The sequence below is a fragment of the Cytobacillus oceanisediminis genome (genome assembly GCF_004366035.1).
In the GTDB taxonomy this organism is placed as follows: Bacteria; Bacillota; Bacilli; order Bacillales; family Cytobacillaceae; genus Cytobacillus; species Cytobacillus oceanisediminis_C.
In genome coordinates, this window is the sequence record NZ_SOEE01000007.1 from 1 (window position 1) to 56888 (window position 56888).

Annotated in this window: 55 protein-coding genes, 17 tRNA genes, 2 rRNA genes and 1 riboswitch (1 of these 75 running past the window's edge); of the genes, 58 read left to right on the forward strand and 16 right to left on the reverse strand. The window is 41.0% G+C overall.

The window, feature by feature from the left end:
- The 18 genes from DFO72_RS17490 to DFO72_RS17575 all read left to right on the forward strand — a co-directional run.
- A 23S ribosomal RNA gene (locus DFO72_RS17490) occupies positions 1-94 on the forward strand; the annotation flags it as partial.
- Positions 95-280: 186 nt separating this feature from the next.
- Positions 281-397, forward strand: a 5S ribosomal RNA gene (gene rrf / locus DFO72_RS17495).
- Between the two features lie 20 nt (positions 398-417).
- Positions 418-492 (forward strand) — tRNA-Asn (locus DFO72_RS17500).
- A gap of 3 nt (positions 493-495) precedes the next feature.
- Positions 496-586: transfer RNA gene (locus tag DFO72_RS17505), tRNA-Ser, on the forward strand.
- A gap of 16 nt (positions 587-602) precedes the next feature.
- A tRNA-Glu gene (locus DFO72_RS17510) sits at positions 603-677 on the forward strand.
- 4 nt (positions 678-681) lie between these two features.
- Positions 682-757 (forward strand) — tRNA-Val (locus DFO72_RS17515).
- 9 nt (positions 758-766) lie between these two features.
- Positions 767-840: transfer RNA gene (locus DFO72_RS17520), tRNA-Met, on the forward strand.
- Positions 841-843: 3 nt separating this feature from the next.
- Positions 844-920, forward strand: a tRNA-Asp gene (locus tag DFO72_RS17525).
- Between the two features lie 23 nt (positions 921-943).
- Positions 944-1016 (forward strand) — tRNA-Phe (locus DFO72_RS17530).
- A gap of 18 nt (positions 1017-1034) precedes the next feature.
- Positions 1035-1110: transfer RNA gene (locus DFO72_RS17535), tRNA-Thr, on the forward strand.
- Positions 1111-1126: 16 nt separating this feature from the next.
- A tRNA-Tyr gene (locus DFO72_RS17540) sits at positions 1127-1210 on the forward strand.
- Positions 1211-1217: 7 nt separating this feature from the next.
- Positions 1218-1291, forward strand: a tRNA-Trp gene (locus DFO72_RS17545).
- Between the two features lie 11 nt (positions 1292-1302).
- Positions 1303-1378 (forward strand) — tRNA-His (locus tag DFO72_RS17550).
- Positions 1379-1436: 58 nt separating this feature from the next.
- Positions 1437-1511 (forward strand) — tRNA-Gln (locus tag DFO72_RS17555).
- Between the two features lie 4 nt (positions 1512-1515).
- Positions 1516-1590: transfer RNA gene (locus tag DFO72_RS17560), tRNA-Gly, on the forward strand.
- Positions 1591-1608: 18 nt separating this feature from the next.
- Positions 1609-1682: transfer RNA gene (locus DFO72_RS17565), tRNA-Cys, on the forward strand.
- Positions 1683-1710: 28 nt separating this feature from the next.
- Positions 1711-1799 (forward strand) — tRNA-Leu (locus DFO72_RS17570).
- Between the two features lie 23 nt (positions 1800-1822).
- Positions 1823-1904 (forward strand) — tRNA-Leu (locus tag DFO72_RS17575).
- A 173-nt stretch (positions 1905-2077) separates the two neighbouring features.
- Here DFO72_RS17575 and DFO72_RS30735 read toward each other — a convergent pair.
- Positions 2078-2275 (reverse strand): nuclease-related domain-containing protein, encoded by a 198-nt coding sequence (locus tag DFO72_RS30735; RefSeq protein ID WP_395858190.1) that lies wholly within the window; start codon positions 2273-2275, stop codon positions 2078-2080.
- Positions 2276-2469: 194 nt separating this feature from the next.
- Here DFO72_RS30735 and DFO72_RS17585 point away from each other — a divergent pair, with 194 nt between their 5' ends.
- The 10 genes from DFO72_RS17585 (at position 2470) to DFO72_RS17630 (ending at position 12499) form a co-directional block, all read left to right on the forward strand.
- Entirely contained in the window at positions 2470-3411 is a 942-nt protein-coding gene (locus DFO72_RS17585; RefSeq protein ID WP_113883555.1) for a carbohydrate ABC transporter permease, read from the forward strand.
- On the forward strand, positions 3411-4238 hold the full coding sequence (locus tag DFO72_RS17590) for a carbohydrate ABC transporter permease (protein ID WP_113883554.1): 828 nt from the start codon (positions 3411-3413) through the stop codon (positions 4236-4238). Before DFO72_RS17585 ends, DFO72_RS17590 begins: the two co-directional genes overlap by 1 nt.
- Before the next feature lie 69 nt (positions 4239-4307).
- Entirely contained in the window at positions 4308-5594 is a 1287-nt protein-coding gene (locus DFO72_RS17595; protein ID WP_113883553.1) for an ABC transporter substrate-binding protein, read from the forward strand.
- A gap of 147 nt (positions 5595-5741) precedes the next feature.
- On the forward strand, positions 5742-7532 hold the full coding sequence (locus DFO72_RS17600; RefSeq protein WP_113883552.1) for a sensor histidine kinase: 1791 nt from the start codon (positions 5742-5744) through the stop codon (positions 7530-7532).
- 1 nt (position 7533) lies between these two features.
- Complete coding sequence (locus tag DFO72_RS17605) at positions 7534-8262, forward strand: response regulator transcription factor (protein WP_113883551.1); 729 nt, start codon at positions 7534-7536, stop codon at positions 8260-8262.
- A gap of 16 nt (positions 8263-8278) precedes the next feature.
- A complete protein-coding gene (locus tag DFO72_RS17610) occupies positions 8279-9019 on the forward strand; it encodes a ThuA domain-containing protein (RefSeq protein ID WP_113883550.1) in 741 nt (246 codons plus the stop codon).
- Between the two features lies 1 nt (position 9020).
- A complete protein-coding gene (locus DFO72_RS17615; RefSeq protein ID WP_113883549.1) occupies positions 9021-10049 on the forward strand; it encodes a Gfo/Idh/MocA family protein in 1029 nt (342 codons plus the stop codon).
- 9 nt (positions 10050-10058) lie between these two features.
- Positions 10059-11090, forward strand: coding sequence for a Gfo/Idh/MocA family protein (locus DFO72_RS17620; RefSeq protein ID WP_113883548.1), 1032 nt, complete (start codon positions 10059-10061; stop codon positions 11088-11090).
- Positions 11091-11109: 19 nt separating this feature from the next.
- Positions 11110-12078 (forward strand): sugar phosphate isomerase/epimerase family protein, encoded by a 969-nt coding sequence (locus DFO72_RS17625; RefSeq protein ID WP_113883547.1) that lies wholly within the window; start codon positions 11110-11112, stop codon positions 12076-12078.
- 347 nt (positions 12079-12425) lie between these two features.
- Positions 12426-12499 (forward strand) — tRNA-Gly (locus DFO72_RS17630).
- Positions 12500-12623: 124 nt separating this feature from the next.
- Here the strand turns inward: DFO72_RS17630 and DFO72_RS17635 are convergent.
- Entirely contained in the window at positions 12624-13292 is a 669-nt protein-coding gene (locus tag DFO72_RS17635) for a B3/B4 domain-containing protein (protein WP_113883546.1), read from the reverse strand.
- A gap of 107 nt (positions 13293-13399) precedes the next feature.
- On the opposite strand from DFO72_RS17635, the gene queG reads away from it, so the two are divergent.
- The 5 genes from queG (at position 13400) to DFO72_RS17660 (ending at position 19304) form a co-directional block, all read left to right on the forward strand.
- Positions 13400-14536: a tRNA epoxyqueuosine(34) reductase QueG gene (gene queG, locus DFO72_RS17640; RefSeq protein ID WP_113883545.1), complete on the forward strand. Its 1137-nt coding sequence runs from the start codon at positions 13400-13402 to the stop codon at positions 14534-14536.
- Between the two features lie 196 nt (positions 14537-14732).
- On the forward strand, positions 14733-15611 hold the full coding sequence (locus tag DFO72_RS17645) for an amidase domain-containing protein (RefSeq protein ID WP_113883544.1): 879 nt from the start codon (positions 14733-14735) through the stop codon (positions 15609-15611).
- 62 nt (positions 15612-15673) lie between these two features.
- On the forward strand, positions 15674-16147 hold the full coding sequence (gene trmL / locus DFO72_RS17650) for a tRNA (uridine(34)/cytosine(34)/5-carboxymethylaminomethyluridine(34)-2'-O)-methyltransferase TrmL (RefSeq protein ID WP_113883543.1): 474 nt from the start codon (positions 15674-15676) through the stop codon (positions 16145-16147).
- A gap of 97 nt (positions 16148-16244) precedes the next feature.
- Positions 16245-16994 (forward strand): oxygen-insensitive NADPH nitroreductase, encoded by a 750-nt coding sequence (gene nfsA, locus DFO72_RS17655; RefSeq protein ID WP_113883542.1) that lies wholly within the window; start codon positions 16245-16247, stop codon positions 16992-16994.
- 414 nt (positions 16995-17408) lie between these two features.
- Positions 17409-19304 carry a PrkA family serine protein kinase gene (locus DFO72_RS17660; RefSeq protein ID WP_009331560.1) on the forward strand — a complete coding sequence of 632 codons (1896 nt, stop codon included), beginning with the start codon at positions 17409-17411 and terminating at the stop codon, positions 19302-19304.
- Between the two features lie 597 nt (positions 19305-19901).
- Here the strand turns inward: DFO72_RS17660 and DFO72_RS29570 are convergent.
- Positions 19902-20042 (reverse strand): hypothetical protein, encoded by a 141-nt coding sequence (locus DFO72_RS29570; protein ID WP_166672516.1) that lies wholly within the window; start codon positions 20040-20042, stop codon positions 19902-19904.
- A gap of 116 nt (positions 20043-20158) precedes the next feature.
- Between DFO72_RS29570 and DFO72_RS17665 the strand changes: the two genes are divergently transcribed.
- Both DFO72_RS17665 and yhbH read left to right on the forward strand, forming a co-directional pair.
- Positions 20159-20344, forward strand: a complete 186-nt coding sequence (locus DFO72_RS17665) for a hypothetical protein (RefSeq protein ID WP_113883540.1) — start codon at positions 20159-20161, stop codon at positions 20342-20344.
- A gap of 304 nt (positions 20345-20648) precedes the next feature.
- Entirely contained in the window at positions 20649-21821 is a 1173-nt protein-coding gene (gene yhbH, locus DFO72_RS17670) for a sporulation protein YhbH (protein ID WP_113883539.1), read from the forward strand.
- Positions 21822-21879: 58 nt separating this feature from the next.
- Here yhbH and DFO72_RS17675 read toward each other — a convergent pair whose 3' ends face one another.
- Entirely contained in the window at positions 21880-22494 is a 615-nt protein-coding gene (locus DFO72_RS17675) for a general stress protein (protein WP_113883538.1), read from the reverse strand.
- 214 nt (positions 22495-22708) lie between these two features.
- On the opposite strand from DFO72_RS17675, the gene DFO72_RS17680 reads away from it, so the two are divergent.
- Both DFO72_RS17680 and DFO72_RS17685 read left to right on the forward strand, forming a co-directional pair.
- Positions 22709-23347: an NUDIX hydrolase gene (locus DFO72_RS17680; protein WP_113883537.1), complete on the forward strand. Its 639-nt coding sequence runs from the start codon at positions 22709-22711 to the stop codon at positions 23345-23347.
- A 77-nt stretch (positions 23348-23424) separates the two neighbouring features.
- A riboswitch (SAM riboswitch) is annotated at positions 23425-23526 on the forward strand.
- 112 nt (positions 23527-23638) lie between these two features.
- On the forward strand, positions 23639-24856 hold the full coding sequence (locus tag DFO72_RS17685) for a homoserine dehydrogenase (RefSeq protein WP_113883536.1): 1218 nt from the start codon (positions 23639-23641) through the stop codon (positions 24854-24856).
- 331 nt (positions 24857-25187) lie between these two features.
- Here the strand turns inward: DFO72_RS17685 and DFO72_RS17690 are convergent, their stop codons facing one another.
- The gene (locus DFO72_RS17690; protein ID WP_113883535.1) at positions 25188-25421 is read right to left on the reverse strand and encodes a hypothetical protein; all 234 of its coding nucleotides are present in this window, start codon (positions 25419-25421) and stop codon (positions 25188-25190) included.
- A 292-nt stretch (positions 25422-25713) separates the two neighbouring features.
- On the opposite strand from DFO72_RS17690, the gene DFO72_RS17695 reads away from it, so the two are divergent.
- A complete protein-coding gene (locus DFO72_RS17695) occupies positions 25714-26859 on the forward strand; it encodes a cation:proton antiporter (RefSeq protein ID WP_113883534.1) in 1146 nt (381 codons plus the stop codon).
- Positions 26860-26929: 70 nt separating this feature from the next.
- On the opposite strand, the gene DFO72_RS17700 is transcribed toward DFO72_RS17695, so the two are convergent.
- Complete coding sequence (locus tag DFO72_RS17700) at positions 26930-27535, reverse strand: DNA-3-methyladenine glycosylase (protein WP_113883533.1); 606 nt, start codon at positions 27533-27535, stop codon at positions 26930-26932.
- Positions 27536-27666: 131 nt separating this feature from the next.
- Between DFO72_RS17700 and proC the strand changes: the two genes are divergently transcribed.
- The gene (gene proC / locus DFO72_RS17705) at positions 27667-28482 is read left to right on the forward strand and encodes a pyrroline-5-carboxylate reductase (RefSeq protein WP_113883532.1); all 816 of its coding nucleotides are present in this window, start codon (positions 27667-27669) and stop codon (positions 28480-28482) included.
- Positions 28483-28700: 218 nt separating this feature from the next.
- Positions 28701-30089, forward strand: coding sequence for an L-cystine transporter (locus DFO72_RS17710; protein ID WP_113883531.1), 1389 nt, complete (start codon positions 28701-28703; stop codon positions 30087-30089).
- A gap of 34 nt (positions 30090-30123) precedes the next feature.
- Here the strand turns inward: DFO72_RS17710 and DFO72_RS17715 are convergent, their stop codons facing one another.
- Positions 30124-30705, reverse strand: coding sequence for a YitT family protein (locus tag DFO72_RS17715; protein ID WP_113883530.1), 582 nt, complete (start codon positions 30703-30705; stop codon positions 30124-30126).
- 142 nt (positions 30706-30847) lie between these two features.
- Complete coding sequence (locus DFO72_RS17720; protein WP_113883529.1) at positions 30848-32149, reverse strand: NCS2 family permease; 1302 nt, start codon at positions 32147-32149, stop codon at positions 30848-30850.
- A 277-nt stretch (positions 32150-32426) separates the two neighbouring features.
- Here DFO72_RS17720 and DFO72_RS17725 point away from each other — a divergent pair, with 277 nt between their 5' ends.
- Together DFO72_RS17725 and DFO72_RS17730 are read left to right on the forward strand one after the other, a co-directional pair.
- Positions 32427-34097 carry a M20/M25/M40 family metallo-hydrolase gene (locus tag DFO72_RS17725; protein ID WP_113883528.1) on the forward strand — a complete coding sequence of 557 codons (1671 nt, stop codon included), beginning with the start codon at positions 32427-32429 and terminating at the stop codon, positions 34095-34097.
- Positions 34098-34180: 83 nt separating this feature from the next.
- Positions 34181-34840, forward strand: a complete 660-nt coding sequence (locus DFO72_RS17730; protein ID WP_113883527.1) for an HAD family hydrolase — start codon at positions 34181-34183, stop codon at positions 34838-34840.
- 35 nt (positions 34841-34875) lie between these two features.
- On the opposite strand, the gene DFO72_RS17735 is transcribed toward DFO72_RS17730, so the two are convergent.
- The 4 genes from DFO72_RS17735 to DFO72_RS17750 all read right to left on the reverse strand — a co-directional run bounded on the left by DFO72_RS17735 (position 34876) and on the right by DFO72_RS17750 (position 37734).
- Positions 34876-35874, reverse strand: a complete 999-nt coding sequence (locus DFO72_RS17735) for an inorganic phosphate transporter (protein ID WP_113883526.1) — start codon at positions 35872-35874, stop codon at positions 34876-34878.
- 12 nt (positions 35875-35886) lie between these two features.
- Positions 35887-36504, reverse strand: coding sequence for a DUF47 domain-containing protein (locus tag DFO72_RS17740; RefSeq protein ID WP_009331529.1), 618 nt, complete (start codon positions 36502-36504; stop codon positions 35887-35889).
- Between the two features lie 187 nt (positions 36505-36691).
- On the reverse strand, positions 36692-37330 hold the full coding sequence (locus DFO72_RS17745) for a FusB/FusC family EF-G-binding protein (protein WP_113883525.1): 639 nt from the start codon (positions 37328-37330) through the stop codon (positions 36692-36694).
- A gap of 140 nt (positions 37331-37470) precedes the next feature.
- Positions 37471-37734, reverse strand: coding sequence for a CD3324 family protein (locus DFO72_RS17750; RefSeq protein WP_113883524.1), 264 nt, complete (start codon positions 37732-37734; stop codon positions 37471-37473).
- A gap of 392 nt (positions 37735-38126) precedes the next feature.
- Here DFO72_RS17750 and helD point away from each other — a divergent pair, with 392 nt between their 5' ends.
- From helD to DFO72_RS17765, 3 genes are all read left to right on the forward strand, one after another.
- Positions 38127-40394, forward strand: a complete 2268-nt coding sequence (helD, locus tag DFO72_RS17755) for an RNA polymerase recycling motor HelD (RefSeq protein WP_113883523.1) — start codon at positions 38127-38129, stop codon at positions 40392-40394.
- 300 nt (positions 40395-40694) lie between these two features.
- Positions 40695-41525 carry an aldo/keto reductase gene (locus DFO72_RS17760; RefSeq protein WP_113883522.1) on the forward strand — a complete coding sequence of 277 codons (831 nt, stop codon included), beginning with the start codon at positions 40695-40697 and terminating at the stop codon, positions 41523-41525.
- Between the two features lie 220 nt (positions 41526-41745).
- On the forward strand, positions 41746-42006 hold the full coding sequence (locus DFO72_RS17765) for a GlsB/YeaQ/YmgE family stress response membrane protein (protein ID WP_113883521.1): 261 nt from the start codon (positions 41746-41748) through the stop codon (positions 42004-42006).
- A 114-nt stretch (positions 42007-42120) separates the two neighbouring features.
- Here DFO72_RS17765 and DFO72_RS17770 read toward each other — a convergent pair whose 3' ends face one another.
- Positions 42121-43041 (reverse strand): RluA family pseudouridine synthase, encoded by a 921-nt coding sequence (locus DFO72_RS17770; protein ID WP_113883520.1) that lies wholly within the window; start codon positions 43039-43041, stop codon positions 42121-42123.
- A 343-nt stretch (positions 43042-43384) separates the two neighbouring features.
- Between DFO72_RS17770 and DFO72_RS17775 the strand changes: the two genes are divergently transcribed.
- A complete protein-coding gene (locus DFO72_RS17775) occupies positions 43385-43783 on the forward strand; it encodes a YhcU family protein (RefSeq protein WP_009331516.1) in 399 nt (132 codons plus the stop codon).
- 33 nt (positions 43784-43816) lie between these two features.
- Here DFO72_RS17775 and DFO72_RS17780 read toward each other — a convergent pair whose 3' ends face one another.
- Both DFO72_RS17780 and DFO72_RS17785 read right to left on the reverse strand, forming a co-directional pair.
- Positions 43817-44287: a thioredoxin family protein gene (locus DFO72_RS17780; RefSeq protein ID WP_113883519.1), complete on the reverse strand. Its 471-nt coding sequence runs from the start codon at positions 44285-44287 to the stop codon at positions 43817-43819.
- On the reverse strand, positions 44287-44727 hold the full coding sequence (locus tag DFO72_RS17785; RefSeq protein WP_113883518.1) for a disulfide oxidoreductase: 441 nt from the start codon (positions 44725-44727) through the stop codon (positions 44287-44289). The genes DFO72_RS17780 and DFO72_RS17785 overlap by 1 nt, the downstream gene beginning before the upstream one ends.
- Before the next feature lie 362 nt (positions 44728-45089).
- On the opposite strand from DFO72_RS17785, the gene DFO72_RS17790 reads away from it, so the two are divergent.
- From DFO72_RS17790 to DFO72_RS17815, 6 genes are all read left to right on the forward strand, one after another.
- On the forward strand, positions 45090-46592 hold the full coding sequence (locus DFO72_RS17790; RefSeq protein ID WP_113883565.1) for a carbon-nitrogen hydrolase family protein: 1503 nt from the start codon (positions 45090-45092) through the stop codon (positions 46590-46592).
- Between the two features lie 167 nt (positions 46593-46759).
- Entirely contained in the window at positions 46760-48505 is a 1746-nt protein-coding gene (locus DFO72_RS17795; protein WP_113883517.1) for a phospho-sugar mutase, read from the forward strand.
- 42 nt (positions 48506-48547) lie between these two features.
- Positions 48548-49270, forward strand: coding sequence for an SDR family oxidoreductase (locus tag DFO72_RS17800; protein ID WP_113883516.1), 723 nt, complete (start codon positions 48548-48550; stop codon positions 49268-49270).
- Between the two features lie 122 nt (positions 49271-49392).
- Positions 49393-50547 (forward strand): GAF domain-containing sensor histidine kinase, encoded by a 1155-nt coding sequence (locus DFO72_RS17805; RefSeq protein ID WP_181782348.1) that lies wholly within the window; start codon positions 49393-49395, stop codon positions 50545-50547.
- Positions 50548-51195: a response regulator gene (locus DFO72_RS17810; protein ID WP_113883514.1), complete on the forward strand. Its 648-nt coding sequence runs from the start codon at positions 50548-50550 to the stop codon at positions 51193-51195.
- A gap of 140 nt (positions 51196-51335) precedes the next feature.
- Entirely contained in the window at positions 51336-51872 is a 537-nt protein-coding gene (locus tag DFO72_RS17815; protein WP_113883513.1) for an NADPH-dependent FMN reductase, read from the forward strand.
- A gap of 69 nt (positions 51873-51941) precedes the next feature.
- Here the strand turns inward: DFO72_RS17815 and DFO72_RS17820 are convergent, their stop codons facing one another.
- Positions 51942-52196 (reverse strand): YhdB family protein, encoded by a 255-nt coding sequence (locus DFO72_RS17820; protein WP_009331507.1) that lies wholly within the window; start codon positions 52194-52196, stop codon positions 51942-51944.
- 204 nt (positions 52197-52400) lie between these two features.
- Here DFO72_RS17820 and DFO72_RS17825 point away from each other — a divergent pair, with 204 nt between their 5' ends.
- From DFO72_RS17825 to DFO72_RS17850, 6 genes are all read left to right on the forward strand, one after another.
- Positions 52401-52718, forward strand: coding sequence for a DUF3889 domain-containing protein (locus DFO72_RS17825; RefSeq protein WP_113883512.1), 318 nt, complete (start codon positions 52401-52403; stop codon positions 52716-52718).
- Between the two features lie 127 nt (positions 52719-52845).
- Entirely contained in the window at positions 52846-53541 is a 696-nt protein-coding gene (locus DFO72_RS17830; protein ID WP_113883511.1) for a response regulator transcription factor, read from the forward strand.
- The gene (locus DFO72_RS17835) at positions 53538-54890 is read left to right on the forward strand and encodes a HAMP domain-containing sensor histidine kinase (protein WP_113883510.1); all 1353 of its coding nucleotides are present in this window, start codon (positions 53538-53540) and stop codon (positions 54888-54890) included. The genes DFO72_RS17830 and DFO72_RS17835 overlap by 4 nt, the downstream gene beginning before the upstream one ends.
- 70 nt (positions 54891-54960) lie before the next feature.
- Complete coding sequence (locus DFO72_RS17840; RefSeq protein WP_113883509.1) at positions 54961-55653, forward strand: PepSY domain-containing protein; 693 nt, start codon at positions 54961-54963, stop codon at positions 55651-55653.
- 95 nt (positions 55654-55748) lie between these two features.
- Positions 55749-56300 (forward strand): PepSY domain-containing protein, encoded by a 552-nt coding sequence (locus DFO72_RS17845; protein WP_113883508.1) that lies wholly within the window; start codon positions 55749-55751, stop codon positions 56298-56300.
- 128 nt (positions 56301-56428) lie between these two features.
- Positions 56429-56888: the start of a SpoVR family protein gene (locus DFO72_RS17850; protein ID WP_113883507.1), read on the forward strand. Its footprint extends 953 nt past the window's final position; only the first 460 of its 1413 coding nucleotides appear in the window; it begins with the start codon at positions 56429-56431; the stop codon falls past the right edge of the window.

Here is a 56888-nt window from a genome sequence, read left to right on the forward strand (position 1 = left end):
AGATCCCTGAAAGATGATCAGGTTGATAGGTCAGAGGTGGAAGCGTGGCGACATGTGGAGCTGACTGATACTAATCGATCGAGGACTTAACCAAACGAAAAGCGGAGGCGACTGTTCAACTTCGAGAGAAGTTAGGAGCCGAAGCTAGACAAGTCATTGGTGAATACTCGGCAAATGCTTCTTCATGCATTATCTAGTTTTGAGGGAACGAAAAAAAGTAAATTTCCTCTTGAAAAATGATAAAAAGACGGTATAATAATACTTGTCTTTGAAAAAATAGTCTGGTGGCGATGGCGAGAAGGTCACACCCGTTCCCATACCGAACACGGAAGTTAAGCTTCTCAGCGCCAATGGTAGTTAGGGGCTGTCCCCTTGTGAGAGTAGGACGCTGCCGGGCTGTTTTACAAATATCATTATTCCGCAGTAGCTCAGTGGTAGAGCATTCGGCTGTTAACCGAACGGTCGTAGGTTCGAATCCTACCTGCGGAGCCAAATGGAGAGCTGTCCGAGTGGCCGAAGGAGCACGATTGGAAATCGTGTATACGCTAACCGCGTATCAAGGGTTCAAATCCCTTGCTCTCCGCCATTATAATTTCTATATTGGCCCCTTGGTCAAGCGGTTAAGACACCGCCCTTTCACGGCGGTAACACGGGTTCGAATCCCGTAGGGGTCACCATTTTGGAGGATTAGCTCAGCTGGGAGAGCATCTGCCTTACAAGCAGAGGGTCGGCGGTTCGATCCCGTCATCCTCCACCATATTATTGTCGCGGGGTGGAGCAGTCCGGTAGCTCGTCGGGCTCATAACCCGAAGGTCGCAGGTTCAAATCCTGCCCCCGCAATCTGGTCCGGTAGTTCAGTTGGTTAGAATGCCTGCCTGTCACGCAGGAGGTCGCGGGTTCGAGTCCCGTCCGGACCGCCATTTTTACAATGTTAATAATATGTGGCTCAGTAGCTCAGTCGGTAGAGCAAAGGACTGAAAATCCTTGTGTCGGCGGTTCGATTCCGTCCTGAGCCACCTTTACTGAATTGATTTGCCGGTGTAGCTCAATTGGTAGAGCAACTGACTTGTAATCAGTAGGTTGGGGGTTCAAGTCCTCTCGCCGGCACCATTTTTTATGCTAATATGGAGGGGTAGCGAAGTGGCTAAACGCGGCGGACTGTAAATCCGCTCCTTCGGGTTCGGCAGTTCGAATCTGCCCCCCTCCACCATTTATATAGGGGTATAGTTTAATGGTAAAACGAAGGTCTCCAAAACCTTTGATGTGGGTTCGATTCCTACTACCCCTGCCAATATTATAATGGCGGCTGTGGCGAAGTGGTTAACGCATCGGATTGTGGCTCCGACACTCGTGGGTTCGATTCCCATCAGTCGCCCCATAAATTTATAGTAACAGTACGAGTATAACTCTCATATAAATGTGATATGAACTATCAATGGGCTATAGCCAAGCGGTAAGGCACCGGACTTTGACTCCGTCACTCGCAGGTTCGAATCCTGCTAGCCCAGCCATTTTGCGGAAGTAGTTCAGTGGTAGAACATCACCTTGCCAAGGTGGGGGTCGCGGGTTCGAATCCCGTCTTCCGCTCCAGAATAAACTTCATTTTATGGCGGCATAGCCAAGTGGTAAGGCAGAGGTCTGCAAAACCTTTACCACCGGTTCGAATCCGGTTGCCGCCTCCATAATCTAAATCTTGATTCGCTGATATACGCCGGGGTGGCGGAACTGGCAGACGCACAGGACTTAAAATCCTGCGGTAGGTGACTACCGTACCGGTTCGATTCCGGTCCTCGGCACCACAAGATTTACTACATTTTAATATGCCGGTGTGGCGGAATTGGCAGACGCGCACGACTCAAAATCGTGTTCCTTCTGGAGTGTCGGTTCGACCCCGACCACCGGTATCTAAAAATAGGTTTCCCAATAGGGAAATCTTTTTTTGTTGTTTAATTAATATCTGTGCAAATTTTTAAAGCGGATAGCAAATATCAATGCAGCCATTCTGCTGATTGTGATAATATTATCTATCTTGGACGTAACACACATCTGTTCCTTACTTTAGTAATTCAAACCTGGTTTATCTTGTTTCATAGGAACCTTCCGAACAGTTAAGAACCCCCTCTCGAAACCACCCTCTGAATCTTTCGGAACCCTGCATTGAAACAACTTTTATTAGGATTGTATACCATCTGTCCTGTTCGATATAAAAGTCTCCCTCATAATTCTTGACTTCAAAAATATAGATGCCGCCTCCAGTGATTAATAATGAATCTATTTTTGGAAAAAGCCCACATCCCTATGTTCATGATAGCTTCATTCTGTGCAATGTTTTCCATTAACACAAGTTCATTCTTTTCAAGAAGTCAAAATATTGCACCATTTTAGTCAATCCAGTCACCTATATATGCAAACGGTTTCAAATATAATGTAGGAAAGCGTTTGCAAGAGATGAGGGGGCGGTGAAGAGATTTGGAGACAAAGATTGAAGTCGGGGAAGCAGCAGTCAATTCAGAGGTTAAAACAGTATCCAGGAAAAAAGCAAACCTGAAAAAAATGCTAACATACAGTGCATTTGTAGGACCGGCATTGATTTTTTTCCTGGTGATTCAAATCATTCCTTTTTTGATGGGAATTTATTATTCTTTTACTTCCTGGAATGGTGTCAGTTCTGTAGTTGAGTGGGTCGGACTTGAAAATTATATAAAGATCTTTAAAAATGATCCTAAGTTTTTTGATTCCTTCATTTTTACTACCAAGTTTATGTTAGCTTCGGTTATTATTAGTAATTTACTAGGTTTTGGGCTTGCATTATTATTGAACGCAGCATTGAAGTCCAGAAATTTATTGCGGACTGTGTTCTTCATTCCTAATGTTATCGGGGGATTATTGCTTGGGTTCATCTGGCAGTTTATTTTTGTAAAAGGGTTTGCTGCAATTGGAAATCTTACAGATCTATCCGTATTTAAGCTGCCATGGCTTGGGGATGAGACAACAGCATTCTGGGGAATTGTAATTGTGTTTGCCTGGCAGATCAGCGGATATATGATGGTTATTTATATTGCAGCGCTGCAGGGGGTTGATCAGACATTGCTGGAGGCCGCAAGGATCGATGGGGCATCAAGCTGGACACTTCTGACGAAAATTATTAATCCTCTTATTTTGCCGGCGTTTACGATTTGTTTCTTTTTAACTATTTCAATGGCATTTAAGATTTTCGACCTGAATATTTCACTGACAGGCGGAGGTCCATTTAATTCAACACAATCTGTTGCAATTAATATTTATCAGGAAGCATTCCAGAATAACCGGTATGGTCTGGGTACCGCGAAATCCATTTTGTTCTTCCTTGTTGTAGCAATTTTTACAACGGTTCAGGTTATGATGACCAAGAAAAGGGAGGTTGAGGCCTAATGAGTCCCAGATATACGAAGGTGACGTTTCTCCTCGAGATTATCGGAATCGTATTAGGAATCATATTCCTCATACCTTTTTATTTCGTGATCATCAATTCTGTAAAAGGTTTTGCAGATATTTTGATTGATGCTGCAGCGTGGCCGCAGGAGTTTTTATTCTCCAATTACTTGAAGGTATGGGATATTATTAATTTCCCGCGGGCCTTCTGGAATTCGCTTATAATTACGGTGATCAGCAATATTGGACTGGTTGTCATTAGTTCCATGGCTGCCTGGAAGATGGTCCGAACCCCGGGAAAATTCAGCAAAATCCTGTTTGCGTTATTTGTATCTGCGATGGTTATTCCTTTCCAGACGGTCATGATACCGCTGATGAAGCTGGGAGGCACGCTGAATCTGACAAACAGCATACCTGGTCTCATCATTATGTATTTTGGCTTTGGTGTACCATTATCGCTTTTTCTGTATCACGGATTTATTAAAACAGTTCCAATAGAGATAGAAGAATCGGCCCGAATTGATGGGTGCAGCCAGTTTGGGGTCTTTTGGAGAATTGTTTTTCCGCTTCTAAAGCCAATCACTGTAACGGTTGTTATTTTAAATACATTATGGATCTGGAATGATTATCTTCTGCCACTTCTTGTGCTTCAGGATGCAGAACTAAGGACGATTCCTTTGGCCACAAGTTCATTCTTTGCACAATATACAAAGCAATGGGACATGGGACTGGCCGCCCTTGTGATGGGCATTACACCTGTCGTTATTTTCTTCCTGTTTCTGCAGAGGCATATTATTAAAGGCATTGCACAAGGTTCCATCAAGTAGTTATAGAGACTTTTGCGGCCATATGGGCTGTTAAAGTTTATATAAAAAATTATTCAGGGGGGAAACAAAATGAAACGCTTTGCTTTATTACTGCTGTCATTGGTTCTGATGGCGGGCATTATGGCGGGCTGTTCTTCTTCCAGCTCTTCAGGGGATGAAAAGCCTAAGGATGATTCAAAGAATGATGATGAAGTGGTAACATTGAATTTGTTCCAGTTTAAAGTGGAGATTGCCGATCAGCTTCAGGCAATGATCGGTGAATTCGAAAAAGAGCATCCGAATATTAAAGTAAAGCTTGAATCAGTCGGCGGCGGTGCTGATTATGGTGCTGCATTAAAAGCAAAGTTTGCATCCGGCGAACAGCCTGACATTTTTAACAATGGCGGATTTAAAGAATTGGAGCTTTGGAAAGAGCATCTTGCAGATCTTTCGAATGAGCCTTGGGCAGAGCATGTGCTTCCAATTGGAAAAGTTCCAATGACTGATAAAGACGGCAAACTTTATGGAATGCCTGTAAACCTTGAAGGATACGGTTTCATTTATAATAAGGATTTATTTGAAGAAGCAGGCATCACTGAACCACCTAATACGATTTCTGAACTGAAGGATGCTGCTGAAAAGCTAAAAGATAAAGGAATTACTCCTTTCTCTGCCGGTTATGGAGAGTGGTGGGTCATTGGCCAGCATTTACTAAATATTCCATTTGCACAGCAGGAAGATCCGGTGGCATTTATTGAGGGCTTATACAGCGGATCTGAAAAAATTACTGGCAATGATAAATTTAAAGAGTTCAAAGAAGTGCTTGATACTGAAATAAACTTTGGAAATGATAATCCATTAACAACAGATTATAATACGCAAGTAACGCTATTTGCTTCCGGCAAAACAGCTATGCTTCAGCAGGGGAACTGGACAGAAAACATGATTCTTGAAATCAACCCTGAAATTAATATGGGATTTCTGCCAATTCCGCTGACTGATGATGAAGCTGAAGCAGACCGTTTACCGGTAGGCGTTCCGAACAACTGGGTTCTTAATAAAAATTCAGAGCATCTTGAAGAAGCAAAATTATTCCTTGACTGGATGGTTTCTTCTGAAACAGGAAAGCGTTATATCACAGAAGAGTTTGCGTTCATTCCTGCCTTTGACAATATAGAGCCAACCGGTTTAGGGCCGCTTGGCCAGCATATTCTTGAGTACTCTAAGGAAGAGAAAACCGTTCCTTGGACATGGTTCAGGTGGCCGGATGGTGCAAATAAAGAGTTTGCTGCAACAATCCAGGAATACGCTGCAGGAAAGATTGACTATGATACGGTCGTAGAACGCTTCCAGGCATCCTGGGATAATCTGAAATAAATTTGGTTAAACAGGAAGCATGTCTGCGGAAGATATGCTTTCTGTTTTATATTTTAATTATATGCAAAACCCCATAGCAAAAAGGCATCCCCAAAAAGGGAAGTTCGCTTTATACTATTGTAAAAGACAAAGCAGCGGGGGATGTAAATGTTCAAAAAGAGCATTAGAAATAAACTGATTGTTCTATTGATGGTAGCCACGATCGTTCCATTTGGGGCGTCTATAATCATCACTTATTATCATACAGCGGAATCATTGAAAGACCAGGCCATTAAGGAAAATAGCAACCTATTATATCAAGGAAAAGTGAACCTGGAGGGTTACATAAATGAGCTGGACGGATTAACACTATCCCTTTACAATAATCCAGGTTTAATAAACTTTTTAAAAGATCCCCAAAAGGAAAATAATTATCAGGCAGTGGAAGCTGTAAGAAATGTAATTTCTACCATACTGTATGCAGAAGAAAATATCAAAAGAGTTAACATTGCTGTTGCAAAGGAAGATCGTCTTATAACAGCTTCCAGGCGCTCTACAGTTATTTTTTCAAAGAAGCTGACAAATGCCAATCAGGAATTTTACGTAAAAGCCAAAGAAAGTCCAAGTAATATGTATCTTGAGCCTATTCATAAGATAAAGGAGCCTGAGGACAAAAAGCCTAAAAATGTAATAACGCTTCACAGATCTTTAATCAATATTCCATCAGATGATGTATTGGCATATATCTCACTGGAGTTCTCACCAGATCAGATAACCAATATCAGCCGTAATCTTTATTCTGGTGAAAATGAAGAATTCTATATAATATCTCCTGAAGGTGAATTGATCTACCGTTCAACTGATGAAACTGATGAAGATTCTAAATCGACTGATTGGATCGATTGGGTAATGAGTACAAATAAAGAAAATGGCACGGTTGAATGGAAAGAAGGTTCTTTCAACGGCGTCATGATATACGATCAATTATCGCAAAATTCTGGCGGCTGGTATCTTGTTAAGCGTGTCCCATATATCACTTTATATGAAAGTGCATTCAGCGTGGCGAAAATCAATATTATGTTTGGCGTAATCGGACTTATACTGGTTATTCTTGCTACTCTATTTATCTCTGTTAGAATCACTTCACCAATCAGAATCCTGCTGAAATATATTGATCAGGTTGAAAAAGGAAACCTTAATGTCCGTTTTCAATCTTTCGGCAATGATGAGATTGGCTATCTCGGTGATCGTTTTAAACAAATGATCGATAAAATTAATGATTTAATCAATCGGGAGTATAAACTTCAGCTTGAAAACAAGACCAATCAGCTAAAGGTTCTGCAGTCACAGGTTAATCCGCATTTTTTATATAACGCATTGCAGTCTATCGGAACAGCAGCATTAAAAAATCAGGGTCCGCAGATTTATTCGTCTGTTACCCGCCTTTCTAAAATCATGCGGTACAGTATGAATATGGAGGAGGATATGGTTCCTCTTCAAAAAGAGATCGAACATACCAAATCTTATCTCCTGCTGCAAAAAGAGCGGTTTGGTGACCAGCTTCAGTTCAGTTTTCAGCTTGATGAAGAAGCATTGGGGTTTCCTGTTCCGAAAATGATTTTACAGCCCATAGTGGAGAATTACTTTAAGCATGGTTTTGATGCGCGGGAAAAAGCTGGAGAGGTTAGTATCACCTGCAGACAGGATGAATTTTATCTGGATATTCTGATCGAGGATAATGGCACAGGCGTCTCTGAGAGCAGGCTGGAGGAAATCCGATTTCATTTGATGAATGACAGGATGGGGCAAAAGGGTGAGTTAACGAATATCGGACTGAAGAATGTTTACACCCGGTTAAAACTCTATTATGGCAATCGGGCATTCCTGCAGCTTAAGAATCTTGAGCGAGGCGGGCTGCTTGTTTCTATTAAACTTCCAAAAAGGATGGAAGGTGGATAAGATGAAAGCAATTATTGTGGATGATGAAAAACATGTGAGGGAAGGCTTGCTTCTTCTGGGAGATTGGAGCCGCTTTGGTATTGACACAATCATGGAGGCTGTTGATGGAAATGAGGCCATAAAGCTGATTAAAGAGCATCGCCCGGAAATCATATTCACTGATATGAGCATGCCAAAGAGAGATGGCATAAGCCTTTTAAAATGGATTCATTCTTCTGGTTTATCCAGCAAGACGATTGTCGTCAGCGGATATGATGATTTTGACTATATGAGGAATGCCATCTGTTATAAAAGCTTTGATTATATCTTGAAGCCTATTGATCCTGAAATACTGAATGAAACCCTGGAAAAAGCTATAAATGAATGGAAACAGCAAAGTACTCCTGAGGAATGCAAGCAGGAGCATGACGGAGAGATGAATGTGATTCAGCAAATAGAACAGTTTTTGCTGGAAAGCTATAACAAGGATATTAACCTGCAGGAAATTGCAGATAGATTTTATTTAAGCAGGGAGTACATTTCCAGGAAGTTTAAACAGGAATACCAGGCTACCATAACAGATTTTATTACGAATGTTCGAATGAACAAGGCAAAAGAGCTTCTGCAGAACCCTAAACTGAAAATCTATGAAATTGCTTTCCAGGTCGGCTATCAGGATGAAAAGTATTTTAGCAAAGTGTTTAAAAAGACAGTGGGGATTTCCCCAAATGAATATCGAAGTATGAATTAACAGAAGGAGGAAGATCATGATCAACGTGCTTGTTTGGAATGAGAATCGACATGAACAAAGGGATGAAAAGGTAAAGTCTGTCTATCCGGATGGTATTCACCGTGCCATTGCAGACTTTTTAAAGGAAGAAGATCATAAAGTAAAGACAGCTACATTGGATGAGCCCCAGCATGGACTTAGTGATGCTGTTTTACAGGAAACAGACGTTTTGGTCTGGTGGGGACATCTTGCGCATGGGGAAGTTGAGGATGCAACCGTTGAAAAAGTAAAACAAAGAGTGCTGGACGGAATGGGGCTGATTGTCCTGCATTCTGGCCATTTCTCTAAAATTTTTAAAGCATTGATGGGAACATCCTGTGATTTAAAATGGAGAGAAGCGGATGAAAAGGAACGGATTTGGATTGTAGATCCAGGCCATCCCATTGCAGAAGGACTTGGAGAATATATTGAACTTGAAAAAGAAGAAATGTATGGGGAACATTTTGATATCCCGGCACCGGATGAACTTGTAATGGTGAGCTGGTTTGAAGGCGGAGAAGTTTTTCGGAGCGGCTGTACATACAGGCGCGGAAAAGGGAAAATCTTTTATTTTCGCCCAGGACATGAAACATATCCAACTTATTATCATAAGGACGTTCAGCAGGTTATTAAAAATGCTGTTAATTGGGCTAAACCAGCTGATCTTCCTGTACCGGTCTATGGGAATGCGAAGCCATTGGAGAGAATTAGAGTGAGTCAAGAAGGAGTGGAGAATTAAGATGAAAAAACTCAAAATTGGAATAATTGGCTGTGGAAGTATAGCCAAGCATAGGCATATGCCTGAATATCATGCAAGCAGCGGTGCTGTCATTGCAGCGGTATGTGATATTAATGAAGAGCGTGCAAATGTGTTTGCCGGCTTGTACGGGGCGGAGGTGTACACCGATTATAGAGAATTGTTGGCTAATAAGGATATAGATGCAGTGAGTGTCTGCACCCCGAATTATCTGCATGCTCCCATTTCAGCTGCAGCATTAAACGCCGGCAAGCATGTTTTATGTGAAAAGCCAATGGCAACTTCTATGGAAGAAGCAAAGGACATGATTGAAGCAGCAAGTAAAAATGGAAAGAAATTAATGATTGCTCATAATCAGCGCTTTGTTCCATCGCATAAAAAAGCAAAGGAATTGATTGCAGAAGGTGAAGCGGGAAAAATCTATAGTTTCCGGACGGTTTTTGGCCACGGCGGGCCAGAGGGATGGAGTGCAGATGGCAAAGAAAGCTGGTTCTTCAAAAAAAACCAGGCTTTTATTGGCGCCATGGGCGACCTTGGTGTACATAAGACCGACTTACTGCGTTACCTGCTGGGAGAAGAGTTTACTGAGGTAGGAGCGTTTGTAGAGACAAGTGCTAAGATTGATGCTGATGTCGATGATACAGCGGTATGCGTTTTGAAAACGGAAAGCGGTGTAATCGGTACATTGGCTGCAAGCTGGTCTTATGTCTCAAAAGAAGACAATTCCACCATTATTTATGGAGAAAAGGCAATTTTGAGATTAGAGGATGATCCGGTGCATTCTCTCATTGTTCAGTATGCAAACGATGATACAGTGAAGTACGAACTCGGCGGGATTCAGACAAATGAAGAAGGAGGACAAAAGAATTCAGGCGTCATTGATCATTTTCTTGAAAGTATCTTAAATGAACAGGAGCCTGCGATTCCTGGTTCTGAGGGAATGAAGTCGCTCCAGGTGATACTTGCTGCGCTGGAGGCAAGCGAAACAAAGCAGATTGTCAGAATTAATTGAGGTGCATCAATGAAGAAACTTCGGATCGGAATTATCGGTGCTGGCGGAATAGCCCAGTCCAGGCATATTCCCGTTTTATTAAAATTATCGGATAATGCATCCATAACAGCTATTTGCGATGTGAATGCGGATACTGCACAATTGGCTGCAAAGAAGTTTGGAATTAACAGCGTTTTCACAGATTATAAAGAAGTGTTCAGTGAAACAGATGCTGTAGTTATTTGTACACCGAATAAGTTTCATGCTGAGATTACGGTTGCTGCACTGGAGGCTGGGCTGCATGTTTTGTGTGAGAAGCCGATGGCCATGACAGCAGAAGAATGCAGGAAAATGATAGAAGCCAGAGACAGGTCTGGAAAGGTTTTGGCCATTGCCTACCACTACCGGTTTATGAAAGAGGCTCAAGCTGCCAAAAAACTCATTTCAGAAGATGAAATTGGTCTTCCATTTGCAGCCAGGGCACGGGCGATGAGAAGAAGAAAGGTGCCGGGATGGGGTGTTTTCACCAATAAGGAACTTCAGGGCGGAGGGAGTTTGATTGATTATGGATGCCACTTGCTTGACCTCTCGCTTTGGCTTCTGGGAAACCCGGAGGAAACCGAGGTTTCCGGTACAGCTTATAATACATTGAGCAGAATGCCTGAGCAGGTGAATCTATGGGGAAGTTTTGACCATCAATCCTTTAATGTCGATGACCATGTGACAGCTTATATAAAATTTGCCAATGGAGCATCCCTGCTTTTTGAAACCTCATGGTCGGCCAATATCGAACAGGATGAAGAAAGTCTCAGCCTTTCAGGGCAGGATGGAGGAATTGATTTATTCCCATTCAGCTTGAACCAATCCAAACATGGAATGCTGCTTAATACACACTCAGAATGGCTGCCAGGGGAGGATGACTATGCTTTGGCTCAGGCGCGAAACTTTATTGACAGCTGTTTGGGGAGAGAAGCATTTATAGTAGACGCAGAAGAAGCACTGCAGACAACCAGAATTATTGATGCAATTTATAAAAGCAGTGAAATGGGCAGAAGAGAATAGAAGCCTGGAGGGGATCTTAATGAAGCTTGGTGTGTTTACCGTTTTATTTGCTGAGAAAAAATTTGAAGAAATGCTTGATCATGTGAAAGCTGCAGGGCTTAAGGCTATTGAAATCGGAACCGGAGCATATCCCGGAAACGCGCACTGCAGTTTGCACGAGCTTTTAGAAAGTAAAGAACTCAGGGATGATTACCTGAACAAGGTTTTATCAAGAGGTCTTGAAATCAGCGCATTCAGCTGCCATGGCAATCCGATTTCACCTGATAGCGCATTTGCAGAGGAATCGGACCGCGTTTTATATGACACAATTAAGTTAGCCAGCTTAATGAATGTTCCGGTTGTTAACTGTTTTTCCGGCACTGCAGGTGATGGGGAAGGGGCCAAGCATCCAAATTGGCCGGTTGCTCCATGGCCGAATGAGTATGGAGAAGTGCTGAAATGGCAATGGGAGGAGAAACTCATTCCTTACTGGAAGAAAGCCGGGCAATTTGCAAAAGATCATAATGTGAAAATTGGTCTTGAACTCCATGGCGGATTCCTTGTGCATACTCCTTATACCCTTCTGAAATTAAGGGAAGAAACCTGTGACGCCATTGGAGCCAATCTGGATCCAAGCCATTTATGGTGGCAGGGAATCGACCCTGTTGCAGCAATAAAGATTCTGGGGAAAGAAAATGCCATTCATCATTTTCATGCAAAAGATACCTATATTGACCAGGAAAATGTTAATATGTACGGTTTAACGGATATGCAGCCGTATGGAAATGTTCAGACCAGAGCGTGGACATTCAGGTCAGTCGGGTGCGGACACGGCCTGCAGGAATGGTCGGATATGATGAGCGCTTTACGGACATTCGGGTATGATTATGTTGTCAGCATTGAGCATGAAGATCCGCTTATGTCTATAGAAGAAGGATTTACAAGGGCAGTCAGGAACCTTAAATCGATCTTAATCGAAGAGCAGCCTTCAGAAATGTGGTGGGTGTAAACAACTTTAGCAGGGGAGGATTATAAATCCTTTCCTGTATTTTCGACAAATTTCTCAAAAAAGGTTGACCATTGTGGCTGAATTTAGTATTATTAAATAGTTGATTCGACACAATGTTTATTTTGCTGTTGATAAAAATCGACAAAGGATATAGTCATAATTTCATTAATGATTAAATATAAATACACAAATGCGGGTGTAGTTTAGTGGTAAAACCTCAGCCACGAGCAACACATCCATGAATCATCTCCGAGTTGCCTCGACGCATAGGCTTATTGAAAAAGCTTTTAGAGGAAGAGGCATGCAAGAACGGGAAAAAAATCAGTAGTCAGTAACTTCATACAAATGCGGGTGTAGTTTAGTGGTAAAACCTCAGCCTTCCAAGCTGATGATGAGGGTTCGATTCCCTTCACCCGCTCCATACATAGCCAACGCAGTGTTTCGTTCAAAAAGAACGAGGTATTGCGTTTTTTCATTTTCTTTGGCTATTATGCAAAAAGATCGGGCGGCATCCGCAGATCCCGCTCGACTTTTAATAAACTTTTTTAACATCCAATTACCTTAAAGTTTTCTTCTCCTCCATGCACTTGCGTGTACATGTTCATTAAGGACTCAACCATTTTTTCAGCCTTTGCCATTTCCAGAGAAGGGCGCAAATAAACGATCTGAACGGCATTTTTAGTCTGTTCCGTCACCGCTGTCCTTTCAGAGTCGACAAACGGACTGCCAAATGGCCCTGACGCATCTTCGCTAATAATTAAATTGGATAGCGAGTTGGGTCTCCCGTTTAAACCGTTATATTCTTCTCCTTCTTTGCCTAACCTGATAGTCACATTGCCTGAAAGCATATCGGTATCATACACGCCAATCGGTATTTGATATTCGAGGGAAAAGAAGTTGTTAATATCTATGGAGCTGTTGACCGGCTGCAGATAATTTTGCTTTTTAATTCTTCTGTATAGTGCTTCTGCAGAGTGGCGGTACCGATTTGGATCCTTGCCTGCTGTTTTGAAAATCTGTCTCCATTCTTTGATCCCTTCAAATTCTGTAACATTCTTGTCCTCTAAGTCAAAATAAATTGATTCCTGAAATAACTGGAGTCTGCCCTTTACCATTTGAGGAGATTGTCCGACTTCTATATTTTTATATGTAATGAATCCAATTTTAAATTGGGGAAATAACCTGCACAACTCGGGAGCAATCGTAATTTCCAAGCTTTCCACCTCCAAAATTACTTTAAAATAGTTTATCATAATAATCGGTGATTCAAAAAATTAAAGGCTTTCATATAAATGTAATTTTCATGAAAGGAGGTTATACAATGAATTTTGCCCAATTCAAGCAGGAAGTGATTGAATACAGCAAAACAATTGGTATAGATAAAATCGGTTTTACAGCAGCCGGCACTTTTGATGAGATGAAAAATAGACTGATTCGTCAGCAGGAACTTCAATATCAATCAGGATTTGAAGAGCCTGATATTGAGAAGAGAGTGAATCCGGGCCTGCTATTGGACAAGCCCAAATCCATTATCTCAATAGCTGTTGCTTACCCTTCCAAAATGAAGGTCAGAGTTGTCAGCAAAAGAGGTGAACGAAGAGGAATTTTCTGCCGCGCTTCATGGGGGAAAGACTATCATCATATCTTGAGGGAACGTCTGCAGAAACTTGAGGGATTCATTCAGTCAAGAATCCCTGAGGCGATATGCAAATCCATGGTGGATACAGGTGAGCTTGTGGATCGGGCCGTAGCGCAGCGTGCCGGAATTGGCTGGAGCGGAAAGAACTGTTCTATCATCACACCTGAATTCGGATCTTATGTCTATCTTGGAGAAATGATAACGAATCTGCCATTTGAGCCGGATAAACCAATGGAAGACAGATGCGGCAGCTGCAATAAATGTGTAGACGTCTGTCCTACTGGTGCTTTAATTCAGGGAGGTCAGCTTGATGCACAGAAGTGCATCGCGTTTCTGACGCAGACAAAAGGCTTTCTTCCAGAGCCATATAGAGAAAAACTGGGGAACAGACTTTATGGGTGCGATACCTGTCAAACCGTATGCCCTGAAAATAAAGGCAAGGATTTTCATCTGCACGAAGAGATGGAGCCGGATCCGGAAGTGGCAAAGCCGCTTTTAAGGCCGCTTCTATTTATCAGCAACCGGGAATTTAAAGAAAAATATGGCCCGGTTTCAGGCTCCTGGAGAGGTAAAAAGCCGATCCAGCGGAATGCCATTATTGCCTTGGCTCACTATAAAGATGAAACAGCTGTAGAAGATCTGATTAAAGTCATGACAGAAGATCCTCGGCCGGTGATCCGTGGTACGGCTGCCTGGGCACTCGGGAAAATTGGCGGTGAGAAATCACTTGCTGCCCTGGAACAGGCTTTGCAGCAGGAAAAAGACGGAGAGGTCATTGCTGAGATTGAAAAAGGTTTAAGTTTTATTGAAAAACGATGAGGGAGGAATCTCCCTCTTTTTCTATGGCCATTTTTATGGAAAAATTTAATTTTTTTCTCGGTGCAATATGCAAAGGGAAAAATTCAAATGCAGAGAAACTGTTCAGTCCGGCTGACTTACTGTTATATTGCACGAAAAATTAAGCAAAGTCCTCTGCTTCCTTTCATATGTATTGAATAGGAGAGGAGTGAGATGCGTGAGGGACCAGCTTCAGGAGCTGTTAATAAAAAGAGTGCAGCAGTGCGTTTCCCATTCAAGAAGTTCAATTCATACCTGCCCTAAAATTGAAAAGAAGAAAGAATCTCTTTCCGGCCGGTCCGGTGAGATTGTTAAAGCCCAGGCAACCGGAAAAGTGATCACGGTTGGAAGGGAGCAGGATGATGTTAAGCAGGTTGAATACAGAGTTCACTTTAAATATTTAATTAAGCAAAAAGACGTATTCTATATGGAAGAAGAAATTGAAGAGCGCATAGCCGACTTTTATAAGGGAGTGTTTGTCGAGGATCGGGAGAAAAACCCTTTTAAAGAGATTCAAAAAGATGAAGCGTCTCAAGACCAAGAATATGGAGAGGAAGTAAGGCTTGAGTATGAGTATGACCGCATGAGAGCAGTGCAGTATGCAGAAAAATGGTGGAACAGCTATAATCCGGCTTATAAAAAATTTGAAGTGGATTGCACCAATTATATTTCACAGTGCCTTCATGTAGGCGGCGGCCCGATGAGGGGGTATCCTAACCGCGGAAAAGGGTGGTGGATGAGAAGCGGGAATTGGAGCTACAGCTGGACAGTAGCGAATTCATTGCGGTGGTATCTGCCGAGTTCGAATGCTGGGTTAAGAGCGGAGGAAGTCTCCAGTCCGGATCAGCTCTTAATTGGAGATGTTATTTGCTATGATTTTCAGGGAGACGGACGATTTGACCATACAACGATCGTGACGGGAAAAGATGCCTCGGGAATGCCCCTGGTCAATGCTCATACTTATAACAGCCGAATGCGTTATTGGGCTTATGAGGATTCAACAGCCTATACACCGAATATTAAATATAAATTTTTGTCTATAGCAGATGACCAGTAATTTGTATGGTGATTTCAAAGTGATATAATAACACATGCAGATTTAATTTAGAGGTGAAAAAAGTGGGATTGCATGTAGTATTATATCAGCCGGAAATTCCGGCCAACACTGGTAATATAGCCCGTACTTGTGCGGCTACTGATACGACATTGCATCTGATCCGGCCGCTTGGCTTCTCGACGGAAGATAAAATGCTGAAGCGTGCAGGCTTGGATTATTGGCAATTTGTAAAGATCGTCTATCATGAATCATTGGACGATTTTTTTAAAAGCAGTGAAGGCGGTGAATACTTCTACTTAACGAAGTATGGCACCAAGCCGCATTCCAGTTTCGATTACAGCAATGTCGGGAAGGATTATTATTTTATTTTCGGCAAAGAAACGACGGGCCTTCCGAAGAATATCATTGAAAGCAACAAAGAGCGCGCATTAAGGGTTCCAATGAACGATAAAGTCCGTTCGCTTAACTTATCCAACACTGCAGCCATTCTTGTTTATGAAGCACTGCGGCAGCTGGACTACTTGCATTTAAAATAGGAAACAGCAGGCCTGGTATTTTTCGGGCCTTTTCCTTTGGAGAATCCTTTCCTTTCTGGGTAAAATGAAAAAGTACATATGGAAAGGATGAGATGTGATGAATGAAGTGACCAATTTGCTGATGGACCATCGCTCCGTGCGGAATTTTGAAGACAGGGCTCTATCCGAAGAACAGATAGAAACGATTGTACTTTCTGCTCAAGGTGCGTCCACCTCAAGTTTTGTTCAAGCCTATTCAATAATCGGTCTTACCGATAAAGCAAAGAAAGCGAAACTTGCTGAATTTGCAGGCAATCAGAATTATGTAGCGGAAAATGGCCATTTTTTCGTATTTTGTGCTGATTTGCATCGTCATGAAGTCATGGGACAAATGGAAAATATCAATGTAATTCCTTCCATTGAAAGCACAGAGAAATTTATGGTGGCTGTCATTGATGCAGCATTGGCTGCACAGAATGCTGCGGTTGCTGCTGAATCGCTGGGATTGGGAATCTGCTATATTGGCGGAATAAGAAACAATCTTGAAGGTGTAGCTGAGCTTTTAAAAACACCGGATCGCGTAATTCCTTTGTTTGGACTGGCTGTTGGCTATCCTTCCAAAAAGAACGATAAAAAACCAAGGCTGCCTCTTCAGCATATATACCATGAAAATGAATACAAGCAGGATGAAACTGCCTACCGCGAAGAGCTGAAAATGTATAATAAAATCATTTCAGAGTATTATGCTGAGCGTACGGGCGGCAAGCGGAATGACACGTGGACTGGTCAAATCGCCGGCATGCTCGAAAAGCAGACACGAATGTATATGAAGGATTTTGTACAGAAGAAAAAAATGGATTTAAGGTAGGGTATATTGAAATACCAAGAGTTTGCCCTCTAAATAAGAAAAAAGCTGCTGAATGATCAGCAGCTTATTTTTTGTTTACGCCTGGCTTGTCATCATAACCAGCAGCGAAAATAGCAGCAAGGAAAGCAACCATTACACCGATAATAATAATTGTACCCATGTATATGTAATCCTCCTTTAGCGGTATCTCAATAGGCAAGCATGTAAATATAAGCTTATTATAGCCCAAAAATGAATAACTGTGAATGAAAAGTATGGAGTTTTTTTTACAGTTAGATCGCGCAGCAAAGTGTTCCTTATAATTAATTCCCGTAAAAAGTACAAACCAAACTCTCAATAGTTTACGCATGTTCGATTGCCGGGGCGCATAGAGTATATTAATCGTCTCTGATAATGCGACAGGGGGAGGTCCTTATGGATATTCTAAAAAAAATTGAGATGTACAGACACGAGGAAGAAAAGCTTAAATGGGAAGGGACTTTTGGAGAGTATTTAGAAATTGTTAAAGAGAAGCCATGGGTTGCCCAGTCAGCACATTCACGGGTATATAATATGATTAAGGATGCCGGTGTCGAAGAAGTGAAGGGGCAAAAAAGATATCAATTTTTCAGCAATCAGCTCTTTGGATTAGAAGAAGCATTGGAAAGGCTGGTAGAAGAGTATTTCCATCCTGCTGCCAAACGCCTCGATGTCCGCAAAAGGATTCTTTTATTAATGGGGCCGGTCAGCGGCGGTAAATCAACTTTAGTGACAATGCTAAAGAGAGGTTTAGAGCAATATTCTCACGCTGATAGGGGAGCGGTCTATGCTATTAAGGGCTGTCCAATGCATGAAGATCCGCTTCATTTAATCCCTCATCACCTCCGCAAGGACTTTCATGATGAATATGGAATAAGAATTGAAGGAAACCTCTCGCCATTGAATAGTATGCGTCTCGAACAGGAGTATGGCGGCCGCATAGAAGATGTTTTAATCGAAAGAATTATTTTCTCAGAAGACCGCAGGGTGGGGATTGGAACCTTTAGCCCTTCAGATCCAAAATCTCAGGATATTGCCGATCTGACTGGAAGCATTGACTTTTCAACCATTGCAGAATATGGTTCAGAATCAGATCCTCGTGCCTATCGTTTCGATGGGGAACTAAATAAAGCAAACCGAGGAATGATGGAATTCCAGGAAATGCTGAAGTGCGACGAGAAATTTTTATGGCATTTATTATCCCTGACTCAGGAAGGCAACTTTAAAGCTGGCCGCTTCGCCTTGATTTCGGCAGATGAGCTAATTGTTGCTCACACGAATGAAACAGAGTATCGTTCATTCATTTCCAATAAAAAGAATGAAGCTCTGCATTCCAGAATTATCGTTATGCCAATCCCATATAATTTAAAGGTTTCTGAGGAAGAGAAGATTTACGATAAAATGATCCGTGAAAGCGATGTTTCCAATGTGCATATTGCACCGCATACCCTGAGGGTTGCAGCGATGTTTACGATTTTAACCCGCATGAAGGATCCGAAAAAAGGCGATATAGACTTAGTTAAAAAAATGCGTTTGTATGATGGAGAGAGCGTTGAAGGCTATAACAGGGCTGATGTGGAAGAATTGAAAAAAGAGCATGCAGATGAAGGCATGAGCGGTATTGACCCGCGCTATGTCATCAACAGAATCTCTTCTACAATCATCCGCAAAAATATCACAAGCATCAATGCCCTGGATGTATTGCGGTCACTTAAAGAAGGATTGGATCAGCATCCATCCATTACTCCAGAACTGAAGGAAAGATACCTGAACTTTATTTCTCTGGCCCGCAAAGAGTATGATGATATTGCTAAGAAAGAAGTACAAAAGGCATTTGTTTATTCTTATGAAGAATCTGCGAAAACGCTTATGGAAAACTACCTTGATAATGTTGAAGCATACTGCAATAAAGCGAAGCTGCGCGACCCATTAACCGGTGAGGAAATCAGTCCGGATGAAAAGCTGATGCGCTCAATCGAAGAGCAGATCGGTATCTCTGAGAATGCGAAAAAAGCATTCAGGGAGGAAATCCTCATCCGTATCTCAGCTTACGCAAGAAAAGGCAAGCGCTTTGATTATAATTCACATGACCGTCTGCGTGAAGCTATCCAAAAGAAGCTTTTCGCTGACCTGAAAGATGTCGTGAAGATCACCACATCTTCAAAAACGCCGGATGAGCAGCAGCTGAAGAAAGTGAATGAAGTTGTAGCAAGATTAATTGACGAACATGGCTATAACTCAACATCAGCAAACGAACTGCTCCGCTATGTCGGAAGCTTGCTGAATCGTTAAAAAAGAAGGGCCTGGCAGAGTTGCTGCCAGGCTTATTTTTGCGGATGAATAAAAGAGCAGAATGAGGTGGGGGGCGAATAAGTATAGTACAGGCGCAATCATTTTAGGAGAGCGTAATAAAGAATGAGGAAGGCGCTAATGACACGGGTTGTGGCGCAAAAATCAATTGGGCAGAGCAAATTAGCTGGATTCCGGCGCAATTTTGATACGAGAGGCAATAAAGAATGAGGAAGCGAAATTAACACGGGTTGTGGCACAAAAATAATTGGGGAGCGCAAATCAGCTGAATCCCGGTGCAATTATGATACGAGAGGCAATAAAAGATAGGAAAGGCGTAAATAACAAGGGTTGCGGCGCAAAAATCAAATTGGGCAGCGCAAATCAGCTGGATCCTGGCACAATTATGATACGAAAGCGCAATGAAAAATGGGAAAAGGTAAATAACACGGGTTACAGCGCAAAACATGTATCGGCGCAAATAATTGGTGAAGCGGCGCAATAAAAAAAATCAGAACCGGAATGTAAACGGTCTAAATGTATCAAAAATGATAGATTCCAGTAAAAATACCCCCAAAAAAGAGGCCCTGAAAGCCCCCTTCATCCATTTTTCTCTATATTTAGTGCAGCTTCTTTCTTTTTTTTCTGGCATTCAGGACAAATTGGCTTGTTTTCAAGATAAACTGTCCGATCATACAGTGATAATTCGCCACACCAGCCGCAGCAAAGGATTTCGCTCATAAAAATCCCCCCTTTAGTATAATCCTATTTTCGCTTGGCCATTTTTATGCAGCTGAATCTGCCTAAAAGTTTAGATAAGTCCAATTGGGGGTATAAATACAGCAGAGGTGATATTCATGAAAAAGAAAGAATTAGATAAGGATTATACACCGAGAAACAGCTCAATGGCAGAGAATATTGAAGAAATGGAAAATCTGGGTAAGCAGATGGAAAATTTGCGGACAAATAAAGAATTAAAAGAGGATTATGATAAATATCCCGATCCCATTCAGCATAAAAACAAGGACAAGAACCTTCGCTAACCGCGGAGGTTCATTTTTGTTTAAATAGGCAGATTCCCATATGAAAAAATGGGCTTGTCCAAGAGATGCTGCGAATGTCTTATTGTCAAAATTATTTGTAAATTATTTTGTCTTCTCGCATATGATAGAGTAATAAACATTTCTTTGTATTGGAGCATTAATAACAAATTTGCTGCCAGGAAATGAGTCTATGAAAAGAAGGCAGACAGCTGAATTGGGGATGTTTCATCATTTTTTGACACTCGCGATATTGTATGTTGGAAAGCTGTAATATGTGAAATTTAATTTAAAAGGAGGGGTTAACATGACGAATGTCAATAACCATCAGTTTGTGATTTCCCAAGAAGATTGGTCCCTCCATCGCAAAGGCTATGATGACCAGCAGCGTCATCAGGATAAAGTCCAGGAAGCAATCCGCAACAATTTGCCTGATTTAATAACGGAAGAAAACATTGTAATGTCGAATGGGCGGGAAGTGGTGAAGATTCCAATTCGCTCATTGGATGAATACAAAATCCGTTATAACTATGATAAAAACAAACATGTCGGCCAAGGCGATGGAGATAGCCAGATTGGAGATGTAGTGGCACGTGATGGATCCGGCAGCCAGAAAGGGCCCGGAAAGGGGCAAGGGGCAGGCGACCAGGCAGGCGAGGATTATTTTGAAGCAGAAGTATCACTGATGGAAATTGAAGAAGCTTTATTTAAACAATTGGAATTGCCTAACTTAAAAAGAAAAGAGCAGGATGAAAATCTGGTAGAGGACATTGAATTTAATGATATCAGAAAGACTGGATTAATGGGTAATATTGATAAGAAACGGACTATGATGTCGGCATTCAAGCGCAATGCAATGAATGGAAAGGCAGCTTTCCACCCAATTTATAAGGAAGATTTGAAGTTTAAGACCTGGAATGAAATTGTAAAGCCTGATTCAAAGGCTGTCGTGCTTGCAATGATGGATACGAGCGGCTCGATGGGGATTTGGGAAAAGTATATGGCCAGAAGCTTTTTCTTCTGGATGACCCGGTTCCTGAGGACCAAATATGAGACAGTTGAGATAGAATTTATTGCCCATCATACTGAAGCAAAGGTGGTCTCAGAAGAGGACTTCTTCTCAAAAGGAGAAAGCGGGGGAACCATTTGTTCATCTGCCTATCGTAAAGCGCTTGAACTGGTTGATGTCAAATACGACCCGCGCAAATATAATATTTACCCTTTCCACTTTTCGGACGGTGATAACCTGACCTCTGACAATGCCCGCTGTGTTAAGCTTGTGGAAGACCTGATGAAGGTGTCCAATATGTTCGGATACGGCGAGGTCAACCAGTATAACCGCCACTCAACCCTGATGTCAGCCTATAAAAATATTAAAAATGAGGATTTTCGCTATTATATCCTTAAGCAAAAAGCAGATGTATTCCATGCAATGAAGAGTTTCTTCAAAGAGGAGGAAGATAAGAAGAAGTATGCTTAAGAGAGGGGAACCTCTCTTTTTTATTTCTAAAAAAAGACCCCATACGGGGGGCCAATTGCTATTTGAGCCTTTCCTTTGTAAGCCGATCATCCCAGTTTAATTCAGCACTGGTTTTCACATCAAGAGACTTGGGGGAAAAGTGAACACGATTGATTTCCTGATGATCGGCAGCACATGAGTTGCTGGATTTATCTGCCAGTGTTTTGATATCTGCTTTATGGACAACTTCCCGTGCTGAAGCGCTTTCGAGGTTTCCTTCTGAGTCTACAGCACTGATCGTTTGATTGTCTTCCTGGGAAGTAGGATAGTTCCCGTAGTAATCTGCGATTAAGACATATTTTCCATCAAACACCATGCTTGCGTATTTATCCAGGTCATGGTCATCAAACCGTGTACCATCTTTTTTATCAGGATCCATTCCTGAACTTGTGGCTGGATTTTCTCCCATAAAAAGGGCTTTCACTGAATCAAGAAAGCGCTGATTGCCGAGCTCCTGGGATCCGACTATTCGCAAGTTCACTCCATAATTGTCTGCAAAGCTTTCAAGATTCGCACCATCTTTTGAAACAATCACCAGGTTGTCTTTCTGATACCCGTTTGACTCTGCCCCTTCAATAGCATCTCTCAGCTCTTCCTGTGTATCATACCCGCCTACTAATATATTTTTCTTCATGTTTTCACTCCTCATGTCATATTGTATTTTCTATTTTCCCTGAATTGCAGGAGGAGAAACTTTCTTTTATATTTTGAAGGGCGGACAGTCATCAAAATAATAGACTGTCCTGGATCATTACATGGTACAAGCCGTATGAATTAATAAAACACAGTAAATACAGTATGATAAAGGTAATAGCCAATAAATTGGAATTGCTGCTGGAGGTGGGGATATGGAGATTGAGAAACTGGCTAAAAGATTAAGTAACAGGACCCCAGTCGTTTTAGGGAGTGAGCGATTTTCAAAATTCGCTATTTTGCTTCCGCTTGTTGAGATGAATAAGGAGACACATGTCCTTTTTGAGGTGCGTTCACTTACAATGAGAAGGCAGCCTGGGGAGGTCTGTTTCCCCGGCGGAAGAATAGATCCGGAAGACAGGGATGAGGAGCATACGGCCATCCGTGAGACCTCAGAGGAACTTGGCATAAGTGAAGACAGCATCACAGATGTGTCCCCGTTGGATTACATGATTTCCTTCGGACAAATTATTTACCCTTATGCAGGTATTATCCATAATCCTGATCAGATCGTGCCAAACCCTGACGAAGTAGAAGAAGTTTTTACCGTGCCTCTTTCCTTTCTAAAAAAAGTAAAGCCGGAAACGTATCACGTGAATTTTAAAGTAGAGCCCGAAGAAAATTTTCCTTTTGACTTGATTGCCGGAGGCGAAAATTACAATTGGCAGACAAGGAAAGTAGAAGAAGTATTTTACTTTTTTGAGGATAAGGTTATTTGGGGGATGACTGCCAGAATTCTTAAGCATTTTCTTGAAATCATTATTGAAGATTTCGAGGAAAATGAAAGCGTTTGAAGAAAATATTTTTTCAAAAAAGGTTGACGCAGTCCTTATAAATGTTTATGATTCATATAAATTGAATACTTAGAAACTTCTTATCAAGAGAGGCGGAGGGACTGACCCTATGAAGCCTCGGCAACCAGCATTTATGCACGGTGCCAAATTCAGAGGAAATCATTTTCCGAAGATAAGAAGGCGGAATGAACGGAAAGTAAATTCAAACCCCTTCTTGTCTGTAATAGACGGAAGGGGTTTTTTGTTTTTATAAGTATCTGTACTTTAAACATGAACCAGGAGGAATGAGAAATGTCAGCGATAACGATTGGGCTATTGGGGTTTGGAACAGTTGGAAAAGGAGTGTATGAAACGATCAGCAAACATCAGGGAAGGCTTCAGGCAATATTCGGGAAAGAAGTGAAGGTCTCTGCCATCCTTGTCAAAAATGTGAGTAAGCATTCTGTGCCTGATGATGAGGTGCTTTTAACTGATGACTTTCAAGATATTATTGACCTTCCTAAGCTTGATGTCGTAATTGATGCCATTGTTGGCAGGGAACCAGGGTATACGTATCTGCGCCAGGCAATATCGAGAGGATGCCATGTCATTACAGCAAATAAGGAGATGTTTGCATTCCATGGAAGTGAGCTTACTAGGCTCGCAAAAGAGAATAATGTATCATTAGGATTCGAAGCAACAGTAGGAGGCGGAATCCCTATAATTCAGACTATTAAGCAGCTGCTGAATGCCAACAAGATTGAACGGATAGAAGGAATTTTAAATGGCACATCGAATTTCATTTTGACAAGTATGCGCGAAGAGAACTTATCATTTGAAGAAGCACTGAAAATAGCTCAGGAAAAAGGATATGCAGAAGCCGATCCCAAAAATGATATCGAAGGATATGACGCTTTTTACAAAGCGGTTGTTCTGAGTGAGCTGGTGTTTGGGAAAGCACCGGCGCAAGGAAAATCTGTTAGAGAAGGCATTACTGACATTACAATTGAACAAATTCGTATGGCTGATTCCCTGGGACTGAAATTTAAACATGTAGCATCAATTGAGAGGGAAAAAGATACTATCCGCTGTACTGTAAAACCGGTCTTGACGGGGGAGGAACATCCCTTGTACAGAGTAGAAGGAGTGCAAAATGCAGTTTCAATTGATGCGGATATAGTCGGGAATATCAGCTTGCAGGGTCCTGGAGCCGGCATGTTTCCGACAGCTAGCGCAATTATTGAAGATTTGATTCATGTAGGCAGAGGGGATATTCCTTCAGTCTTTGAGGAAGGCAGGCCGGAGGGAACTGTTATTTACGAGCCAGTTTGGATTATTTGGGGTGATGCTGATAAAGCGGAATTGCCTGAGGGGTGTGAAATAATCAGCAAAGTGTCAAAAGAAGTATTCATCTTTAAGGCATCATTGGAAGCTGTGTCATTATTAGATACATCAGATTTGAAGGCTTATCAGGTGCTTGGAGACTATGCTCCGGCTGCAAAGGAAAATAAACAGGTACAAACAGTATAACCTGAAAACATAATGAAAAACAGGAGGGGCAAGCTTATGAGCTGCCCCTCCTGAAGTATGTTTAGAGATGGTGGATGTTATCGAAGTCTAACGGGCAGTATGCCCCCCTCTTCAAGACTCAGAGGAATCGAAAGAGGTAAGCGGGAGTCCAACTGCCCATAAAGGCCAGACAGCAGAACAAAGACTAAAAACGCCACGTCCTCCAAAAAGCTATGCATCGCTGCCGCAGCTTTCCTTTTCCTGTGTCAACGTCTTTGTAATCCGCACTTCCTGTGGGCCTCAACTTACAATCAGTGGGGTATAAAGCCCCCCCACTGATTGAAGTTTCACTTTATGCCTGCTGGTTTTTTAATAAAGGTTTATTTAATCCAGAATAAAGGTCTTTTACATGGACCGTTACAATCTTAGCACCAATCTGGACATGGACCATATTATCAAAAACAGCTGTTACCAGGCCGTTTAATGAAACATTCGCACCAATATTGAGATCTTTGCCGGGAGTTTTAACATTTTTCTTGTCTGCCATCGTAACACCATCCCATTCCGTTTTATTGAACTTATACATAGAATATTGCCTTTTTATAGTAAAATAAACGCTTTAATAAAAAAAGTCCAGTAATATAGCTTGTTTTTTTATCGACAAATTTTATTGGTGCCAGGGACCTGTCGAATTTTCTCTATATCAATATTTTAGTATTCATTGCCGAGATTAAGCACAATCGAAAAAACAATCCTTGGAGGGAAGTACACAATTTGTTCTATCCGATTTTGGATCTAACTGACAGGAGTGAAATTCAGACAAAGAGGGTATTGAAGTCCGTAAAAATACAGATTCAGAAAAGGATGAAATACGGAATATGAATTTGCCTCTTGCAATTGGGCTCATTTTTATTGCCCTTTATATAACTGCCATAATCGGGATTAAGATCTTAAGAATTCCCGATATCGTAATTTATATTATTTTAGGAGCTGGCATCGGTTTTTTTGGATTCTACAAAGAGGCGAAATTAATTGAAGCTGCAGGTGAAATTGGCTTGATTCTGCTTTTCTTTCTGCTTGGCACCAAATTCTCTGTGCGTGAATTAAGGAATAACGGAAGGAAGGTCTGGAAATCCGGGCTATTGGATGTTTTTTTGGGAGTGGGAGTGACTGCGGGAATTGCCTATGCTGCAGGTCAAAATATGTTTGTCTCTTTATTGATTGCCGGAATCGTATATGCAACTAGTTCTTCAATTACTGTTAAGCTGCTGGAATCAAAGAATCGCCTTGAAGATAAAGATTCTAAATATATGCTCTCTCTTCTGATTTTTGAAGACCTCGCTGCCCCGATTCTTGTGACCGTGCTGATTGGGCTAAGCGGTGGAAATAGTTTTTCCGCTTCAGATTTTCTGTTTATTTTTCTGAAGGTATCTCTTCTTGCCGGCACTGCAGTTTGGATGAGCAGAATAGTTCTTCATAAGGCCCAGCATTGGATGAAGAAAGTTGCTCATGAAGATTCCTTTTTGATTCTTGTTCTCGGAGTTGCGATTACCTATGGCGGATTTGCAGTATTTCTGGGGCTGTCAGAGGTTATTGGCGCATTTCTTGCCGGCATCATTCTTGCCGGAACGGAGGTAAAAGAAAAAACAGAGGAAGTTGTACTTCCCGTCAGGAATTTGTTTCTTCCATTTTTCTTCTTGAATTTCGGACTTTCGCTTGAATTTAATGAAGAAATTCCTTCTCTGGGTCTTCTGGTTATTATTGTTATCTGGTCCATCATTCACAAGCTTGCTGCAGGATATTTTGGAGGCCAATGGTATGGCCTATCGAAACAGGAAGCTCTTAAGGTGGGTTTATCATTATCATCAAGGGGAGAATTCTCTGTAATTATTGCTGGATTGGCCACAGGGGGCCTTAAAGTATTTGCAGGGGCTTATATCCTGATTACAGCTTTGGTCGGCATGCTGCTGTTTCAGTTATCATTCTGGATTCATTCACGGGTGCAGAGGAATTCCAGTCAGTAGCAATAAAAATTACCGGAAAACCTCTTGTTTTGAAGAGTTTTTCCGGTTGCTGTTTATTAATTTCTTCATCCTACTTCCTGCTCCGTGAAACATAAGGATTTTCAGCAATCCAAAATCTCCAGGGATAATTCCGTGCTTCACCGGAATTATCAATTCCGATTCGTTTTCCGTGTGTGACTTTCCCGGGAGGAATTCCATTAGCAATCATAAGAGGGGGGCTTGTAAAATGCCGGCCATAATCATCTATTGTAATATCGAGAGCTTTGGTTAATTTACCAGGTCCATTAGTGAGGTTCTTAAGATCATCCATTTTTCGTCTTTTCTTCATTAAATAAAGCCCGTCTACAGGTTCAATTCCCCTGATCAATACAGCTTCCGGTTTTTCCTTTGGGCCGCTCACAACATTAACTAAACAATGGGTATGCATCACATACGTGTAGACAAATCCGGGTTCATTGAACATGATTTCGGTCCGCTTTGTTCTCCTGTTTCCAAAGCTGTGAGCTGCCCTGTCTTCCGGGCCCATATATGCCTCTGTCTCAACGATATAGCCTGAGGCAATGCCCTCTTCAGTTTCTTTGATCAATAAGCAGCCCAGCAGTGCCTCCGCCAATAGCAGTGTCGGCTGCTGAAAGAAGTCATCTGGCAGAGGGGCATATGGTTTTATATCTTTCAAGTTCAATCTCTCCAAACATTATTTTATTAGTGTTGCAGCATCGAGTCTTATGTTTTTACCCTTTGCTATTTTTTCATAACCATACCTGCAGTATAATAGCAAAAGGAAATACTATACAGGATGTGGGCATTATGAATAAAAATATCGGTTTTATCGGATGTGGAAAAATGGCTCAGGCTATAATTGGAGGAATACTCAAATCCAATTTGGTAAATCCAAGCCAGATTATTGCTTCAGCGAGAACGGAGAAGACGCTTGAGGATGTAAAAAGCAGGTGGAATATACAAACACGCCTTTCCAATATTGGAGCAGCGGCAGAAGCGGATATACTGTTTTTGGCTATTAAGCCTGATGTACATGGGGAAGTTATTGATGAGATTAAAGATAGCATTCGTTCCCATGCCATCATCATAACCATTGCAGCCGGAATCAGCCTTTCCTTTCTGGAACAGTCATTTGGCCGGAAAATTAGAGCAGTTCGCACCATGCCTAATACGCCATCATTAGTAGGCGAAGGAATGAGTGTCCTTTCCGCAAATGAATCAGTATCTCCAGATGATTTGGAAGAAGTGGTAAAAATATTTTCATGTATTGGAAAAGCAGCTGTTATGGAAGAAAAGATGATGGACGCCATTCCCGCTATCAGCGGTTCTTCTCCGGCTTATGCCTATATGTTCATTGAAGCTTTGGCAGATGGCGGTGTAAAATCTGGTTTGCCCCGTGACCAGTCTTATCAGCTCGCAGCCCAGGCTGTTTTGGGGGCAGCCAAGATGGTGCTGGAAACGGGTCTGCATCCTGCGGAATTAAAGGATGAGGTCTGTACTCCAGGAGGGGCGACGATTGAAGCCGTTGCCGAACTGGAGAGAAAAGGATTCCGTGCAGCGGTGATGAGTGCAATGGAACAATGTTTTGAAAAAACAAAGGCCCTTTCCGGAAAAAATAGATAAATAGGATTTATTAACCTAAACCCGGCAGTTATACACCTGGCGGGTTTTCTAATACTTCTTGAAATTTAGGCACACAGCAAAAGAGAAAACAATGAACATTTCACGGCAAAATAGAATATATAATAAGAAAATTTAAATTTTAATTCCGACTTGACTCATAGGAATACATGTATTATAGTAAGTCATTATGAAAACATCTATTGGGGAGGATTCAGTCCATGAGTACAGGACTTTTAGTTTTAAATATTGCCATATTGCTTCTGCTTATAGGCGTATTGTTCTTTATGCAAAAAAAGCATTTTTCATTTTCAAAGCGTGTGTTTACAGCGCTTGGATTAGGGATTTTGTTTGGTTTCGCACTTCAGCTGATTTACGGACCGGGTGCTGAGATCATTGCCAAATCTGCAGACTGGTTTAATTTGGTAGGCGGGGGTTATGTCAAATTCCTGCAAATGATTGTAATGCCATTAGTCTTCATTTCTATTTTAGGTGCGTTTACTAAGCTTAAATTAACAAATAATATTGGAAAAATCAGTGTGCTTATCCTTGGGCTGCTGGTAGGTACAACTGCAGTTGCTGCCGCTGTCGGAATTGCCACAGCTGTCGGCTTCGACTTGGAGGCAGTCCAAATCAGCGGAGGCGATGCAGAGACAGCCCGCGGGGAACAGCTGGAAGAAACTTATCAGGGCATTGAAGGAAGAACGTTCCCTCAGCAAATGCTGGATTTGCTTCCGGCAAACCCATTCCTTGACTTTACAGGGGCAAGACCAACATCAACCATTTCAGTTGTTATCTTTGCTGCCTTTTTAGGAATTGCTTATCTGGGTGTGAGAAGGAAATCACCAGAGCAGGCTGAACTTTTCGCTAAAATTGTGGATGCATTCTATGCCATCATCATGCGTGTTGTTACATTAATCTTACGCTTGACTCCTTACGGTGTTTTGGCCATTATGACAAAAACCGTTGCCATGAGTGATTTCGACTCCATTTTAAATTTAGGTAAATTTGTTATTGCTTCATATGTAGCACTTGCCATTATGTTCCTGATCCACCTGCTGCTTTTAACATTGAGCGGTTTAAATCCAATCACCTATATGAAAAAAGCATTTCCTGTATTAACATTTGCCTTTACATCTAGAACAAGTGCCGGTGCATTGCCATTGAACATTAAAACACAAAAGTCACTGGGTGTACCTGAAGGAATTGCCAACTTTGCAGGATCATTTGGTCTTTCCATCGGCCAAAATGGATGTGCTGGAATCTATCCGGCAATGCTGGCGGTAATGATTGCTCCGACTGTGGGCATTAACCCGCTGTCACCAGGTTTTATTTTTACCGTCATTCTCATTGTAGCGATCAGCTCCTTTGGTGTGGCAGGGGTCGGCGGCGGTGCGACGTTCGCAGCGATCCTTGTATTATCTGCCCTTGACCTGCCAGTTGCACTGGCCGGCTTGCTGATCTCTATTGAACCGCTGATTGACATGGGACGCACAGCTGTTAACGTCAGCGGATCCATGACCTCCGGCATCTTAACGAGCCGTATCACCGGTGAAATTGATGGAAATCTTTATAGCGACTTGAATGAAAAAATAGAAGCAGAAGCATAAGAAAAGCGACAGGTGCCGCCACCTGTCGCTTTTTTCATTTAACGATATTCTGCTCTTTTCTTATAATTGTTAACGATGTCATGGCGCCAACAAATATAATTGTGATAAACGAGTACAGGAATTTTTCAATACCGACAATTTTTAAACCGCTCAAAATGACCACTCCATCAATTACAAATATCAAAGCGCCGATATTGATAGGGAGGAGCTTTGTCATCAGCTGTGCAAGCAGGTCTGTCCCCCCTGTGCTGGTTTCATAACGGAGCATAAGGCCTATCCCAAAACCGACCAGGCAGCCCCCTAAAATCGAGCTTGGCAATATGGAAAGCTCAAAATGACCTCGCATAGCAGAAAGCAAATCAATAATGAAGGATGATATCAGGAGGCCGTGCAGGCTATAGAAAAAATATTTTTTCTCATAAAACCAGGCAAGTACATATAATGGAATGCTTAAGATAATCATACTCAATCCAGTGGGAAGCTCGTAATAATAATGGAGGATCAGCCCAATGCCAATAATGCCCCCATCAAGCAAATGGTGGGGGACAAGGAAGCAGTTAATGCCTATGCCTAATAATAAACTTCCTATTAAAGTTGCAAACAGCTTTTCATACATAAGCTATCACCCTAACTTGTCCATTCTATACTTATAGAATATGAATGGTCAGGTATTAAATAGAAGCGTTAAAAAACAAAAACAAAAAAGCTTGTCCGGTTTGGACAAGCTTTTGTTATAAGGCGAGCCTCAGCTTTTCTTTTTAGTGAGGCAGGAAAGCTAGCTGATAAAAGAATAACACTGCAAATAAATAAACCAGCGGATGAACTTCTCTCCATTTGCCTTTTACCACTTTCATAAGCGGATAAGCGATAAATCCAAGCGCAATTCCTGTAGCAATGCTGGATGTCAGCGGCATGCTTAAGATAATCAGGAATGCAGGGAATGCTTCATCAAGTTCATTCCACTTAATATGTGAAATGCTGCCCATCATCAGGCTTCCAACGATGATCAGGGCTGGTGCAGTAATGGCAGCAAGACCTGAAACCGCACTGACAAGCGGTCCGAAGAAAGCTGAAAGCAGGAATAAACCTGCAACGGTCAAGGTTGTTAATCCTGTTCTTCCGCCGGCTGACACACCTGTGGAAGATTCAATATAAGCTGAAGTCGGGCTTGTACCAAACATGGCACCGATTGAAGTAGCGATGGAATCTGACAAAAGCGCCTCGCGAGCTCTAGGCATCGTTTTGCCTTTCATTAATCCAGCCTGCTGGGCAACCCCGATCATCGTTCCAGTCGTATCAAAAATCGTTACAAGCAGGAAGGAGAAAACTACTGCGTATAAACTATGCTGGATAACATCTCCAATTGCTTCGAATGGATTTAAAATGATGATTCCATCCGGAAGCGAAGGCAGTGAAACAAATCCTTGGTCAAAAGAGAGCTGACCGGTAAAGAAGGCAATCAGGGCTGTGAGAATCATTCCGAAAAATAAAGCCCCATTAATCCCGAGTGTCATGAGAATTAAAGTCACAGCAAGGCCGACCAGAGCAAGAATGGATTGTGGAGAATGCAAATCCCCGAGTGCAACAAGATTTGTCGGGTGGCTTGTAATCAGCCCGGTTAACCGCAAGCCGATAAATGCAATAAATAAGCCGATTCCGGCAGTAATGCCGTGCTTTAAATTATCTGGTATCGCAATGATCAGTTTTTCCCGGAAAGGGGTAAGCGACAATATAATGAAGATAATACCTGCAATAAATACTGCTGAGAATGCAGTCATGTAATCAATATTTCCATGTGTGCCGACAACGGAGTAGGCAAAATAGGCGTTCAGGCCCATTCCTGGCGCGATGGCAATCGGATAATTGGCGAAAAGCGCCATCCAAAGAGTACCTGCAACGGTTGCGATAATGGTTGCGGAAAAGACTTGCTCAAAAGGTACACCTGCATCAGATAATATGACAGGGTTAACGACCACAATATAAACCATAGTTAAGAAAGTGGTGATGCCTGCCAGAACCTCGGTCTTTACGTTTGTTTGATTTTCTTTTAATTTGAACATATAAAGTCCCCCATAAACTAAAACTTCTTTTAGGTGTTATGTGTAATTAAATACGAACGTTTAAAAAGCACAAATAATATAATATTCGTTTTTGATATAGATTTCAAGACCTTAATGGTATTATTCTATATATTGGCGGTTTCATCCTTATATATAGAAAAAAGCATTGATTACGAAACTAGCTTTCCGTGAAACGGCCATTAAATCAAAATGTGTTGATAATCAATGGAGTATGCCTATAAACTAATGTCAAATGAAAACGAAATGGGGTTGGCTTATGTTTGAGAATCTAAAAACAATGAACTTGAGTCAGCAGGCCGAATATTTAACGAAGGCCCTTGTGCAGTTGAAGAGTTATAACCATTCAGATGGAGAAAGGCAAAAGGCTGACTTTTTAGAGGAGATTATCCGTTCTTACCCATCTTTTAAAGACAATGAAAATTTAGTTTGGTCCCAGGAAATACCTGGTGATAAATTGGGACGCAAGAATGTTTTTGCCTTCCTCAAGGGACGTACCAGGGCCCAAAAGACCATAATTTATCTGGCTCATTTGGACACGGTCGGCATAGAAGATTTTGGACCAATTCAGAGCCTGGCACATGACCCGGACGAACTGCAGGATTTTTTTGTACAGTATGACTCAGATTCAGAAGTACAGGAAGATGCCCGATCTAATGAGTGGCTTTTTGGCAGAGGGGCATTGGATATGCAGAGCGGAATTGCTGTTCACCTTGCCAATCTGCTGTATTTCTGTGAAAATCGCGATGAACTGGAAGGAAATTTGCTTGTCATGTTCAATGCTGATGAGGAGGGTGAGCATAAAGGAAGCAGAGCTGCACTTTCCGAATTGCAATTACTGAAAGAAAAAATGAACCTGGAATATATGGCTGCTATAAATAATGATTTTATCTCGCCATTGTATGATAGGGACACCACGAAGTATGTATACACCGGTACAGCAGGAAAGATCCTGCCGTGTTTCTCTATTTTTGGAAGGGAAGCCCATGCGGGTGAAAGTCTGGCGGGAATTGATCCTACATTAATTGCTGCGGAGCTGACTGCACGGATAAGCCAGAATTTTCAGCTGACTGAGAAGCTTGAGGGAGAGCTGGTGCTTCCTCCAAGCTGTTTATATATGAGGGATGATAAACAACGCTATGACGTTCAGACGGCAGTTGGCTCCAGGGTTTACTTCAATTACTTTTTCTATGAAAAGCCACTGAAGCAGCTTTCGAAAGAACTGAGGATGATTGCTGAAGATGCGTCCATTGCTGTGGAACACAGGCTGGAAGGTGCTTACAAAGATTTTCGGACTGTCAATAAGCTGCCGGAAAGACAGCTGGACTGGGGAACAGAAGTGATGGCTTTAGAGGACTTTCTGGCATATCTTGAAGAAAAGGGAATAGATACAGTGAGTGTTATGGAAGAAGCAAAGAAGCAAAGCTCACTAAAAGAAACTGATGCCAGAATGATTGCTTTTGATATTGTAGAAGCTCTCCATCAATCAGACCCTGAGAAAAAACCTAGAGTAATCTTATTTTATGGAACACCTTTTCTTCCCGCCAACACGGTTGATATAAGTACAGAAAGAGGAATATTTTTAAAAAGTCGTCTGGAGGAAGTGCTTGCTGAAGAGGCTAAGAAAACAGGTGAGATATTCAAGGTCCGTAAATATTTCCCATACTTATCTGATGGAAGCTTTTTATCCTTCGATGGCTCGGATGAGGATATACAATCCCTTAAAAAGAACTTTCCTGCTATAAAAAGCCTTTTTCCAATTCCATTAAAGGCAATGCGGGATTTAAATATTCCTGTCATTAACCTTGGAGTTTATGGGAAGGCTGGCCATAAGTGGACCGAGCGGGTCTATAAACCATATACTTTTGAAGTTTTGCCTGAGATTATCCGAAAGCTTACAAGAAGAATACTTCAAAAGCCGGGAAGCTAAGTTTCCCGGCTTGCTTCAAAAAGTAACTTTAATATAGCCAATAGCGTCTAATGTAAGGAAAGAAATCAGGAGGCGGTGGCAGAATGATCAAGGCTGTAATTTTTGATTTTGATGGAACCATTGTAGACACAGAATCTTTATGGTATGAGGTCTTTAAACAAGTCCTGTTTGAAGATTATGAATTTGAGCTTCACCTTGAGGATTTTGCCAAGGGCATTGGCACCACAGATGATATTTTATTTGATTATATTGATAGTAAATTAGGTATTCAAATGAATCGTGAATCTATACAGGAGAAAACAGAAAAAGCATTCCAGAGCCAAAGGGATATTTTAATTCTGAGGGAAGGGATTCAGGACCTAATAGAAAAGTGCACTGAAAAAGGCCTTAAGCTTGGAGTCGCATCCAGCTCCGGCAGGGTTTGGGTTAAGCATTATTTAGACCATTTTGGAATTGAGGGTCATTTTCAAACCATCAAAACAAAAGAAGATGTTGAAAAAGTAAAGCCTGACCCGGCTCTTTACATAAAAGCACTTGAAGAAATAGGCGTCGAGCCGGAGGAAAGTCTGGCCATTGAAGATTCCGTAAATGGATCACTTGCCGCTGTTCAGGCAGGAATGCACTGTGCGGCTGTTCCAAATGATGTTACACATTTTCTTTCCTTCCATGAAAAGGTTTTGCGGTATAAGGCTTTTTCTGAAATACCTATTGATGAACTGGTAATGGGGAAAGGCAAGGGTTAAAAAAAGGAGCGGGCTCAGCCTGCTCCTTTTTTTTATTAGAAAATGGCATTCAAGATTAAATAAACAATGCCAGCTAAAGTTGCAGAAATCGGCAGGGTGATTACCCATGTAATAAGCATTCTCTGCGCTGTTCCCCACTTTACTCCTTTAAGCCTGTGGGCAGACCCTACACCCAGGATAGAAGAGGAGATAACATGAGTAGTACTGACTGGCAAATGGATAAATGTTGCGCCAAAAATGATCATTGCACCTGTTAAGTCTGCTGCCACTCCATTTATCGGCCGGATTTTCATGATTTTTCCACCAACCGTTTTGATTATTTTCCAGCCTCCGATGGAAGTCCCAAGACCCATAGCTAATGCACAGGAAAACTGTACCCAAAATGGAATATCAGTTGAAGTGACATAGTTGTTTGCAATAAGTGCCATTGTAATAATACCCATAGCTTTTTGGGCGTCATTTGTTCCATGTGTATATGATTGCAGAGCGGCTGTGAAAATTTGAAACAGCCTGAAGTTCCGGTTTGTCTTTGTAAGATTGTTGTGTTTAAAGACAATCTTGAAGATGCTGTAAACGATAAAACCGACTGTAAAGGCAATTAACGGCGAAAAGATAAGTGCTTGAAGAATTTTTAAAAATCCCTGGTAATTTAAAGCTGAAAATCCTGCTGCCGCAATCGCAGCACCGGCAATCGACCCTATGATCGCATGGGAGGAGCTGCTTGGGATGCCATAATACCACGTCAGCAGGTTCCAGAATATCGCAGCAGCTAAAGCGGCCAGAATGACAAGTGAACCATTCTGCAAAGTGAATGGGTCCACTATATCCTTTGTTATGGTTTTGGCCACCCCAGTAAATGTCATGGCACCAACAAAGTTCATGACGGCAGCCAATATGATGGCATGCCTTGGTTTAAGAGCCTTAGTGGAGACAGAGGTAGCTATTGCGTTTGCCGTATCATGAAATCCATTGATAAAATCAAATGCCAGAGCTCCAATGACAATTAAGATTGTAATAATAAATACTGCATCCATTGTTATCGCCCCTTAAGCATTTTTCATGATGATGGTTTCGAGCGTATTGGCGACATTCTGGCAGCTGTCAGCAATATCTTCCAGAGTTTCATATATTTCTTTATACTGGATAATCCGGATTGGATCTTTTTCAGTAGCAAAAAGATGCTTGATTGACTGACGGCGGACTCCATCACATTTGGATTCGTAATCTTTAATTTTGATTGCATGCTCTCTGATCTGCAGTAATTTCTTAGTTGAAAGAAGTTCCACGCATTTTTCAATTTCAATTGCACAATTCTTAATTGCATCCACGAACTTCAGCATAAACTCATCAGCCTGTGTCATGGAATACATTTCAAATAAATCAGCACATTCCTCAAAACCATCGAGCACATCATCCATGCTCATAGCGAGGTGGAGGATATCTTCTCTTTCAATCGGCGTAATAAAAGCGTTATTTAATTCCTTAATGACTTCATGAACATAGGAATCGCCTTTTGTTTCATAATCCTTCATTGTTTTTGAAAAGGTTTTTAAATCACTGACATTGTTAATTTTATAATCGGCAAAGTAAATTGCACTATCCTTTAAATTCACGGAAATGTTGCTTAACAATGTGTTAAACTTGTCCTTCTTCTTAAAAACCATTTTTTTACCCCCAATTATTTTAGGAAAAATTCAATCAAACGTCATTATTTTATACGAAATCGACAAAATATGATAGTTTTTTTTATTACAGTAATATTCCCCAGTTTAATGAGAATAAACGATGAGCCTTTTCATACCATAAAGAAGACACCGCCAAATTAGGCGGTGTCTTCTTTATGGGGATACTCTATCCTTTAAGCCTTCTGATAAAATCATGAAGATTTTCCAGTGAATTTAAATTCTCATTGCATTTCTGGCTGTCCAGGCAAATGTAATTCCCTTTTTTTGTATAGGTGCCCAACCGAGTACCCTTGGTTTCAGTTAAGAACATGCCTGTTTCTTCGAATTTGCTGCAGATGGCACAGATCCCTTTTTTGCCCAGCGGTTTAAATGTTCCATATATGCCAGTAAGTTTGCCATCCAGCAGACTGATCATATACTTCCTGTTTGAGCCTTTGTCGTCCCACCCTAAGTAGCTTATTTCCCTGAAATCGATATTATCAAGTGCTGGTATCTTTAATTTTTTTGCTTTAGGGAACAGCTTTTTGATGGATTGCTCCGTCAATGATGCAAACGGTATTACATATTCCTTTATTTGTGCCAAGAAGGCATCAGCCTGATCTCTTTCTTTTATATCACTGACTTGAGAAAGAAGCTGTTTTTGTTCCTCGCTAAGTTCTTCAAAAAGGCCAAATACCTTCTCAGCAGAAAGAGATTTCAGTGCATTCAGCACTCCTGTATCATTGACAGATGCATGGCCATTAATTAGCACTTGCGTCTGATATTTAATAAAATTAAATTGATCATTCCTGATGAAAGGTTCCATTATACCCACTCCTATACCTTCAGCACCTTTATATATCACCTTCACTTTAAAAGAATTACATAAAAATGTAAATGTCTAAAACGATTAGGAAATGAACTTGGCATATGAAAAAGCACTGAACAAGGTTCAGTGCGAATAAGTCATTTTTTATAAACTATTTTTTTGATTGTTTCAACTGAAAGAAAATATTCCTCCGCCAATTGGCAGATTGTTTTGCCGTTTTTGAAGGCGCCTTTAATGGAATGATTCCTTTCATCCAGGGACTTTCTCGCTCCAGAGCGTGAGCCCCATTTTTGGTAGTCCTTTTCAGGCTTGGGGATATAAATTGCTTCACCCTGAACGTATTTTTGAATTTCTGCTATCAAAGTCTCCGGTAAAACGGCATTCGCTTTTACATAACTCATTTCTGCCAGCTCCTTATTGATTTTTGATAATAAAAAATGAATAAGGTGCAAAGCCGATATCAGAAATGGTTTTAGCTGAATGGGCGATAATAATTTAGTCTATTACCGCCTCATGCAAAGTATCGCCACCAATATCAGGCTTTGCATGAGACGCTGCATTATCAGGCATTGCAACTGCAATGGCCACCTTCATCACCTCCTAAAGAGTGTTTTTCTATATTATAAATTAACATGATTGCCAATGCATTTAATACCCTAATTCGACAAAATCAAATTTGTATTTATCATCCCTTGATTCTTGCAGATTTTTCTGATAATATGTTTTTCTGCCCACGCGTACGCTCATATGTATTTCTCCATTGCGGCTGAAAAAACAATGAAAGGAGAAACATATGCCATCTGAATTTGAACACCCCGATTTTCAGCAGGAAACTCAGCGGCTGGAATTTACGAAACGTTATATTGATGTCGTAATAAGAACTTCAGAATCCAGCAAAGATAAGTTTCAGGAAAACATGAAAGAAGCTTTCGAAGACGTTGATTGGCTTGAATCCAGTTTAAGTTACTCTTCTTTATTGACAAATGCCCGTTTCTTTGAAATGTCCAAAGATGAATTAAAACAATTGAAAAAAGCCCGGAAAAAGCCATATTTCGCCAGAATTGATTTCTTAAGAGAAGATTTAAATGAAAAAGAGATTTTATACATAGGCAAAACTTCATTGTATTCAAGGGAGAATCAGGAGCAGATTATCGTTGACTGGCGTTCTCCGATAGCCAATTTATACTATGAAGGCAGGCTGGGTGAGGTTCAATACCATTCCTATGAAGAGAGCTTTACAGGTCATCTGTCATTGAAACGCCAGTATATGATTGAAGATGGTTTTCTGGATGAGATCCGGGATATAGACCTCACGACTACAGATGAATTGCTTCAGGAATCACTGTCTAAAAGCTCAAGCAACCGCCTCACAGAAATTATTTCAACGATACAGGAAGAACAAAATAAAATAATACGTGCTGATTTGAATAAGCCCATCATTGTTCAGGGGGCAGCGGGCAGCGGCAAAACAACAATTGCCCTGCACAGGATTAGTTATTTCATTTATCAGTACAAAGAAAACTTTGCCCCTGAACAGCTTATGATACTGGCACCGAGCAGGCTATTCATTGATTATATTTCAGAAGCTCTCCCAGAGCTTGGGGTAGAAAGAGTCCGCCAGACTACCTTCCAGGAATATGTGCTGGCATGTCTTGGTGAGAATCTTAAAATGGCTGATGACAGTAAATTGGTGAACTTGCTTGAAGACCATGACAGTGAAGAAGTAAACCTGGCAGCCTGGGCATCATCCATTAAAGGATCGCCTGTTTTTCAGATAATCCTTACCAATTACCTAAAAGAAATTTATAATAGCTTCTGCCCCAGTGATGATTTTATGGTAGATAAATTCAGGCTGTTCAGCCATAAGAAATTCTTCCAGCTTTTTTTGGAAGATTACAATTATCTGCCTCTTTATCGAAGGCTCGAAAAATTAAAAGCTGTGCTCCAAAATGATCTTGCGAAGAAAAAGAAAAATATCATAAAGAAGATTGAAACGTATTATGACGAGAGAATCGAAAGGGCCATTAACAGGGGAAAAGACCCTGAAAAAAGAAGAACGTACGTTTCAGATGCGCTTGATAAAAAAGCAGCCAGGCTGGAAGAATTAAAAAAAAGCTTCAGAACTGCTGTGCCAAAATACATGAAGCAATTTCCGAAAAAAAGCCTTATCCGTTATTATAAGGACCTTTTTGAAGACTCCATCCGTCTTTCAAGATTGTCAGGCGGGAAATTGCCTGTAAAAGATGCGGATTTACTATGTGAATACAGCAGGAAATTGTTCAGGAAAAAAGTTTATGAGAGAGAAGACTTAGCTTTAATGCTTTACTTGCAGGAAAGCCTTTTTGGCATCCCTAAAGAGCTGAAGGCAAAAAATATCGTCATTGATGAAGCACAGGATTACAGTTTTATGGAGCTCCTCTCTTTGAAAAAGTCACTTGATACGGATATGTTCACATTAGTGGGGGATCTTGCACAGGGAATTCATTCCTACAGAGGACTAACAAGCTGGCAGGAGGTTCTTGACTTTATTTTTCCGCGAGCAACATATACAGAACTTCAAAAAAGCTATCGTACCACCGTGGAAATCATGAATAAGGCGAATGAATTGCTCAAGCTCCTTCCCTATTCATTCCCTGAAGTAGAGCCGGTTGTCCGCCATGGGAAAAGTCCTGAATTTATCAAGAGAGATAATGGCCACAGGCTTGTACAGCAGCTTGAGGAACAGGTAATTTCATTGAAAAAAGAAGATTATAAAACATTTGCGGTGATTGGGAAAACGATGAAAGACTGTCTGCTCATTTATGACCTTTTCGAAAAGTATGCCAATCTCCCTTTTAAACTGCTGCAGGAGCAGGAAAGCATACCAAAGGATGAAATCGTCATCGTCCCCTCCTACTTGGCAAAGGGCTTAGAATTTGATGCGGTCATGATTCTGTCACTTGAAGAAGAATTTTCCAGAAACTCGGAATTGGATATTAAGCTTCTTTATGTCGCCATGACACGGCCTCTGCACCGATTATATTTCTATGGAATGGAAAAAAACAATTTTATTATTAGTTAAAACTATTAGCAGCTGATTTTTCAGGCTGCTTTTTTTTAAAAAAATTCAACTGTTTCGGAGAACTTCAAAAAATATTTTTTGTCCATTGTTTAGGACATTTTTACACCGGGAAAATCAATCTTACATAAGAAAGGATGGCGAAAAATCCGTGAAATCATAATCCCGGCATATGCCGTTTATATAGATGGGCGATTGCATCCATAGGGCAATCGCTTTTGTTTTGGGAGTGTAAATAGTAGGTATCCTTTTCATGCAAATGATAAAATGAATTAAAAAACATGAAGGAGATGATTTCGTCATATGAAGGATATCAGCAGCACTTTAACAACCTTACATAATGGAGTTGAAATGCCTCAATTCGGGCTGGGAGTATATAAAGTAGAAGAGGGCCAGCAGGTTGAAGACACCGTGAAAAATGCAATAAACATAGGCTACAGGCAAATTGATACTGCTGCCTTTTATGAAAATGAAGAGGGTGTTGGAAGGGCAATAAAAGAAAGCGGTGTTCCCAGGGAAGAGCTTTTCATAACGACAAAGGTGTGGAATACGGACCAGGGATATGAGCAAACATTAGATGCCTTTGATAAGAGTTTAAAGAAGCTGGGTTTAGAATACATCGATTTATATCTAATTCATTGGCCAGTTAAGGAGAAATACCTGGAAACCTGGCGAGCGCTTGAAAAGCTTTATAGGGATGGAAAGGTAAGAGCCATCGGCGTGAGCAATTTTCAAATTCATCATTTAAAGGACATTATGGAAAACGCAGCTGAAAAGCCTGCAGTAAATCAGGTTGAGCTTCATCCTCTTCTATCTCAGGAAGAATTGAGGGCATTTTGTGATGAGCACAATATAAAAGTGGAGGCCTGGTCTCCGATTGCAAGGGGCAGAGTGCTGGAGAACCCTGCCATAAAAGAAATTGCCGAAGGTCACGGCAAATCATCAGCACAAGTTATATTAAGATGGCATCTCCAAAACAGTATTATTGTAATCCCCAAATCAGTTAAAGAAGAAAGATTAAGGGAAAATGCAAATATTTTTGATTTTGAATTAACTGAAGAAGAAATGAGTCAAATGAATACATTAAATAAAGATCAGCGATTTGGGCCTGACCCTGACAGATTTGATTTTTAATAAAGCTATTCAAAAAGCATCCTTAGGGATGTTTTTTTGTTTTATTGGGGATTATAAAATTTTTCCAGAAGAATAGTTTTTTAATTTTTGGTTTTAGATAGAGAATCCTGGGTAATTTAATTATACAAGCAGATAAGATCACCAAAAGCTGCGCAGCTGCTGAATGAAATTCTTAATCTGAACAGAAACTAATTCAAATCAAAACGAGGAGTGATTTTCAATGTTAAGCTTTTTATGGGCATTAATTATAGGTGGTATCATTGGTTGGTTAGCAGGCATGGTTGTGGGAAGAGATATTCCAGGAGGAATTATTGGTAACATCATCGCTGGTTTCATTGGTGCATGGTTAGGTTCATTAATTCTTGGTGATTGGGGTCCTGTAGTAGCTGACTTTGCTATTATTCCTGCTTTAATTGGTGCTATCGTGCTTGTATTCATCGTAGGCTTCATCATGAAGGCTATGCGTAAATCTCATGACTAATAGAATCATTTCAAAGAAGTCCCATATGGGGCTTCTTTTTTTGCGCTGAAAGCCTCTGCTCTTTATTTTAGCGATATAAAAGCTGCCACTCTAAAGGGCAGCTCTGAATCGTTATTAAAAGCAATACGGATTAATTCCTTTAAATATCTCAGGATCATCTAAGAAAGGCGCATGACAGACTATGGTTTCCTCCAAGAACGGGTGTGGAATCTCAAGTTTTACGGCGTGCAGAGCCTGCCGTGGAAAATCAGGTTTCCCGCCATATAAAATATCCCCTGCAAGCGGATGTCCGATATGGCTGAGGTGAACACGGATCTGATGTGTTCTGCCTGTATCCAGACGGCATTTAATTAGTGAAAGCTTCTGCTTAGGAAAGTATTCAATTAGTTCATAGTTCGTGACAGCATGCTGGCCGCCGGGAGATACTCTTCTTCTGGATGGATGATGCCTGTCCCGCCCAATTGGCTCGCTGATGGTTCCTTTGATCTTTGCAATCCTTCCATGAACCAATGCTAAATATGTACGTTTAATTGTTCTTCTTTCCAGTTTTTTATCCAGGATCGCTCCTGCCAATGCATGCTTGGCAAACAAAATGGCACCGGTCGTATCTCGGTCCAGGCGATGTATATGTTTTATGCTTCTGTATTCGCCCTGCATCTGCATAATAAAGGCTGCAGCGTTTGCTAAGGTATTATTATGTTCTGGAGAATTAGGGTGTGTGTCCATGCCTGCAGGCTTATTCAAAACAAGTAAATGATCATCTTCAAAGAGTACTTCGATGTCATAATAAGTGGGTATAAGGCCCAAATCTTCCTCCCGGAAGAAATGGAATTTTAATTTATCCCCTGCCTGCATCGGGTTTGTCCAATTGGCTGGTTCATCATTGGTTAAAACCTGCCTGTTCATCCTCATATTGTGTGTCTGTTTTTTTGGTGCTCCCCATAATGTCCGGACTATGTAATCGATGGAATATCCTTCCCAGTGAACAGGTACCTCTATTTCACACCATTCGCCAAACCTTTGTATTTTTACCATAAATTGCTCCTTATCCTGATTGAATAATCGTGACTTTTCTACATATAAATTAATTACAATAATATATTAGCCTTTATAATCAGCGGATAAAAGGAATAGATGTCTACATATTATTATTGTAATATTTAAAATCAACTTTTGTTTTACTGAAAATGGAGTTAATATAGAACTTTAGAACTAATTATAAAGCATTATGCCTGTGGCATCTATTTCCTCGGGAGGAATAATTGTCAACAAATCCCTTCTCCATGGGTATAATTACCACCCTAAAGGGCTTTCTGAATATGATATTCTTATGTATATATTACGAACTGATTACAAGGATTACAAAGGTGGGTTATCAGTGAAAGTTGTATTTGCATCAACTCCTGATCAGGAACAAAAAATTCAAGAGTTAATTAGAAAATTCTATTCAAATGTGTTTCCTCTTTATTTCACAGATGATGACATAAGAGAATTTGAACAGCAGAAGATTTTACATACTTCTACACGGCACTTTGAATACTTCGGAACATTAAAGGAGGCTTATCAGGTTATAGCAGGACTGCAGACGCTAATGGCTATTCTGGAATCCCGTCAGATGAATGACAAATATGAGATGATTTTCGCCAAAAATGTTCAAATACTTCAAGAATTCGGTTTGTCATTCCCATTTGCCTACAGTCATTTTTGCGGAGAAAGGATGCCTCGGAATAATTTGTTCAGTGTCTACGCTAAAGCCGCAAATGAAATGCTCGTATAATAAAAAACGCCTGCAGCCGCAGGCGTTTTTTTGTTATTTCGAATTCTCATTAAACCATTGTTTAAAGACTTCTTTTTCCTGGTAACCAGTAATTCTGTTAACCTCTTTGCCGTCTTTGAATTGAACAATTGTTGGAGTCTCCTTAATTCCATAATTGTCCCAGCCGTCTTCAAATTCAAGCAGGTTGAATTGAACCAGGTCAATGCCCATTTCTTCTGTAAGCGGAGACACAATAGGAGTTGTCCTCTGGCAATGAGGGCATGTCGGACTATAAAAATACACAGTTACATCTTCATTTTCATTTAACCTTTTGTCCAATTCTTCAGGAAGAATCAGATTTTGATAATTTGGGTCATCAAGCTGTTTGACTGTTTCAGGATGAAGTGAATCCTTTTCATATGGGTTATTCCCAGAAACTTTTTCTTCATTTTGCATTTTAGTTAAGATTCCAACAGCTGCGAATAACGCAACGATAATGGCAAGAAAAATAATGACCTTCTTCATTATTCTGCTACCTCCTTGGTTTTCTTCCAGACAAGATAACTGCAAATAAAAATAATTGTAAAAGCTGTTAATGCTAAAAACGGAATCGTGATGAACCCAAGCCAATTAATATATTGGCCTGTACATGGAACTCTTCCGCATGCTGCTGCATGGTCTGCCATAAATGAAATTTTCTGAATGGAATAGTGGTATATGGAAATCCCTGCTCCAACTGCAGATAACACCATTGTATAAAGGCTGATGCGATAATCTTTCTTAATAACAGCCAATCCTAATATGACAGCAAATGGATACATGACAATCCTTTGATACCAGCAAAGCTCGCAAGGCTCGTATTGCCTGATTTCCGAAAAATAAAGGCTGCCGAACATGGCTAGAACCGATGCTGCCCAGGCAATAAACAGCAAATTCTCCCGACGGTCTGTTTGTGTTTTCTCCATAATAATCTCCTTATTAATATGTACTCTAAAATTATAAAGCTATTGGACATCCCTTGTAAATTAACATGTTCAAAGGACCATCAGAAATAGGGCATTTGTAATATTGAAATGATATTAGCAAGGATAAAAGAAGATATACAGCACCTTTATAGAAATATATATAAAGGAAAAGACGCAAGATAAGAATAAGAGGGAAATTGGATAAGAAAATTCAGAGGGTGTTATGAATGCAGTAAAAAAGGGAAAAGAGCTGTATCACTGGAAGAGGCTGAACTTTCTTATCAGCTCCCAGGATAATTATTATTTCCAAAAGGAGTGCACCACCATTGACAAAGCTTGATTTAAAGAAGTTTGAGAAAAAAATGATTATCAGAAATACACGGCATTCAGATATAGATCATATCATTGCCCTGCAGGAGCTCTGTTTCCCAGGCATGATACCCTGGAAGAAGGATCAGCTTGAGAGCCATCTGGGTATATTCCCTGAAGGCCAGTTTGTTGCAGAATATGATGGGGAAATCATTGGTTCGTGCTCCAGCCTTATTATCAATTTTGATGAGTATGATGACCGTCATTCCTGGGATGACGTAACAGATAAAGGATACATAACAAACCATAATCCGGAAGGCTATAACCTTTATGGGATAGAAGTAATGGTTCATCCGGATTACCGCAGAATGAAAATTGGCCACCGCCTGTATGAGGAAAGAAAAGAGCTTGTCAGATCTTTAAATTTAAAAAGTATCATCATAGGGGGGCGTATTCCGAATTATCATAAATACGCCAAAGAAATGAACCCCCGTGAGTATGTGAACGAGGTTTCACTTCATAAAATCTATGACCCGGTTTTATCCTTTCAGCTCCTGAATGGCTTTACCCTGATGAGGATTAACCCGAACTATTTGCCTGACGATGTGCAGTCAAATAAATATGCAACGCTGATGGAATGGAATAATGTTGATTACAGGCCAATGACCAAGCGTTTTTACAAAACAAGTTACCCGGTCCGTATATGTGTGGTGCAATATTTAATGCGGCAGATTAAATCCTTCGATGAATTTGCCCATCAGGTTGAATATTTTACAGATGTTGCTTCTGATTCCGGTTCTGACTTTGCAGTATTTCCCGAGTTATTTACCACTCAGCTAATGTCCTTTTTGGATGAACGGTCTCCAAGCCTGGCTGTCAGGAAGCTTACGGAATACACTGAGCAATATATCGAGTTATTTACGGATTTGGCAGTCAGGTATAATATCAATATAATTGGCGGCTCTCATTTTGTTAAAGAAGATGATGATGAGATTTATAATATCGCTTATCTTTTCCGCCGCGATGGAACGATTGAAAAGCAGTATAAGCTCCACATTACGCCAAATGAGCGCAAATGGTGGGGGATCAGCCGCGGGGATGAAGTGAAAGTATTTGATACGGATTGCGGAAAAATAGCCATCCAAATTTGCTATGACATTGAATTTCCTGAACTGGCGAGGATTGCAACTGATAAAGGTGCAAAAATTATATTTACACCCTTCTGTACTGAGGATCGCCAAGGATATTTGCGGGTGCGCTATTGTGCTCAGGCCCGCGCTGTTGAAAATCAGATATACACGGTTATTTCAGGGACGGTCGGCAATCTTCCGCAAACAGAGAATATGGATATTCAGTATGCACAGTCTGCCATATTTGCACCATCTGATTTTGAGTTTGCAAGGGATGGCATTGTGGGAGAGACCAATCCAAATATTGAAATGGTCCTGATTGGTGATGTTGATCTGGAAATTCTCCGCCGTCAAAGACAGGATGGCACGGTGCGCCAGCTAAAAGACCGCAGGCATGATATTTACAGCATTAAATATAAGAAGTAATATATAGTTGCTGATTGAGCGCCTTTCACCTGGCGCTCAATGCTTTTCATCGGAAGCATACCTGATTTTAGAGTGAATTTTGTCAAAATAACTCGGATGTTTTTAAGAGGAATATCCGTGTGGAACTCGAAAAGGATATGGTGAAGCTTACTTTAGGAGGTCATACAATGGAATGGAAGACAGCGGCAGAACGATGGATAAACCATGAGAATTTGGACAGTGAATTACTTGAACAGCTGAAACGTCTGCAGGGAAATGAAAAGCTCCTTGAAGAAGCGTTTTATAAGGGACTGGAATTTGGAACGGGCGGCATGCGCGGGGAAATAGGACCGGGAACAAACCGCATGAATTTATATACAGTCCGCAAGGCATCTGCGGGACTTGCCGCATACATAGAAGAAAAAGGATTGGAAGCAAAGAACAGAGGGGTGGCAATAGCATATGATTCACGCCACATGTCCCCGGAATTTGCAATGGAAGCTGCTAAAACCCTTGCAAGCAGAGGCATTCAGACATATGTATTTGACGAGCTGCGCCCAACACCTGAACTTTCATTCGCAGTCCGGTACCTGCATGCCTATGCAGGGATAGTCGTGACAGCTAGCCATAATCCTCCGGAATACAATGGCTATAAAGTGTATGGATCGGACGGAGCTCAGCTGACTCCTGCTGAAGCTGACATTGTAATCGGCAAAGTAAATGAAATAGAAAACGAACTGCTTATTGAAGTGATGGACGAGGACAGTTTAAAAGAGAAAGGCCTTATCACAATGATTGGGGCTACAGTTGATCAGGCCTATCAGAAGCAGCTCCTTACCATTTCCGAAAACCCTGATGCCGCAATGGAAGCGGATGTTCATGTAGTTTTTACACCTCTGCACGGTACAGCGAATAAGCCCGTTAGAGAGGCTTTGGCTGCTTTGGGCTATGAACATGTGCATGTAGTAAAGGAACAGGAGCTGCCGGATCCTGAATTTTCAACAGTAAAGAGTCCTAATCCAGAGGAAAAAATTGCATTTGAGCTTGCCATGAGAGATGGAAGAGAAACAAATGCAGATATACTAATTGCCACAGACCCAGACGCCGATCGACTTGGCATTGCTGCAAAGAACAGAGATGGCGAGTATGTCCTTTTGACAGGAAATCAGACAGGTGCGCTGCTGCTTCATTACATACTTTCTCAGAAGAAAGAGAAGAATACACTGCCTGACAATGGCATTATGCTAAAAACGATCGTTACATCAGAATTTGGACGCAGGGTTGCCTCATCTTTCGGTGTAGAAACCATCGATGTTTTAACAGGCTTTAAATTCATAGCAGAAAAAATCAAGGAATATGAGGAGACGGGTGAATACAGCTTCCTGTTTGGGTATGAGGAAAGCTATGGCTATCTTATTGGTGACTTTGCAAGGGATAAAGATGCTATCCAGGCAGCTTTGCTTGCTGCGGAAATGGCCGCTTTTTATAAAAAGAAGGACATGTCCCTTTATGATGCATTACTTAGTTTATTTGACGAGTATGGCTATTTTCTTGAAGGGTTAAAATCAATGACTCTAAAAGGAATTGAAGGAGCAGAAAAAATCCAGCAGACACTGGCATCCTTCCGTGCTAATCCGATAAAAGACCTTCAAGGAATGAAGGTCCAGGCTGTTGAAGATTACTTAATAGGAATCAGAACGGAAGCAGATGGAAGGGAGAAAGTAATAGACCTGCCAAAGTCCAATGTTATCAAGTATTTCTTCGAAGATGGGACCTGGATCTGCCTAAGGCCATCAGGCACAGAACCGAAGATTAAATTCTATTTTGGGATCAGCGCCTCTTCATTAGCCAGCAGCAAGGAAAAACTGAAATCTGTCCAAAGTGATTTTATGCAAATCGTTGAAGAAAGAATGGGCAGTTCGGTAATACAATAGCGTTAAACATCCAGAAGGTTATTAGCCAGAAAGGAAGATTCGATGTTAAAGGGACAAACGGCAATTGTAACAGGTGCATCAAGAGGTATCGGCAAGGAAATTGCTGTTAAACTGGCCCAGCAGGGCATGAAGCTTACCCTGATTGGAAGCTCAGAGGAAATTTATCAATCTGCTGAAGATCTTAAAAAATTGGGATATGCAGATGTACTGCCCATTCAGGCGGATATTTCAGATGAAGCCGAAATAAAGGATGCAGTTGAAAAAACTCTTCAAAAGTATAAACAGCTTGATCTTCTGGTGAATAATGCAGGGGTGGGCTTTTTTAAGCGGGTTGATGAAACAACACTGGACGAGTGGAGAAAGGTCTTTGAAGTAAATGTGCAGGGAGTTTTCCTCGGAAGCAAGGCAGTAATGCCGCATATGAAAGAACGCAAATCCGGTACAATCATTACCATTTCATCAGACGTAGCCAGATACACCATCCCTAATGGATCAGCCTATACAGCTACCAAATATGCAGTGCAGGGCTTTTCAGGATCTTTAGCTCAGGAAGTCAGAGAATACGGCATCCGCGTCGGAACCATTAATCCCGGCATGGTAGATACGTTTTTTGCAGAATCTAAGCAGGGGCTTGAAGAGAAAAGAGATTGGCTGAAGGTCGAAGATATCGCCAATGCTGTTGTTTACATGGCATCTGCGCCGAAGCACATGATGATAGACGAAATCGTGCTTCATCCATTTGTACAAAACTATCCAATTGCATAATCGATTCACCGAAGAGGCCTGCTCTTCGGTGTTTTTTCTGTATACAACTTTGGTCGCAGTCCGCCTCCTCCCAAATGCCAAGGAAGAAAGGGAAAAAAAGTTATATAATGAAAGTACATAATATGACAGTTCCAAGGGGGATAAGGGTGTTAGGGGAAAAAAGGCAATCTGAAATCAAAATATTAAAAGAAATAGCAGAAATATTGAATGAAGGAACGGAAATTGATTCCCTTCTTAAAGAGGTTCTGCAAAAATTGCTTCATATTACCGGTCTTGAAACGGGATGGGTATTTTTAATTGATAGCCAAGGGGCTTTTCGCCTGGCAGCAGAAGAGAAACTGCCCCCTGCCCTTACCGCGGATAACTGCAGACCGATGTGCAAGGGAGACTGCTGGTGTATTGACCGCTATAATGACGGCAGGTTAAACAAAGCTTCGAACATTATTGAATGCAAAAGAATAGAAGATGCCATTGCCGAGCAAAGAAAGGATACCAATGGGCTTACCCATCATGCCTCCGTCCCGCTGAGAGCAGGGAAAGAAAAATTTGGGATCCTTAATATCGGCTCGCCTGATAAAACGCATTTTTCACCAGAAGAATTGGCTTTGCTGGAATCAGTGGCTTTTCAGGTTGGAACGGCTATAAAACGAATCAAGCTGACACAGCTCGAACAGGAGACGGCTCTTGCTGCGGAAAGAAACAGGCTGGCAAGGGACCTGCATGATTCAGTCAACCAGCTTTTGTTCTCCTTAAGCTTAACTGCGAGAGGAGGGGCTGAAATGACTGATAACCCTGAAATTAAAGAGACATTTTCCTACATGCAGGATCTCGCACAGGAAGCTTTAAGCGAGATGAGAGCACTTATTTGGCAGCTGAAACCCCGCGGGCTGGAAAATGGGATTGTATGTGCTATGCAGACCTACAGCCAAATGCTTGGCCTGAAGCTCAATTCAAAAGTAAAAGGTGTGATCTGTCTGCCCGGAAAAGTTGAAGAGACACTTTGGAGAATTGGCCAGGAAGCACTGGCAAATTGCAAAAAACACTCTGGTGGATCAACAGCAGATTTAGCACTGACAGTTGATGAAAAAACAGTTGCAATGGTGATTTCCGATTGCGGCAGAGGGTTTCATTATCGTGAAAACGATATCCCTTCTCTCGGTCTCAAAAGCATGAAGAAAAGGACGGAAGCAATGAATGGTTTATTTAAAATAAAAACAGAGCCAAACAAAGGAACGAATATTGAAATTATCATTCCTTTGGAAAAGGGAGGGAAATAGATGGCGATCAAGGTTTTAATAGCGGACGATCATCATGTTGTTAGAAGGGGTCTTGTATTTTTTCTCAAAACACAGCCGGAAATAGAAATCATCGGAGAAGCAAAGAACGGCCGTGAAGCTGTAGAGATGATGCAAACGAACCAGCCTGATGTTGTATTAATGGACTTGGATATGCCTGTTATGAATGGTATTGAAGCCACCAGGCAAATTAAAGCGAGCTGCCCTGAAGTGAAAATCATGATACTCACAAGCTTTTCAGACCAGGATCATGTGATTCCGGCAATTGAGGCGGGGGCCTCAGGATATCAGCTGAAGGACATTGAGCCGGATATTCTTGTCCAGGTAATTATCCAGCTAATGAAAGGGGAAAACCAGCTTCATCCAAAAGCCACCTCCCATCTGCTCACACATTTAACGAATAAAAACAGTACAGAAAGACAGCCGCTGGAAGAGCTGACAAAGAGAGAGCTGGAGGTTCTGCGGGAGATTGCAAAAGGGAAGAGCAATAAAGAAATTGCTTCATCCCTTTATATAACAGAAAAGACAGTCAAAACCCATGTTTCCAACTTATTGTCCAAATTGGAACTCGCGGACAGAACACAGGCAGCACTTTATGCAGTTCGTCATGGTATTGCAGAGTCAAATTGAAAAAATCATCCTAAAGTTGCAGAAGATATATACTGAATTAGTCCTGAGGTAAGTTTTATAAAACTCAGCCATACTGACGATGTTTAAAAACGCATATTTCTATATACTAAATAGTATAGGAACTAAAAGGAGAGTTTATGATGAAGCTTACAATTATTAATGGAAGCCCGCGATTGAAAGGAAGAACAGGAATAGCCTCACGTTATATTGCAAGGAAATATAATGCTGAACTGATCGATTTAAGTCTTGGAGAAATTCCTTTATATAATGGAACAGAAGGTCAATATCAGCTGCCTGCCGTTAAGAATCTGCGCCAGCAGATTGCAGAATCTGATGGAGTCGTTCTTGCTTCCCCTGAGTACCACAGTGCCATGAGCGGAGCCCTAAAGAATGCGCTCGATTTTCTTGGGAGTGAGCAATTTGCGCATAAGCCAGTCGGCTTACTGGTTGTGGCAGGAGGCGGAAAAGGCGGCATTAATGCCCTGAATAATTTAAGAGTTGCCGGCAGAGGTGTATATGCCAATGTTATTCCTAAACAGCTGGTCCTGGATCCGCATTGTTTTGATTATGAAAATGATGGCCTTTATGAAGAACCTGCCAAGCTTGTTGAGGGGTTAATGAAGGAACTTCAGGTATATATGAAGGCATATGGTCAAATGAAGCTGGAATTAAAATAAAAATAAAAATAAAAATAAAAAAACACGGACCAAAAAATCCGTGTTTTTATTATTGGTGGAATTCTTTTATTAGGTTAGTTCATAAAATACAGTATTTGGCAGCTGTTTTTCCGATAATTCATTGGCATGGTCAATATATCTCAGCAGTGAATATAAATGTTTCTCAATGACAGAATAGTCTTTTTCGAAGTTGTAGGCATGTAGAAAATGTTCAATCTTCTTCGAAAGAAATTGATCATCTGTTCTGACCATCAGGATCAGCAGGTTATCCCATTCTGACCGGTGCGTATAATATAGCGCCCGGTCATAATCCACTTTATTCATTTGTCCTCTCCTCCTCTTTCAGGAGTTGATTATAGTTTATGATGATGCTGAATTTTATTTCGAAGTAAATCTTGGACTTGTTGATTTACAAGGGTTTTCATCATTTACCTGTATATTGGCCACATCCATTTATAAGACAATTCCATACATAAAATTAAAGACTGAGCCAAAAATATAATTAACGACACATGCTTTGGAGGAAAAATGAAAAAGTATTTATCGATGTTTATGCTGGTTTGTTTATTAGCCGGGGGAGGCTCATTTGCAGGAGCTGTCCAAAAACCGGATTATGAAAAGTATGGGAGAATTGCCATCGCAGTTGTTAAGGAAGACTATCCTGGGGAAGAAGTAGTGGATTATCAGTATGGAGGAAGGAAAAAAGTTACCGAAACAGATGTGACAGACACCTTCACTTTTACTGTAAAGGAAGATGGGAAGCCTGTAACCGTGCTGGTCAGGGTCACACATAACCTTAAGGATAACAAAGCGGTTAGCCTATCTGTAGAGAGAAAAACGCAGTAAGCTCCTTCGGGGGCTTTTTTCATTGTATTTGGCAAACAAACTCCTTATTTAAAATAATGATAAAAAAATATTTTTCTGATAATCTTGGATTATGAATATTACCGTAAAATTATGGGGAGTGAGTTTTTTGAAGGAATCAATTCTTGTTGCGGAGGATGAAGCTAAAATTGCGAGGCTTCTGGAAATTGAACTTGAATTCGAGGGCTATCAAGTGACAAAGGCAATGGATGGTTATCAGGCAATGGAGTTATACCGGACTGGAAGCTGGGACTTAATTATTCTGGATATCATGCTTCCTGGGTTTAGCGGAATAGAAATTCTGCGAAGAATTCGCAGCAAGGATAAACATACCCCCATTTTGCTCCTGACGGCTAAAAGCTCAGTGGAAGATAAAGTATCTGGTTTAGACTTGGGTGCGAATGATTACATAACAAAACCCTTCCAGATTGAAGAGCTGCTTGCCAGAATACGAGCTGCACTAAGAATAAAGTCAGCAGGTACAGAGGAACCTGCAGTTCATGACTGTCTGGAAGTGTCGGATTTAAAGCTCAATGAAAAAACAAGAGAGGTCAGCCGGGGAGATCAGCACATAGAACTCACCCCAAGAGAATTTGATTTACTTGTTTATTTAATGACAAATAAAAGACAGGTCCTGAACAGGGAACAGATTTTGGAGGCCGTTTGGGGATATGACTTTTTGGGGGACACAAATGTGGTTGATGTCTATATCCGATATTTGCGCAAGAAAATAGACATGCCTGAGAGGCCTGCTCTTATTCAAACAATTCGCGGAGTAGGGTATGTATTAAAGGAGACGAAATGAATCTTAGGAAGAAAATATATTTGTATACAACCGTTCTCTTTGCAGTACTTCTGCTTATCATGAATATTGCCGTGTATGCTGTTTTCAGCAAATTAATATATGAAAATGAGCAGGCAGCCATTTCAAATGAAATGGCTAATATTACAAAGATTGCGCAAAGTTCAATCGGGGAGGTTCCGGAAACTGAACTGCTTAGGGCCCTTGTTCCTACAAGTGGAATGGTAAGACTGGTTCAGCCAGACAATAAGGCAGTAACTTCCACATCCCTGGATGAAAAGGCGCTCAGTGAAATTCCTGCAGAGTATATCAGCAGTGAATTGATAAAAACAATGGAAAGTGATAAGAAGGTATATATGTTTGCGTCTGCACCTGTGATCCTTCCAGACGGTGAAATAGGGAGCTTTCAGCTGACCAGAAGCATGGAAAGTGCAGAAAAAATATTAAGGACTCTACGCTTTGTTCTAGGGATTGCCACAGTCCTGGCAATGATTCCAGTTCTAATTTCCAGTGCTATCCTTAGTAAATTTATTACAAGGCCTGTTGCGACAATGACAGCCACGATGAAAGAAATTAGAAAAAGCGGTCAATTCAAGCGTCTTGAACTGGAGGGGAAATCCCAGGATGAGCTGCATCAAATGGGTGAAACCTTCAACCATATGATTGATCTTCTGGAATCCAATTATGAAAAGCAAAAACTTTTTATATCAAATGCTTCCCATGAATTAAAAACCCCATTAACTGTTATTGAGAGTTATTCAAGCCTGCTTAAGAGAAGGGGATTGAAAGAACCTGAATTATTTAATGAATCAATAGAAGCCATTCATTCAGAGGCATTAAGAATGAAGGAAATGACAGAACAGCTTCTTTTGCTTGCACGGCATGATGACCAGTGGATGCTCGATTTGAAATTGATAGATCTTAACCGTTTTTTAACCCAAGTCATTCGGACTTATGGAGATGCTTTTAAAAGGACTATACAGTTGGAATTCAGTTTGGCTGGAAATACCTTTATTCAAACAGATGAGAATAAATTAAAGCAGCTCCTGTTTATTTTTCTGGATAATGCCAGGAAATACAGTGACGATGTCATAAGGGTTACTGCCCGGGCAGAGAAAAGTGAAGTTTATATCCGGATTGAAGATCGCGGCATGGGTATTCCCGAGAAGGATTTACCAAGAGTGTTTGACCGTTTTTACCGGGTAGATGAGGCGAGAAACAGGAAAACAGGAGGATCGGGACTGGGACTGTCCCTTGCCAAAGAAATTGCTGATGCTCTTGGGGTTGAGATTAGGCTCGAAAGTACTGAAGGAGTAGGAACTGCAGCATCCATAAGCATTAAAATAACTTAACCATTCTCATCATTTTCTCATTTTATTATCAGATAATAGAGAAATAAGATAAGTGGAGAGGTGTAAGGAAATGAAGAATAAACTTATAATAATTTCAGCTTCGGGGCTTCTGCTTGCTGCGCTCCTTGTATTTGCTGCAGTACAATTCACAAATGTTTCCTCTTCAGAATCAATTACTGAGAGTGAAGCCAGGGAAATAATAAAAGACCGATATCAGGGGGAAATTCTGAATTTGAAAAAAGTGAACAGCACTTATTTGATTGAAATGAAAAGAGACCAAGGGTTCTATCAAATCAAGCTGAGTGAAAAAAGGGGAGAAATTCTTTCTTTTGAAAAAAAAGATCAGATTTCTAATGCTGAACAGAAGCAGCTTGATGAAGAAAAAATAAAGGAAATTATTCAAGCAGAAGAAAATGGTGAATTACTCTCCCTGAAAAAAGTGACTCAAAAAGAAAAGTCAGCCTTCGAGGCAATCGTTCAGAAAGATGAAGAGAAGATTAAGATTACTGTTGATGCTCTGAATGGAGAAATTTTATCCCGTGTCGCTGAGGAAAATAAGGGCCCTGTCAAAAATCTAACCGAAGAGGAAGCTGTCCAAATTGCTCTTAAAAATGAACCTGGGGAAGTGGATGATATCAGCTTTGGAGAAACAGACAAGGGACCATATTATCTTGTTGAGATAGAAAAAGATGATGGCAGTGAGGCAGCTGTCGAGATCCATGCTATTACAGGAAAAGTGTTGTCGGTTACCTGGGATGATTAATCCCTTTCTCATCAAATTTTAATTTTCTTATCCTTTTTCTCTCATTTTCACCGGTTATATTGAACATGTAGAAAAGAAAAAGGAGGAAAAATAAAATGAACAAAAAATTTACAGTTATTTCTTTGGCAGGAGCCTTATTGCTGGGTGGTGCTGTTGCAGCAGGTGCAGCAGATACGAATGGAGAAGGGAGCACTTGGAGTAAAAAAGAAACTGGACAGGATTTGATCACTGTTGAAGAAGCTAAGAAGATTGCTCTTTCAGAGGCAGAGGGAAGAGTAGAGAGCATTGAATTGGAAAGAGCAAATGGCAAACAGTATTATGAAATTGATATTGAGAACGGGAGAGAAGATTTCGATATTAAAGTTCACGCCTTAGATGGAGAAGTCATTTCAATTAATAAAGAGCGAAATGACGATGATGACAATGATCAGTCCGAAAAAGAGGTAAATGGGGAAAATGTAATCTCCGAACAAAAGGCTATTGAAATAGCTGAAAAAGAAGTTAATGGAACGATGAAAGAAATTGATATAGACGAAGACAATGGACAAATCCTATATGAAGTTGAGCTGCAAACAAATAAAGGCGAAGCAGATGTTGATATTGATGCTGAAACAGGAAAGGTATTAAAAGTCGAATTGGACGACTAATGTCTAATCGAAAGCGGGGCGAAATGCTCCGCTTTTTGCTTTAATTTGTTACAAGCTTATGGAGAGACTACTCATCAATCCTCTTGTTGGTTCATAGATTATGGTAAGGACTAAAAGGGGGAGTGGCAATGCGAGAAGAAGAAAATAAGTCATTGGAATATGCCATTCAGGAAATTACTGAAATTGCAAATGGGTTTGGGTTGGACTATTACCCGATGAGGTATGAGATTTGTCCTGCAGAAATCATTTATACATTCGGCGCTTATGGCATGCCGACCAGGTTTTCGCATTGGAGCTTTGGAAAACAGTTTCACAAGATGAAATTGCATTATGATTTAGGATTATCAAAAATTTATGAGCTTGTAATCAATTCGGATCCTTGCTATGCATTTCTGCTCGATTCCAATGCCCTTATTCAAAACAAATTAATTGTGGCACATGTTTTAGCACACTGCGATTTCTTTAAAAATAATGTCCGTTTTCAAAACACAAAGAGGGACATGGTAGAGAGCATGGCTGCAACCGCAGAAAGAATCAGGCAATATGAAATTGAGTTTGGGAAGAAGGAAGTGGAAACTTTCCTGGATG

What these genes read in the sequence shown, in the direction of transcription:
- DFO72_RS17790 (WP_113883565.1), top strand. Translation starts at nt 45,090, where the DNA reads ATGATTATCAGAAATACACGGCATTCAGATATAGATCATATCATTGCC.
- DFO72_RS17745 (WP_113883525.1), bottom strand. Translation starts at nt 37,330, where the DNA reads ATGGAACCTTTCATCAGGAATGATCAATTTAATTTTATTAAATATCAG.
- DFO72_RS17840 (WP_113883509.1), top strand. Translation starts at nt 54,961, where the DNA reads ATGAAGAATAAACTTATAATAATTTCAGCTTCGGGGCTTCTGCTTGCT.
- nfsA (WP_113883542.1), top strand. Translation starts at nt 16,245, where the DNA reads ATGAATGAAGTGACCAATTTGCTGATGGACCATCGCTCCGTGCGGAAT.
- queG (WP_113883545.1), top strand. Translation starts at nt 13,400, where the DNA reads ATGAATTTTGCCCAATTCAAGCAGGAAGTGATTGAATACAGCAAAACA.
- DFO72_RS17805 (WP_181782348.1), top strand. Translation starts at nt 49,393, where the DNA reads ATGACAGTTCCAAGGGGGATAAGGGTGTTAGGGGAAAAAAGGCAATCT.
- DFO72_RS17765 (WP_113883521.1), top strand. Translation starts at nt 41,746, where the DNA reads ATGTTAAGCTTTTTATGGGCATTAATTATAGGTGGTATCATTGGTTGG.
- DFO72_RS17770 (WP_113883520.1), bottom strand. Translation starts at nt 43,041, where the DNA reads ATGGTAAAAATACAAAGGTTTGGCGAATGGTGTGAAATAGAGGTACCT.
- DFO72_RS29570 (WP_166672516.1), bottom strand. Translation starts at nt 20,042, where the DNA reads ATGAGCGAAATCCTTTGCTGCGGCTGGTGTGGCGAATTATCACTGTAT.
- DFO72_RS17710 (WP_113883531.1), top strand. Translation starts at nt 28,701, where the DNA reads ATGAGTACAGGACTTTTAGTTTTAAATATTGCCATATTGCTTCTGCTT.
- DFO72_RS17785 (WP_113883518.1), bottom strand. Translation starts at nt 44,727, where the DNA reads ATGGAGAAAACACAAACAGACCGTCGGGAGAATTTGCTGTTTATTGCC.
- DFO72_RS17735 (WP_113883526.1), bottom strand. Translation starts at nt 35,874, where the DNA reads ATGGATGCAGTATTTATTATTACAATCTTAATTGTCATTGGAGCTCTG.
- DFO72_RS17605 (WP_113883551.1), top strand. Translation starts at nt 7,534, where the DNA reads ATGAAAGCAATTATTGTGGATGATGAAAAACATGTGAGGGAAGGCTTG.
- DFO72_RS17615 (WP_113883549.1), top strand. Translation starts at nt 9,021, where the DNA reads ATGAAAAAACTCAAAATTGGAATAATTGGCTGTGGAAGTATAGCCAAG.
- DFO72_RS17725 (WP_113883528.1), top strand. Translation starts at nt 32,427, where the DNA reads ATGTTTGAGAATCTAAAAACAATGAACTTGAGTCAGCAGGCCGAATAT.
- DFO72_RS17845 (WP_113883508.1), top strand. Translation starts at nt 55,749, where the DNA reads ATGAACAAAAAATTTACAGTTATTTCTTTGGCAGGAGCCTTATTGCTG.
- DFO72_RS17620 (WP_113883548.1), top strand. Translation starts at nt 10,059, where the DNA reads ATGAAGAAACTTCGGATCGGAATTATCGGTGCTGGCGGAATAGCCCAG.
- DFO72_RS17750 (WP_113883524.1), bottom strand. Translation starts at nt 37,734, where the DNA reads ATGAGTTATGTAAAAGCGAATGCCGTTTTACCGGAGACTTTGATAGCA.
- DFO72_RS17610 (WP_113883550.1), top strand. Translation starts at nt 8,279, where the DNA reads ATGATCAACGTGCTTGTTTGGAATGAGAATCGACATGAACAAAGGGAT.
- DFO72_RS17690 (WP_113883535.1), bottom strand. Translation starts at nt 25,421, where the DNA reads ATGTATAAGTTCAATAAAACGGAATGGGATGGTGTTACGATGGCAGAC.
- DFO72_RS17675 (WP_113883538.1), bottom strand. Translation starts at nt 22,494, where the DNA reads ATGAAGAAAAATATATTAGTAGGCGGGTATGATACACAGGAAGAGCTG.
- DFO72_RS17625 (WP_113883547.1), top strand. Translation starts at nt 11,110, where the DNA reads ATGAAGCTTGGTGTGTTTACCGTTTTATTTGCTGAGAAAAAATTTGAA.
- DFO72_RS17820 (WP_009331507.1), bottom strand. Translation starts at nt 52,196, where the DNA reads ATGAATAAAGTGGATTATGACCGGGCGCTATATTATACGCACCGGTCA.
- helD (WP_113883523.1), top strand. Translation starts at nt 38,127, where the DNA reads ATGCCATCTGAATTTGAACACCCCGATTTTCAGCAGGAAACTCAGCGG.
- DFO72_RS17680 (WP_113883537.1), top strand. Translation starts at nt 22,709, where the DNA reads ATGGAGATTGAGAAACTGGCTAAAAGATTAAGTAACAGGACCCCAGTC.
- DFO72_RS17595 (WP_113883553.1), top strand. Translation starts at nt 4,308, where the DNA reads ATGAAACGCTTTGCTTTATTACTGCTGTCATTGGTTCTGATGGCGGGC.
- DFO72_RS17590 (WP_113883554.1), top strand. Translation starts at nt 3,411, where the DNA reads ATGAGTCCCAGATATACGAAGGTGACGTTTCTCCTCGAGATTATCGGA.
- DFO72_RS17740 (WP_009331529.1), bottom strand. Translation starts at nt 36,504, where the DNA reads ATGGTTTTTAAGAAGAAGGACAAGTTTAACACATTGTTAAGCAACATT.
- DFO72_RS17760 (WP_113883522.1), top strand. Translation starts at nt 40,695, where the DNA reads ATGAAGGATATCAGCAGCACTTTAACAACCTTACATAATGGAGTTGAA.
- DFO72_RS17600 (WP_113883552.1), top strand. Translation starts at nt 5,742, where the DNA reads ATGTTCAAAAAGAGCATTAGAAATAAACTGATTGTTCTATTGATGGTA.
- DFO72_RS17720 (WP_113883529.1), bottom strand. Translation starts at nt 32,149, where the DNA reads ATGTTCAAATTAAAAGAAAATCAAACAAACGTAAAGACCGAGGTTCTG.
- DFO72_RS17815 (WP_113883513.1), top strand. Translation starts at nt 51,336, where the DNA reads ATGAAGCTTACAATTATTAATGGAAGCCCGCGATTGAAAGGAAGAACA.
- DFO72_RS17835 (WP_113883510.1), top strand. Translation starts at nt 53,538, where the DNA reads ATGAATCTTAGGAAGAAAATATATTTGTATACAACCGTTCTCTTTGCA.
- DFO72_RS17660 (WP_009331560.1), top strand. Translation starts at nt 17,409, where the DNA reads ATGGATATTCTAAAAAAAATTGAGATGTACAGACACGAGGAAGAAAAG.
- DFO72_RS17665 (WP_113883540.1), top strand. Translation starts at nt 20,159, where the DNA reads ATGAAAAAGAAAGAATTAGATAAGGATTATACACCGAGAAACAGCTCA.
- DFO72_RS17715 (WP_113883530.1), bottom strand. Translation starts at nt 30,705, where the DNA reads ATGTATGAAAAGCTGTTTGCAACTTTAATAGGAAGTTTATTATTAGGC.
- DFO72_RS17795 (WP_113883517.1), top strand. Translation starts at nt 46,760, where the DNA reads ATGGAATGGAAGACAGCGGCAGAACGATGGATAAACCATGAGAATTTG.
- DFO72_RS17695 (WP_113883534.1), top strand. Translation starts at nt 25,714, where the DNA reads ATGAATTTGCCTCTTGCAATTGGGCTCATTTTTATTGCCCTTTATATA.
- proC (WP_113883532.1), top strand. Translation starts at nt 27,667, where the DNA reads ATGAATAAAAATATCGGTTTTATCGGATGTGGAAAAATGGCTCAGGCT.
- DFO72_RS17800 (WP_113883516.1), top strand. Translation starts at nt 48,548, where the DNA reads ATGTTAAAGGGACAAACGGCAATTGTAACAGGTGCATCAAGAGGTATC.
- DFO72_RS17730 (WP_113883527.1), top strand. Translation starts at nt 34,181, where the DNA reads ATGATCAAGGCTGTAATTTTTGATTTTGATGGAACCATTGTAGACACA.
- DFO72_RS17780 (WP_113883519.1), bottom strand. Translation starts at nt 44,287, where the DNA reads ATGAAGAAGGTCATTATTTTTCTTGCCATTATCGTTGCGTTATTCGCA.
- yhbH (WP_113883539.1), top strand. Translation starts at nt 20,649, where the DNA reads ATGACGAATGTCAATAACCATCAGTTTGTGATTTCCCAAGAAGATTGG.
- DFO72_RS17825 (WP_113883512.1), top strand. Translation starts at nt 52,401, where the DNA reads ATGAAAAAGTATTTATCGATGTTTATGCTGGTTTGTTTATTAGCCGGG.
- DFO72_RS17685 (WP_113883536.1), top strand. Translation starts at nt 23,639, where the DNA reads ATGTCAGCGATAACGATTGGGCTATTGGGGTTTGGAACAGTTGGAAAA.
- DFO72_RS17810 (WP_113883514.1), top strand. Translation starts at nt 50,548, where the DNA reads ATGGCGATCAAGGTTTTAATAGCGGACGATCATCATGTTGTTAGAAGG.